Genomic DNA, 56091 nt, shown 5'->3' on the forward strand with positions numbered 1-56091 from the left:
CGCACTCCCCGCTCTTCTACGACACCCACGATCTGCACGCGGTGACCGCCGATCTGCACGCGCGTGGCATCCAGCGCGTCTTCGTCGAGGGTGGGCCGACCCTGGCCAGCGCCTTCATCCAGGCGGGCCTGGCCGACCGGGTGCTCGCCTACATCGCGCCGGTGCTGCTCGGCGGCGACAAGCTCGCCCTCGGCGACATCGGCGTCGCATCGATCGACCATGCGCGCCGCCTCACGATCGACGAATGGGTCCCCCTCGGACCCGATCTGCTCGCCGTCGCACGCCCCGCAGCACCGACAGACCCTCAGAACCAGAACGAAGGAGCCGCCTGATGTTCACCGGAATCATCGAGGAGATGGGCGAGATCACCGCGATCGCGCCCGCGGGCGACGGCTGGCGCCTGACCGTGCGCGCCCCCCGCGCGGCAGCGGATGCCGTGCACGGCGAGTCCATCGCCGTCTCGGGCGTGTGCCTCACGGTCGTCGGCTCGACTGCCGACACCTTCGACACCGACGTGATGAAGCAGACGCTCGACGTCGCCGCGATCGGCTCGGCGACGGTCGGCACCCGCGTCAACATCGAGAAGGCCATGCCGGTCGGTGCACGACTGGGCGGACACATCGTGCAGGGTCATGTCGACGGAGTCGGCGACGTGCTCGAGGTGCGACCCGGTGCCCAGTGGAGCGTCCTGCGCATCAGCCTGCCGTCCGACCTCGCCCCGCTCGTGGTCGACAAGGGATCCATCTCCGTCGACGGAACATCACTGACCGTGAGCGCCGTCAGCGAGCCCGCCGACCCCTCCCCCTGGTTCGAGGTCTCGCTCATCCCGGAGACCCTCGCCGCGACGACCCTCGGCAGCCGTGCCGTAGGAGACCGCGTGAACCTCGAGACCGACATCCTCGCCCGCCACGTCGAGCGCCTGCTCGCGTTCCGCGCCGCACCGGAAGGAGGCTCGCGATGAGCCTTTCCACGATCGCCGAGGCCCTGGAGGCGCTGCGCGCCGGGCGCCCCGTGCTCGTCGCCGACGACGAGAACCGCGAGAACGAAGGCGACGTGATCCTGTCGGCCGAGCTCGCCACGCCCGAGTGGGTGGCCTGGACGGTGCGCTGGTCGTCCGGCTTCATCTGCGCCCCGATGCCGACCGACCTCGCCGACCACCTGAACTTGCCGCCGATGGTGGCCGCCAGCGAAGACGCCCGCTCCACCGCCTACACCGTGAGTGTGGACGCGGCCGCGGGCGTCACCACCGGCATCAGCGCGCACGACCGCGCGCACACGCTGAACGTGCTGGCGAACCCGGGTTCGACGGCGACGAGCATCATCCGTCCGGGCCATGTCCTGCCGCTGCGCGCCGTCGACGGTGGCGTGCGCGAGCGCAGTGGTCACACCGAAGCCGCCGTCGAGCTGATGAAACTCGCGGGCCTGCGTCCGGTCGGCGCGATCGCCGAGGTGGTCGCGGAAGACGGCAGCATGATGCGCCTGCCCGGCCTGATCGAACTGGGTGCTCGCGACGGTGTGCCGGTCATCACGATCGAGCAGCTCATCGCGCACCTCAACGAGATCGACCCCGAAGGCGCCACGCCCTCGGCGCATCGCGGGCGCCGAGTGAGCCTGCGTGCCGACGCCACGGTGCCGACGACCCACGGGACCTTCCGGTTCCTCGCCTACAAGGACCGCGTCACCGGGACCGACCACATCGCCGTCGTCTCGGGAGAACTCGGCGAGACGGCTCTCGTCCGCGTGCACTCGGAGTGCCTGACCGGCGAGGCATTCGGCTCGCTGAAGTGCGAGTGCGGCCCGCAGCTGGATTCGGCGCTCGATGCGATCGAGAAGCAGGGCGGCGTCGTCATCTACATGCGCGGTCACGAGGGACGCGGCATCGGCCTCATCAACAAGCTGCGGGCATACAGCCTGCAGGAGGAGGGCCTCGACACGGTCGACGCGAACCTCGCCCTCGGCCTGCCCGCCGACGCGCGCGACTATGCCGCAGCAGCGGGCATCCTCGCCGATCTCGGCGTGTCGAAGGTGCGGCTGCTGACGAACAACACCGACAAGGTGGAGCAGCTGCGCGAGCTGGGACTCGACGTCATCGAACAGGTCCCCCTGATCGTGGGCGTCGGACCGAACAACCACCAGTACCTCGAGACCAAGCGTGACCGGATGGGTCACATCATCGGCGAAGCGGAACTCGCAGAGGCGCTCGCCCACGGGAAGGACGAGAAATGAGCGGCGCAGGAGCACCCGAGACGGGCGACATCGATGGACGCGGTCTGAACGTCGTGATCGTCGCCGGCACCTGGCATGAGACGATCTCGAACGGCCTGATCGCCGGCGCGGAACGCGTGCTGAACGAGGCCCAGGCCACACACCGCCTCGTGCGGGTGCCCGGCTCGTTCGAGCTCGCCCTGGCCGCGCAGGCCGCCTTCGCCGGCGGCGCCGACGCAGTCGTCGCACTCGGCGTCATCATCCGCGGCGGCACTCCGCACTTCGAGTACGTGTCGGCCGCGACCACCGACGGCCTCACCCGCGTCGCGCTCGACGCCGGCAAGCCGGTCGGGTTCGGCGTGCTGACCCTCGACGACGAGCAGCAGGGGCTCGACCGCGCGGGCCTGGAAGGCTCCAAGGAGGACAAGGGCGCCGAGGCGGCGGACGCGGCACTGCGCACCGCCCTCGTCGTCCGGGAACTGCGCGGCTGAGGCGGGCCCCACCGCGCAGGTCAGCCTGGCCTTGCTAGCGCAGACCGCCCCGCACCTCCTACGGTGAGGGCATGGAGACTCTGCGCCACATCGTGCTGTTCGTCCACCTCATCGGCTTCGCCGTGCTCTTCGGAGCGTGGGCGGTTCAGGCGTTCGGCGGCAAGCGCGAGTTCACGCGTCTGATGAACATCGGCATGGCGATCGCCGCGGTCGCCGGGCTCGCCCTCGCCGCCCCCTGGGGAATCTCGTATGAGCTCAACTACGTCAAGATCGGCGTCAAGCTCGTGATCCTGCTCGTCATCGGCGCGCTGCTCGGAATCGGCCTGGGCCGTCAGCGCCGCGGAGCAGCCATCCCGCCGGCGGTGTTCTGGCTCGTCGGCATCCTCACCGCTGCCAACGCCGCCATCGCCGCGATCTGGCGCTGAGCGCGAGCGCTCAGCGCTTTCGCGGCGGCGCCGTGCTCTCCCGCACGACCAGCTCGGTGCTCACGAGCGGCGTCTGCTGACGCCCGCTGCCGTCGAGCTCGGCGAGCAGCGCGTCCACCGCGAGTGCGCCGACCCGCTCCGGATGCTGCTGCACCGTGGTCAGTGGCGGCCACAGCTGCGCGGCATCCGGCAACCCGTCGAAGCCGACGAGGCTCACATCGCCCGGCACCTCGCATCCGGCCTCCCGGAACGCGCGGAGCACGCCGATCGCCATCTGGTCGTTCGCGACGAACACCGCGGTGACGCCGTCCATCTCGCGGAGCCGGATCCCCGCCGCATACCCCGACGCGGCGGACCAATCGCCCTGGAGCGGCTCGGGCACGGGTCGCCCGTGCTTCTCGAGGGTCTCCCTCCAGGCATCGCGACGCCGTTCCGCGGAGTACGAGCGCGCGGGACCCGTGACGTGCCACACCGTGTCGTGTCCGAGCTCGAGCAGATGCTCGGTCGCCAGTCGCGCACCCTGCGCCTGGTCGGTGTCGACGAACGGAAGCGTCTCGCCGCGGTTGGAGTCGACGAACACCACGGGCAGGGCATCGGGGATCTCGATATCGGCCTCGTCGAGCTGGTGTGCCTCGATCACGATGATGATGCCGTCGACAGCGTGCTCCTCCAGGCGCCGGAACGCACCGGCCACGGTCTCGCCGGCACTCGACTCCACGGGGATGAGGGTGAGCGCGTAGCCGAGCTGGGCGGCGCGCACCGCGATCGCGTCGAGCGTGCGCTGGTTGCCGTAGGAGCTGAACGAGAACATCACGACGCCGATCGTGCGGAATCGCCCTGACCGCAACGCGCGGGCTGCGCTGTTGGGGCGGTAGCCGAGGCTCTGCATCGCGGCCTCGACGCGCTCGCGGGTGGCGGCGCCGACATAACCCCTGGCGTTCACGACGCGGGAGACCGTCTGTCCGGAGACGCCGGCCTCACGGGCGACGTCTTCCATCGACGGCTCACGGCGACGTGCCGACGTCTCTGTCGGATGCTCTGGGGTCACGATCACCCATCCCCTCATATGTTGACGTTGACACACTAGCAGCGCATCGCATATGTTGACGTTGACACACGGCGCACGGTGCGCCGGAACCGTAAGAAGGAATCGTCGATGACGACTGAAACCCCCGCAGCCCTGGGCGCCCCCGGCCTCCGGCGCCGCGACAAGCGCGACTGGAAGGGCTGGGCCTTCGTCGGCCCGTTCATGGTCGTCTTCGCCCTGGTGTTCCTGACACCGCTCGCCTACGCGCTGTACCTGAGCTTCTTCCAGGAGAAGCTCATCGGTGGCAACGCCTTCGTCGGCCTGGACAACTACGTCCGCGCGCTCACCGACCCGCAGTTCTGGGAGGCGTTCGGCCGCGTACTGATCTTCCTCGTCGTGCAGGTGCCGATCATGCTGGTCCTCGCCCTGGGCGCCGCCCTCGCCATCGACAGCGCACGTCTGCGCGGAGCATCGTTCTTCCGCATCCTGATCTTCCTTCCCTACGCCGTGCCCGCGGTCGTCGCGGTGCTGATGTGGGGCTACATCTACGGCGACCAGTTCGGACTCACGAGCAACATCAACGACTTCCTCGGAGTCGATGCGATCACGCCGTTCGCCAAGGAGTGGATGCTGGTCTCGATCGGCAACATCGTCACGTGGGAGTTCGTCGGCTACAACATGCTGATCTTCTACTCGTCACTCAAGACCATCCCGACCGACATGTACGAGGCCGCCTCCCTCGACGGAGCGGGGGCATGGCGCACGATCTTCTCGATCAAGATCCCCTCCGTGCGCGGCGCGCTCGTGATCGCGACGATCTTCTCGATCATCGGCAGCTTCCAGCTCTTCAACGAGCCGAACATCCTGCGGCCCCTGGCTCCGAACGTGATCACCACGTTCTTCACGCCGAACATGTACGCCTACAACCTGTCGTTCGCCGGACAGCAGTTCAACTACGCCGCCACGATCGCCATCATCATGGGCATCATCACCGCGGTCATCGCCTACGTCGTGCAGCTGCGCGGCTCGAAGTCGGAGGTGCGCTGACATGGCACTCCCCCTCGCCCGCCCCTCTCGCCGACGTCACGATCCGCTGAACCCGCGCAAGTCCAACACGCTGTTGATCGTCATGATCGTCTACGCGCTGTACACGCTCGTGCCCCTGGTCTGGCTGCTGTTCAGCTCGACGAAGACGCAGGCAGGACTCTTCAGCTCCTTCGGGCTCTGGTTCTCGGACGACTTCGCGTTCTTCGACAACCTCGTCGCCACGTTCTCCTACCGCGACGGCATCTTCCTGCGCTGGCTCGGCAACACGCTCCTGTACGTCGTGGTCGGCGCGGGCGGCGCGACTCTGCTCGCCACACTGGCCGGCTACGGCCTCGCGAAGTTCCGCTTCCCGGGTCGGCGCGCGGTCTTCGCCGTCGTCCTCGGAGCAGTCGCCGTTCCCGGTACGGCACTCGCCGTCCCGACGTTCTTGCTGTTCAGCGAGCTGGGCCTGACCAACACCCCCTGGGCCGTGATCATCCCGTCTCTCATCAGCCCCTTCGGGCTGTACCTGATCTGGGTTTTCGCCTCCGAGTCCGTACCGACCGAGCTGCTGGAGGCCGCGCGCATCGACGGCGCCGGAGAGTTCCGCACGTTCTTCACGATCTCGATGCGCCTGCTCGCGCCGGGCATCGTGACGGTCGCGCTGTTCACGGTCGTGGCGACCTGGAACAACTACTTCCTCCCCCTGATCATGCTGTCGGATCCCGCCTGGTATCCGCTCACGGTCGGTCTGAACCAGTGGAGCGCCCAGGCCATCGGCGCCGGCTCCCAGCCGATCTACAACCTCGTGATCATGGGCTCTCTGCTCACGATCATCCCGATCGTCATCGCCTTCCTGCTGCTGCAGCGCTTCTGGCAGTCAGGTCTCACCGCGGGAAGCGTCAAGCAGTAGCCCCGCACTCCTTCCTCACCCCCCTCGCGATCCGATGCTGGATCGCACCCCCGAAAGGACACAGCAATGAAGCACCTTCCCTCACCGACACGGCGCGCCCTCGCGGTGCTCGCCGCAGGAACCGTGGCAGCACTGGCGCTGGCCGGCTGCAGCACCGGCAGCGACGCCGGCAGCGGCTCCGGCTCCGACGCCGGATCCGGCTCCTTCGACTCCGTCGAGGCCGCGCTCGAGAAGGGCGGCGAGATCACGTACTGGTCGTGGACGCCGTCTGCCGAGGCTCAGGTCGAGGCGTTCCAGAAGGAATACCCGAACGTCAAGGTCAACCTCGTCAACGCCGGCACCAACAACGAGGAGTACACGAAGCTGCAGAACGCGATCAAGGCAGGCTCGGGCGCGCCCGACGTCGTGCAGATCGAGTACTACGCGTTCCCGCAGTTCGCACTGACCGACGCCTTCGCCGACCTGTCGAAGTACGGCTTCGCCGACTTCGAGGACGACTACACCGCATCCACCTGGAACTCGGTCACCGCCGGCGACGCCATCTACGGCCTGCCGCAGGACTCCGGCCCCATGGCACTGTTCTACAACAAGGCCGTGTTCGACGCCGCGGGCGTCGAAGTGCCGACCACCTGGGACGAGTACTACGAGGCGGCGAAGAAGATCCACGCCGCGAACCCCGACGCCTACATCACCAACGACACCGGCGACGCCGGCTTCGCGACCTCCATGATCTGGCAGGCCGGAGGCAAGCCGTTCGAGACCTCGGGCACCGATGTCACGATCGACCTGCAGGACGAAGGGTCGAAGAAGTGGACCGAGAACTGGAACCGCCTCGTCGAGGAGGACCTCGTCGCGCCCTACGGCAGCTGGAGCGACGAGTGGTTCCGCGGCCTCGGTGACGGCAGTCTCGCCACCCTCGTGATCGGCGCCTGGATGCCCGGCAACCTCATCACCGGCGCCCCCGACGGCGCAGGCGACTGGCGCGTCGCGCCGATGCCGACCTACGACGGCACTCCGGCGAGCGCCGAGAACGGCGGTGGCGGTCAGGCCGTCACGACGCAGAGCAAGAACCCGGAGCTCGCGGCCGGCTTCCTGTGGTGGCTGAACAACTCGGAGGAGAGCATCTCGATCTTCCTCGAGTCAGGCGGCTTCCCGTCGACGACCGCCGAGCTCTCCAGCGAAGAGTTCCTCGCCGATGCTCCGGAGTACTTCGGCGGCCAGAAGATCAACGAGGTCCTCGCGGCCGCAGCCGACGACGTGGTCGAGGACTGGAGCTACCTGCCCTACCAGGTGTACGCGAACAGCATCTTCGGCGACACCGTGGGCCAGTCGTACCAGAACGGCACCGATCTGAACGAGGGCCTCACGGCCTGGCAGGACGCGCTGGTCGAGTACGGCAACGCGCAGGGCTTCACCGTCAACAAGTAACACCGTGGCTGAGCCGGCCCCAGAGCGGGGCCGGCTCAGCTCCTCGATCGAAAGCACTCCGACACGTGACCACGTTCTCTCTCGGCGACACCGACTTCCTCCGCGACGGTCAGCCGCATCAGGTGATCTCCGGCGCCATCCACTACTTCCGCGTGCACCCGGACCTGTGGCAGGACCGCATCCGCAAGGCACGGCTGATGGGCCTGAACACGATCGAGACGTATGTCGCGTGGAACGCGCACGCCCCGCGGCGCGGCGAGTGGGACACGACCGGGTGGAACGATCTCGGACGCTTCCTCGACCTCGTTCATGCCGAGGGTCTGGATGCGATCGTGCGCCCGGGTCCCTACATCTGCGCCGAGTGGCACAACGGCGGTCTGCCGGTGTGGCTGACCGGGAGCATGGAGAACCTGCGATCGTCGGCTCCCGACTTCCTCGTCGAGGTGAGCGCCTACCTGCGACGCGTGTACGACATCGTCGCGCCGCGCCAGATCGACCGGGGCGGACCCGTCGTGCTCGTGCAGATCGAGAACGAATACGGCGCCTACGGAGCGGACAAGGCCTACCTCGAGGCACTGGTCGCCGTCACGCGGGACGCCGGCATCACGGTGCCTCTCACGACCGTGGATCAACCCGTGGATCAGATGCTGAGCGACGGCAGCCTCCCCGAGCTGCACAAGACCGGCTCCTTCGGATCCCGCAGCGCGGAACGCCTCGCGACTCTGCGCCGGCACCAGCCGACGGGACCCCTGATGTGCTCGGAGTTCTGGGACGGCTGGTTCGACTGGTGGGGCGGAGTGCATCACACGACCGACGTCACCGCGGCCGCAGCCGACCTCGACGCCCTGCTCGCCGCCGGAGCATCGGTCAACATCTACATGTTCCACGGCGGCACGAACTTCGGGCTCACCAACGGCGCGAACGACAAAGGTCGCTACCTGCCGCTCGTGACCTCCTACGACTACGACGCGCCGCTCGACGAGGCCGGCACCCCCACGGAGAAGTTCTTCGCCTTCCGAGAGGTGATCGCGAAGTACGCCCCGGTGCCGGAAGAGGTGCCAGCCTTCGCGAGCGCGGCACCGGCGCTCGAAGTCTCCCTCTCCCCCGTCGGGGCGTGGACGGATGCTGCCGGATCCGGTGCGGTCGCCGCACAGCCGCAGAGCTTCGACGCCCTCGGGCATCTGAGCGCGCTGGTGCGATACGACGTCGACCTCCCGGACGGGAAGGGCGGCCAGTTGCTCATCGACGAGGTGCGCGACCTCGCCTGGGTCAGCGTCGACGGCGTCGCGGTCGGCACGCTCTCCCGCACGCGGCACGACCGTGCGATCCGCATTCCAGCGGGCCGCACCCTCAGCATCCTGGTCGAGGACCAGGGCCGCGTGAACTACGACCACCGGCTCGGCGAGGAGAAGGGCCTGATCGGCGAGATCACTCTGGACGGCGCAGCCGTGACCGGGTGGCGCTCGACACCGCTCGACGTCGCCGCCATCGCCGCGGAGATCGATGCGGGTCAGCCGACGGAGGCTGCGGGAGAAGGCCCGCTCGCGTGGACGACCGAGTTCACCCTGGATGCCCCTACCGACCTGTTCCTCGACACCGCACCGTGGAGCAAGGGATACGCGTTCGTCAACGGATTCTTCCTCGGCCGCTACTGGCGTAACGGACCGCAGCGCACGCTCTACGTGCCGGCCACGGCAACGCGCGAGGGCCGCAACCGGCTCGTCGTTCTCGAACTCGAGCAGGTCCTGGCACCCGTCGCCCGCTTCGTCGAGGCACCGGCGCTCGGCGTCACGGAGGAGTGACGCGGGAGCGCATCGGAGCGCGGTAGACGGGCGGATGGTTCACGGCAGCGGCACCAGCGTCGCGTCCACATTCGTCCCCTCGATCGTGACCCACATCATCGTGCACGCCGGCTGCCGACGGCGGTCCGTGGGCGACCCGGGGTTGAGCAGTCGCAGGCCCGCAGGGGACACGGTGTCCCAGGGAATGTGCGAGTGCCCGAATACGAGGAGATCGATGCCGGGGTACGCCTCGTCCATCCGCTCTTCGCGCCTGCGGGACTCCCCCGTCTCATGCACGACGGCGATATCGACGCCCTCGACCGTGAACCGGGCGACCTCCGGCAGGCGTGCCCGCAGCTCGGGGCCGTCGTTGTTGCCGAACACTCCGTGCAGCACTCGCGCCCGGGACTCCAGCAGATCGAGCGTCGCTTCGTCGACCCAGTCGCCCGCGTGCACCACGATCTCGGCATCGTCCACCGCCTGCAGCACCGCATCCGGCAGCCTTCTCGCCCGCTTCGGCACGTGGGTGTCGGCCAGGAGCAGCATCCTCGTGGTCATCGTTCCTCCCCGTCTTGCGCCGCCTCCGACTCTATGCAACGGCATCGCGCGCCGGATGACACGCGAAACGCGTACACAGCCAACACTCAGGAAGGCGTAAACTCGCCGAGTCCCCGGTATACCAAAGGGGCTGAACGGAGGAGCCTCATGAGTACTGCCACTGCGCCCGCGAACCCGCGCTCGCGCGTCATCACCGCGAGTCTGGTCGGCACGACCATCGAGTTCTACGACTTCTACGCGTATGCGACGGCGGCCGTTCTCGTGTTCCCTGTGCTGTTCTTCCCGACCGGAGACGACACCACCTCGCTCCTCTCGTCGTTCGCCGTGTTCGGTGCGGCGATGGTCGCGCGCCCCATCGGCGCCGTGGTGTTCGGCCACTTCGGCGACAAGTTCGGCCGCAAGGCCACTCTCGTGGCATCGCTGTTGACGATGGGCATCGCGACCTTCGTGATCGGCCTGCTCCCCACCTACCAGGACATCGGCTGGTGGGCGGCGCTGCTGCTGCTGATCCTGCGTCTCGCCCAGGGCTTCGCGCTCGGTGGCGAGTGGTCGGGAGCGGCGCTGGTCGCCACCGAGAACGCCCCGAAGGGCAAGCGCGCCTGGTACGGCACCTTCCCGCAGCTGGGCGCACCGCTCGGCTTCATCATCGCCAACTTCCTCTTCCTCGCGATCAACTGGCTGCTGCCGCACGCCGAGAACCCGGTTCTCAAGTCGGAAGCGTTCCTCTCCTGGGGATGGCGCATCCCGTTCCTGTTCTCCGCCGTCATGGTCATCATCGGCCTGTGGGTGCGGCTGAAGCTCGTCGAGTCCGACACGTTCAAGAAGGCCGAGACGAAGGGCGTGATCCGCAAGCTCCCGCTCGCGACCGTGTTCCGTCACCACTGGAAGCAGCTCATCCTCGGCACGTTCATCATGCTGGCGACCTACGTGCTGTTCTATCTGATGACGAACTTCACGCTCGCCTACGGCACCAAGCCCGCGTCGCTCGAGACCGCTTCGGCCGCCGCGAAGGCCGCAGCCGAGGCGACGGGCGCCCCGTTCGACCCGACCAAGTTCGCGGCGCAGTTCTATCCCGGCCTCGGCTTCGGCTACACCGACTTCGTGCTGATGCAGATCATCGGCGTGGTGTTCTTCGGCATCTTCACGCTACTGTCCGGCCCGATCGCCGACGCTATCGGTCGACGCAAGCTGCTGCTCTGGGTCACCGGCGCGATCATCGTGTTCGGCTTCACGTTCAACACGTTCCTGCTGCCCGCCGTCGACCCGAAGTTCACCGGTGCACTCGCCCAGGCGTTCCTCGTGTTCGGGTTCATGCTGATGGGTGCGACGTTCGGCCCGATGGGTGCGCTGCTGCCCGAACTGTTCCCGACGAACGTGAGGTACACGGGGTCGGCGATCGCCTACAACGTGTCGTCGATCCTCGGCGCCGCTGTGGCACCTCTGATCGCGCTCTGGCTGTGGTCGCTCGGAGACGGCGCCCCGTGGCTGGTGGGCCTCTACCTGTCCGCGATGGGTGTGCTGACCTTCGTCGCACTGCTCCTCTCCCCCGAGACGAAGGACCACGACTACGACGACGACCTCGGGGTCGCCGCCGCCGTCGAGCTCTGACCGCTCAGAGGCGGCTTCTCGATCGTGAGGCCGCCTCTCCGGGCCGGCGCCGTCTGGACGTCCGTCAGAGGACGATGACCTCGCAGTAGCGCGCTGCCGTTTTCGCGAGCTTGCGGTCGAGCGTGAGCAGCGGGATGCCGAGGGCCTCGGCGAGCGCGACATACCCGGCGTCGTAGGCGGTGACATCGTCCCGCAGCATCCAGATCCGCGGTATCAGCCGGCGCAGCGGATGCCGCGTGATCTGCAGCTCACCGAAGAGGTCGAGCGCCTCCCGCGCACGGTGGGCGGGCAGACCGTCGTGGAGCGCCTGCCGCCGCAGCACCGACAGCACCTCGATGTCGAGTCCGGCGTGTGCATGAAAGTCGTCGCCGTTCACCCAGTCACCGGTGCCCAGCAGGGCATCGATCGCTGCGGAGGCATCGAGCACGACCGCGGTGCTCATGGGGCGAGCTCGCCGTCCCTGTCGGCACGAGCCGCGTCACGCGCCGCGAGGATCTGACTGCGTGTGAGCGCGCTTCCGTCACTCACCGACCTCGCGCGCGCTGCGGCGATGATCTCCGCGTTCGTCCGGTACTGCACGAGGTCCGCGAGTTCGCGGGCCACGTAGTCGGACAGCGACATGCGCTCCGCGGCGGCGCGTTCCTTGAGGCGTGCATGAACATCGTCCGGGAGATTTCGTACCTGCAGCATCCGACCCACTCTTCCAGGATCGCATGTGTTGCACATGCGCGAAAGAGCGAGCTGTGGATAACTCACAGCGGCGAGCTCCGATCAGTACGCGGCGGCGATGGTGCGAGAGGCGCCATCCACGACCATGGTGCCGCCGTATGGCACGATCCACTGCGGACGCGTGTGCCCGAACGGCGGACCGACGCAGATGACGGCCTCCGAGTTGTAGCGGGTCACGACGTCGATGACCGCGTCTCGCTGCGCCGCACGGAGTGTCTCAGCCTCAGCGGGCGTGGGGCGGAACTCGAAATCGCTCACCGGCGGGCGCGCGACCACGACCGCGGAGACCGCGGTGAGGATCCCTCGCTCGCCGAGCCCTCGCAGCCACCGGGCGACCCAGCCGGCGGGCGGCCGCTCCTCGCTCGTCTCGAGCAGCAGGATCGCGCCCTCGAGCTGCTCCGCCGCCGGGAGTCGGCCGACGAATGCGAGACCATCGATCACCTCGAGGCATCCGCCCCAGGTCGTGCCCTCGACGCGCACGGCGGGCCCGGCCCACGTCCACGGCTCGGTCGGGATGCGGTCACCGAACTCCACGAGTGCTCGAGGGTCTGCCCATCGCCGACCGACGTCCTCCGACTCCCCCGGTTCGGTGATCTCCAGCGCGCCGCCCTCCAGCAGCAGCGCGCGCAGCGACCGCAGGTGGATGCTGTCCACCTGCGGTCCGGGCCCCAGGTGTACGGCTGTCGATCCGCCGTAGTAGCCCTGCACCCCGAGCCCCCAGAGCCAGTTGAGGATGTTCGTGTTGTCGCTGTACCCGACGAACGGCTTCGGATCGACCACCGGAAGCGTCGGGTCGAGGTGCGGGACGACGAGGACCTGATCGTCGCCGCCGATCGTGGCGAGGATCGCCCGGATGCCCGGGTCGGCGAACGCCGCATTCACGTCGGCGGCGCGCGCCTGCGGGCTCGCGTCGAGCTCACGCGTCGTCGGATACTCGACCGGAACCAGGCCGGTGTGCTCTGAGAGGCGGCGCAGCGCCTGTTCGTGGAGTTCCGGCGCCACAGCGGGCGCCGCGAACGCGGGCGAGAGGACGGCAACACGATCGCCGGGAACGAGCTTCGGAGCGGTCAGCATCCCACCAGTCTTACACGTCAACAGAAATTGACTTCCGTGACGAAGTCAACAACTATTGACGCAGGAGGTGCATCATGACAATGCCGACCGCGATCGCACAGGACGACGGCAGCGAGCCCCTGGCCGCACTGCACAGGCTCGCCGAGACACGCAAGGAGATCGCTCGCGCCGAAGAGGCGAATGTGCGCCGCGCCCGCAACCTCGGATACTCGTGGCAGGCGATCGCGAGCGCGCTGGGAGTGAGCAAGCAAGCCGCGCACCGGCGGTTCGGTCGCTCCTGACGCCCGGCCCCGACACCGCGCACCCTTACAGCCCGCCCATAGGATTCGGCCGCGAACGAAGTACGGTCGAAGTACCATCTCCAGATCGAGGTCCCGCATGTCCGGTTCGGCGACAGCACGCCGCCGCGGACGTGGCGCACAGCCCGAAGGCCCGCGCGCCACCTTCCGCCAGCTCCTCCCCTTCCTCTTCGAACACAAGCGAACCCTGATCGTGGTCGCCGTGCTCAGCGTCGTCGGTGCCGCCACGTCTCTCGTGCAACCCCTGCTCGTCGGCCAGGTCATCGAGGCGGTGCAGTCCGACACCGGGATCGGGATCCTCGTGTGGCTGCTCGTCGGCTTCGTGATCGTGTCGTCCGTCATCTCGGGCTTTCAGCACTATCTGCTCCAGCGCACCGGCACCGCGGTCGTGCACTCGAGCCGCCGCAAGCTGATCGCCCGCATCCTGCACCTGCCGACCTCCGAATTCGATGCCCGCCGCACCGGCGACCTCGTCTCCCGCGTCGGTACCGACACGACCCTCCTCTACGCCGTGCTCACGCAGGGCCTCGCGGATGCCGTCGGCAGCGCCGTGCTCTTCCTCGGCGCGCTGATCGCGATGCTTCTGATCGACCCGATCCTCCTGCTGCTCATCGTGGTGGTGATCGGCATCTCCGTCACGGTCGTCGTGCTGCTCAGCGGCCGCATCCGCACCGCCTCGACCGCGCAGCAGGAGAAAGTCGGCGAACTCGCCTCCGGCGTGGAGCGTGCGGTCGGCTCGATCCGCACCATCCGCGCCTCGGGCGCCACCGAGCGCGAGACGGCCGCGGTGTCGGAGCTCGCCACCGACGCGTACGGCATCGGCGTGCGCATCGCCAAGATCTCGTCGATGGTCGTGCCCGTCTCCGGCATCGCGCTGCAACTGTCGCTGCTCGTGGTCCTCGGCGTCGGCGGGTTCCGGGTGGCCGCCGGCGCGATCACCATCGCGTCGCTGATCTCGTTCATCATGTTCCTGTTCCTCCTCGTGATGCCGCTCGCCACGACCTTCGGCGCGATCACGTCGGTGAACCAGGCACTCGGCGCACTCGGTCGCATCCAAGAGGTGCTCGACCTGCCGACGGAATCGCAGGACGACGAAGCCATCGCCGCCGCCCTCCCTCCCGAGGACGCAGCCCCCGGCGCACCCGCCATCGAGTTCCGCGACGTGCGCTTCCACTACCCCGCGAACGTGGTGGCAGCCCGTCAGGCCGCAGCGAAGGCAGCGCGGACCCTCCTCGCGGACGCGCATCTGGAATCGGTCGAAGATGCGGCACCGGCCGCGCAGGACCACGAAGTGCTCCGCGGGGTGTCGTTCGCCGTGCCTCACGGCGCCAGAATCGCCCTCGTCGGCCCCAGCGGTGCGGGAAAGAGCACGATCCTGTCGCTGATCGAGCGGTTCTACGACCCGACCGGCGGGTCCATCCGCCTGCACGGCCACGACGCGCGCACCTACCCGCGCGACGACCTGCGCGCCAACTTCGGATACGTCGAGCAGGATGCCCCCACCCTCGCCGGCACGCTCGCCGAGAACCTGCGTCTCGCCTCACCCGATGCCTCCGACGCGGACTGTGAACGCGTGCTGCGTGCCGTGAACCTCGGCGACGTGCTCGAACGCAACCCGCTGGGCATCGACGCGCCCGTCGGCGAGGACGGCGTCATGCTGTCCGGCGGCGAGCGCCAGCGCCTCGCGATCGCCCGCGCCCTGCTCACCGACGCCCCGATCCTGCTGCTCGACGAATCGACGTCATCGCTCGACGGCGTGAACGAGCAGCGGATGCGCGAAGCGATCGACGCGGTGTCGACCGACCGCACGCTCATCGTGATCGCGCACCGCCTGTCGACCGTGGTCGACAGCGACCTGATCGTGGTGCTGCAGGACGGCGTCGTGGTCGGCCAGGGCACGCACGAGGAACTCGTCGAGACGACGCCGCTGTACCGCGACCTCGCCCGGCACCAGCTGCTCACCTGATTCACGTCCGTTCCCGGACAACACGAAGGCGGGACGTCGGAGACCACTCAGCCATGGGTTCGTCTCTGATGTCCCGCCTTCGCGGGTATGAGGGTGCCGGCTCCCCCGAACCGGCACCGGTCTGGGGGCTAGGCCTTGGCGAGGCGGTAGCGCAGCGACGCCAGCTCGGCGCGCAGCGCCGCCGGAACCCTGTCGCCGAAGGTGTCGTAGAACTCCTCGGTCAGGTCGGCCTCCGTCTGCCACGCCGCGGCGTCGACGGCGAACAGCTCGTCGAGGTCGGCGGCGGGGAGGTCGAGTCCGTCGAGGTTGAGGTCTTCCACGCGCGGCAGGCGTCCGATCGGGCTGTCGACAGCCGGCACGTCGCCGGCGATGCGGCGGATGATCCAGTCGACGACACGCGAGTTGTCGCCGAAGCCGGGCCACAGGAACCGGCCGTCGTCACCGCGACGGAACCAGTTCACCTGGAAGATGCGCGGTGCGCGGTCGAAGCGCAGACCACGACCGACCTTCAGCCAGTGACCGAAGTAGTCGGCCATGTTGTAGCCGCAGAAGGGCAGCATCGCGAACGGGTCGCGGCGGAGCTCCCCGACCGTGCCCTCGGCCGCAGCCGTGCGCTCCGACGAGATGTTCGAGCCGAGGAAGACACCGTGCGTCCAGTCGGTGGCCTCGACCACGAGCGGGACGTTGCTGGCGCGACGCCCGCCGAAGAGGATGACGTCGAGTGGCACGGCCTCCTCCCAGTCGTCGGAGATCTGCGGGCACTGCGCCGCCGACACCGTGAACCGGGAGTTGGGGTGCGCTGCCGGTCGACCGGAGTCGGGCGTCCACTCGTTGCCCTCCCAGTCGATCAGGTTCGCGGGCGCCTCGTCGGTCAGGCCCTCCCACCACACGTCGCCGTCGGGACGGAGCGCGACGTTGGTGAAGATCGTGTTGCCCCACAGCGTCTCGACCGCCGTGACGTTGGTCGATTCGCCGGTGCCAGGTGCGACGCCGAAGAAGCCGGCCTCGGGGTTGATCGCCCACAGGCGACCGTCTTCGCCCGGACGGATCCAGGCGATGTCGTCGCCCAGGGTCTCGACCTTCCACCCCGGGATCGTGGGGCGGAGCATGGCGAGGTTCGTCTTGCCGCACGCCGAGGGGAACGCGGCCGCGACGTGGTACGCCTTGCCCTGCGGGTCGATCACGCGGATGAGCAGCATGTGCTCGGCGAGCCAGCCCTCGTCACGGGCGATCACCGAGGCGATGCGCAGCGCGAAGCACTTCTTGGCGAGGATCGCGTTGCCGCCGTAGCCCGAACCGTAGGAGTAGACCTCGAGCGTCTCGGGGAAGTGGACGATGTACTTGTCGTCGTTGCAGGGCCACTCGACGTCGTTCTCGCCCGGGGCGAGGGGCGCGCCGACCGTGTGCACGGTCTTGACCCACGGAGCCCCCTCGGCGATCTGACGCGTGACGGCATCGCCGACGCGCGTCATGATGCCGATCGACGCGACCGCGTAGGCGCTGTCGGTGATCTGCACGCCGATGTGCGAGAGCGGGCCGCCCACGCGTCCCATCGAGAACGGCACGACGTACATCGTGCGGCCGCGCATCGATCCCTCGAAGATCTCGTCCATCTTCGAGTGCATCACGGCGGGGTCCGCCCAGTTGTTGGTGGGACCGGCGTCCTCTTCGCGCTCGGAGGCGATGAACGTGCGTCCCTCGGTGCGGGCGACGTCGCTGGGGTGCGAGCGGGCGAGGTAGGAGCCGGGACGCCACTCGGGATTGAGCTTGATGAGCTTGCCCTCGTCGACGAGGCCGTGCAGCAGCCAGTCGTTCTCGGCGCGCGAGCCGTCGACCCAGTGCACGGAGTCGGGCTGGGTGAGAGCGCGGATCTCCTCGACCCACGCGGCCAGCTCGGCCATGGCGGGGGTGTCATACGTCGGAGCCGCGCCGAACGTACGCGTCGGTGCGACGGGAGACGTGCGGGGGGTGAAGACTTCGGCGAAGGCCATGACGTGTGCTCCTTTGAATTGTGGGGCTTGCACCTATCTTCTTCCGCTTCCGACCGGACTTTCGGACAAATCGAGCGATAAGAACTGCAATTCTTTCGCTACACTCAAGGAATGGCGTCCTCCGGCATACACCTCACGACTCTCGGTCATCGCATCCGTCACCACCGGCTCGAGAAGGGGTTCACCCTCGACGAGCTCGGCGCGCTGGTCGGCGTCGCCGGGTCGCAGCTCAGCCTGATCGAGAACGGCAAGCGCGAACCCAAGCTGTCGCTGCTGCAGGCGATCGCGCACGCCACGAGCACCGAGGTGACCGACCTCATCTCGGGCGAGCCGCCGAACCGTCGCGCCGCGCTCGAGATCGAACTCGAACGCGCCCAGGAGAGCCCCGTCTTCCGGCAGCTCGGCGTCGCGCCCGTGCGCGTGACCAAGGGCATGAGCGACGAGACGATCGAGTCGGTGCTCGGACTGCACCGCGAACTGCAGCGTCGCGAACGCGAAGCCATCGCTACCCCGGAGGAGGCACGGCGCGCGAACACCGAGATGCGGCTGCGCATGCGCGCGCAGAACAACTACCTCCCCGAGATCGAGAAGCTCGCAGAGAAGCACCTGAAGGCCGCCGGGCACGTGCAGGGCGCGCTCACCCACCGCACGGTGAGCATCATGGCCGAGAAGCTCGGCTTCGAGCTGATCTACGTCAACGACCTGCCCCATTCCACGCGATCGGTCACCGACCTCGAGAACGGGCGGATCTACCTGCCGCCGGCATCGATCCCCGGCGGTCACGGCCTCCGCTCGATGGCCCTGCAGGCCATGGCCCACCGCTACCTGGGGCACACGCCCCCGACCGACTACGCCGACTTCCTGCAGCAGCGGCTGGAGATCAACTACTTCGCCGCGTGCTGCCTGATGCCGGAGACGGCCGCCGTCGCGTTCCTGCAGCAGGCCAAGAAGGATCGCAACCTCGCGGTCGAGGACTTCCGCGACGCGTTCGGGGTGACGCACGAGGGAGCCGGCATGCGCATGACGAACCTGCTCACCCAGCACCTCGGGATGTCGCTGCACTTCCTCCGCGTGGACGCCACGGGCGCGATCACGAGGGTCTACGAGAACGACGACCTGCCGCTGCCCATGGACGTCACCGGCGCGGTGGAGGGACAGCGGGTGTGCCGCAAGTTCCAGGCGCGCGCGGCGTTCACGCAGCAGAACCGCACCACGGAGCATCACCAGTACACCGACACGCCCTCGGGCACGTTCTGGTGCTCGACACAGACCGGGGCGTCGACCGACGGGGAGTTCTCCATCACGGTCGGGGTCCCCTTCGACGACGCGCGCTGGTGGCGCGGGCGCGAGACCAGCGATCGCGCCGTGTCGACCTGCCCCGACGAATCCTGCTGCCGTCGGCCCTCCGCCGAGCTCACCGAACGTTGGAACGGCAGGGCCTGGCCGAGCGCCCGCGTGCACACGCACATGTTCTCGCCGCTCCCCCGCGGCGCGTTCCCCGGCGTGGACGATAACGAGGTCTACAACTTCCTCGGTCGGCACGCGAGCGAGTGATTAAGATATATTCAATTCACTCATTCATTTTCCCGAGGGAGACCTGTGACCGAGCCGACCCCCGCAGACGCACCTGACACGGAGACCTTCACCTCGCGCCGCCACCGCATCACCGCGGGCGGCCGCTCGCTCGATTACACCGCCGGCGCGGGCACCGTGATCGTCCGCGACGACGAGCACCGCCCGCTCGCGAGCGTGTTCTACACCTCGTACATCGCCGACCGCGAGGAGGGCGCCCCGGTGCGCCCCGTGACGTTCCTGTTCAACGGCGGCCCCGGTTCGGCGAGCCTCTGGCTCAACATCGGCGGCTTCGGACCGAAGCGCACGCCCACGAACACACCCCTCGCGACGCCGCCCGCCCCCTACGCGAGCGGCGACAACCCGCACACGCTGCTCACCGCCTCCGACCTCGTGTTCATCGACGCGCCCGGCACCGGATACTCACGTCTCCTCGGCGATGCGACCCCGGCAGAGCTGTGGGGCGTCGACCAGGACGTGGCCGCGTTCGCAAAGGCGATCACGCGCTGGCTCACGATCACGAACAACTGGAATGCGCCGCGCTTCCTGTTCGGCGAGTCGTACGGCACCACGCGCGCTGCGTCGCTCGTGCATCGGCTGCAGAACCAGGGCCTCGACTTCAACGGCGTCGTGCTTCTGTCGACCGTGCTCAACTGGGGCGAGAGCAACCTCGGCGGACCCCGCGAGTACATCAATCTGCTCCCTTCGTACGCGGCGACCGCCTGGTACCACGGCAAGGCCCGCACCGGGCACACCGAGCTCGAGCCACTCCTCCTGGAGGCACGCGAGTTCGCGCAGGGTCCGTTCGCCGAGGCGCTGCTACGCGGCGATCTGCTGCCCGCCGACCTCGAGGACGCCGTCGCCGAACGGATGAGCGCCCTCATCGGGCTCGACGCCGACTACCTGAAGAAGCACCACTTCCGCATCGGGATGGAGCAGTACCGCTACGCCCTGCTCGCCGACGAAGGGCGCGTGATCGGCCGCTTCGACACCCGCTTCACCGCCGAGCACCAGTACGTCGTCGGCAACGGCTCGCACGACCCGGCCACCGACGACGCGGCCACCGCCGGCGTCAACAGCGCACACCTCTCGACGTACCGCGCGCACCTCGTGGACGACATCGGCTTCACCAGCGACCTGCACTACCGCCACCTGCACAACATGCCGATCTCCCGCGCGTGGGACTGGAAGCACAAGGCACCGGGCGTTGATGCCCCGCAGCTGGTGCCCGACGTCTCCATCGACCTGTCGGCCGCCGTGCGCCGCAACCCGAACCTGAAGGTGTTCGTGATGGGCGGCTTCTACGACCTGGCCACCCCGTTCTTCGGACCCGAGGTCGACGTGGCGCACCTCTATCTGGCGCCGAGCCTGCGCGAGAACATCCGCTTCACGTTCTACGAGTCCGGTCACATGACCTTCGTCGACGAACGGGCGGTGGAGCGCATGAAGAACGATCTCGACGACTTCTACCGCGACGCGACGACGCACGGATGATCGGGCTCGAGGCCGCGGGTCGGGTCGGCGACCTGGCCTACACCGCCCGCCTCGATGAGCTCCCGCTGCGGCGCTCGGACGGCTCTGCACACGGGACCCTGTCCGTCTTCAGCTACACGGTGGACGGGCCGGATCGCCCCGTGCTGTTCCTCACCAACGGCGGTCCGGGGGTGTCGACGCTCTATCTACACCTGAGCGGGATCGGGCCGATGCGCGCGCACGTCCCCGTCGACCTCGCCGATGCCGGGCATCCCCCGTACGGCGTGGAGGAGAGCCCGTCGACGATCCTCGACGTCGCCGATCTGGTGTTCCTCGACGCACCCGGTACCGGGTTCGGGGGCTTCGCCGACGATGCCGATGCGTCGGACTTCCGTTCCGTGGAGGGAGACGCCGACGCCATCGCCGCCGCCATCTCGGACTGGGTCGACAGGCACGGTCGCTGGAACTCCCGGAAGTTCTTCCTCGGAGAGAGCTACGGCACCCTGCGTGCGGCATTCCTCGCGACCTCATCGCACAGCATAGACACCGCGCCGCTAGACGGCATGGTGCTGCTGGGGCAGGCCGTCAACATCCAGGAGACGCTGGATCGTCCGGGCAACGTGGTCGGAGCGCTCGCGAACCTGCCGTACAAGGCAGCGACGGCCTGGTATCACGGCGTCGGCTCCCGCGAACACGAGACGGTCGAGGACGCGATCGCCGCGGCACTGGACTTCGCTCGAGGCGACCTCGCCCTCGCGATGCTGCAGGGCGACCAGCTGCCGGCCGACGAGCGTGCAGGGATCTCGGAGCGCCTCTCGCGGATGATCGGGATTCCCACGGGCGAGCTCGCCGACGATCGACTCTGGGTCAGCAAGCAGGACTTCCGCTCGCGCCTGCTCCCCGGACGCGTGCTCGGAGTGACCGACAGCCGGTACTCCGCACCGGCGGCCGACCGCCGCTCCGGTGAGCTCGACCACGACCCCTCCGATGTGGCACTCTCCCCGCGGTACGTGGCGGGACTGCAGCAGTTGATGCGACACGTCTTCGGCACCGCCCCCGCGCAGCCGTATCGCGTGGTCGACCCGGAGGCGGGCCGCGACTGGGAGTGGGACGAGCAGGGCGGTGCGGGGTTCGTCGCCTACGGACGCCCCTCCCCGTTCCGCACGTACCCGTACCCGGCACGGCTGTCACGCTGGATGAAGCAGACACCGCGCGGACGACTGTTCATCGGCACCGGCGTGTACGACTCGCTGACGACCGTCGGCGCGGCCGACCACCTGCTGCGGCAGTGGGGGTTGCCGCGCGAGCGCACCGAGACCCACTGGTACCGCGCCGGGCACATGATGTACAGCGACCCCGAGGTCGCGGTGCGCCTGAACGCCGACCTCCGCGCCTTCCTCACCCGCTGAGGAGTCCGACGAGGCTGCAGATCAGGCCGTGAGCGTCTCCAGCGCGAACGCCGCGAGCGCCGCGGCCTGATCGGCGAGGACCGCATCGTCGAACACGACCGTCGGAGAGTGGTTCGGAGACGCCGACTCGAGGTCGACCTCTGCCGGCGTCGCCCGCAAGAACAGGAAGGCCCCCGGCACCTGTTCGAGCACGAAGGAGAAGTCCTCCGATCCCATCACGGGGTGTGCGGTCTCCCACACGCACTCTTCGCCGAAGAGGCCCTGCAGCGTGGCTCGCACCCGCTCCACGACGCGGGCATCGTTCACGGTGGGCGCGCACAGCACGGTCACATCGACCTGGGCCGTGCAACCGTGGGCGGCGGCGATCTCGCGGACGAGCGCGGGGAGCTCCGCCTGCACGCGCGCACTCGACTCGTGCGAGAGCACCCGCACCGAGACGACGAGCGTGGCGGTGTCGGAGATGATGTTCCGGGCCGGCCCCCCGGCATGCACCTGCGTGACGCTGAGGACGACCGGATCGAACACGTCGAAGCGGCGGGTGACGAAGGTCTGCAGCGCGGTGACGAGTTCGGCGGCGACGGGCACGGGATCGCGGGTCAGATGCGGCGCCGAGGCGTGTCCCCCGGCTCCCGTGACGGTGATCTCGACCTCGATCGCGCCGGCCATGAGCGCGCCGGGACGGGTCGAGAACACGCCGTACTCGCCGGGTACGACATGGATGCCGAAGGCCGCGACCGGCCGGGACCCGGTGGTCTCGAGGAGCCCCTCGGCCAGCATCCGCTTCGCGCCGTCGCCGAGCTCCTCGCCCGGCTGGAACATCAGCAGGACATCGCCGTGGAGCTCCTCACGGCGCCCCGCCAGCAGGTGCGCGGCTCCGACGAGACCGGCGACGTGCAGGTCGTGCCCGCAGGCGTGCATCCGCTCCCCCGTCGCCGCGTAGTCGAGCCCCGTGTCCTCGACGAGCGGAAGCGCGTCCATGTCGGCACGCAGCAGCACGGTCGGTCCGGGATGCGCGCCACGCATGACCGCGGCGATCGAGCTCAGGCCCTCACCGAGGACCACCTCGAGTCCGAGGGGCTCCAGCGCGTCGAGCACCCGCCGCTGCGTGCGCGGCAGCTCGAGACCCAGTTCGGGGTCGGCGTGGATGGCGCGGCGCAGGGCCACGAGCTCGGGCAGCAGGACCTGAGCGTCGTCGAGCAGGGTCATTCAGGATCCGATCGAGTGGAGGAGGCTGTCGGTGCCGGCGTTCTGGATGCGCGGGATGGCCGCCACGAGCGCCTGGGTGTACGGATGCTGCGGGTTCGTGACGATCGCGTCGGCATCGCCGTGCTCGACGATCTCGCCGCTGCGCATCACGGCCGTGGTGTCGGCGATGTATCGCACCGCGGCGAGGTTGTGGGTGATGAACAGCACCGAGAGCTCGAGCTCGCGCTGCAGGTCGCGCATCAGGTTGAGCACCGCGCCCTGCACCGAGGCGTCGAGGGCGGACGTGATCTCGTCGGCGATGATCAGGCGCGGCTTCACCGCGAGGCAGCGGGCGATCGCGACGCGCTGCCGCATGCCGCCGGACAAGCTCGACGGATGCAACTCCGACACACCGGGCTTCAGCCGCACGAGTTCGAGCAGCTCCTTGACGCCGGCCGCACGAGCCTTGGCGTTGCCGGAGCCGTGGGTGGCCAGCGCCTCGTCCAGGGTCTCACCCACCGACATGCGCGGGTTCAGCGACGAGTACGGGTCCTGGAAGATCATCTGCACGTCTCGGGCGTGGGCCCGGCGATCACGGCGTCCGACCGCGAGGTCTTTGCCGTCGAGCAGGATCCGCCCCGACGTCGGCTTCTGAAGCCCCGCGACCGTGCGTGCGACCGTGGACTTGCCCGATCCGGATTCGCCCACCAGCCCCACCGTCGTGCCGTGGGGCACCGTGAGCGACACGTCGTCCACCGCATTCACGGCGTGGGGCCCGCGGCCGAATGTGACCACGAGGTTCTCGATGACGAGATCGGCCATCATGCACCCGCCTTCGCGAATTCGTCTTCGTGCACGCCCACGTCCTGCGGGTGCCAGCACGCCACGCGGCCGGAGCCGTGCGCGACGAGCTGAGGGGTCTCGGTGCGGCAGAGCTCGGTGGCGAACGCACAGCGCGGGGCGAACGCGCAGCCGACCACCGGCTGCGCGAGGTCCGGCGGCTCGCCGGGGATCGTCGCGAGCGGTGCCGTGCGGTCGGTGTCGAGATCCGGCAGCGACTCCGCCAGCGCGCGGGTGTACGGATGCGCCAGCCGTTCGGGTTCTGCAAGGTGGCGGACGTCGACGTCTTCGACGATGCGGCCGCCGTACATGACCAGGATGCGCTGGCAGAGCTCGGCCAACACCGCGATGTCGTGCGAGACGACGATCGCCGCTGCCCCGGTCTCCTCGCACTCGCGGCGGAGCAGGGCGAGCACCCGCTGCTGCACCGTGACGTCGAGCGCCGTGGTGGGCTCGTCGGCGATGATCAGCCGCGGCTTCCCGATCTGCGACATCGCGATGAGCGCACGCTGCCGCATGCCACCGGAGAACTCGTGCGGGAACTGCTTGGCCCGACGCGCCGGATCGGTGATCGACACGGCAGCCAGAGCGTCGACGGCCGCGGCATCCGCTTCCCGCCGCGTCGCCTTCTGGTGCACGCGCGGCACCTCGGCGAGCTGCGTGCCCACGCGGAGCGCCGGGTTCAGCGCGGTGAGCGAGTCCTGGAACACGACACCGACCCTCGTGCCGAGCTTCTTCGCCGCACGCTCGCTCGACAGTCCGGACAGCTCCTCTCCCGCGAAGGTGAGGCGCTGCGCGCTGACGGCGGCCCCGGCCGGAGCCAGCTGCGCGATCGCCATCATCGTGACGCTCTTGCCGCTGCCGGACTCGCCGACCACGCCGACGATCTCGCCGGGGGCGATGCGGAACGAGACGTCCTGCACGGGGCGCACCCAGCCGTGCTCACCGGGGAACGAGACGCTGAGGCCCGCAACGTCGAGCAGCGGTTCCACGTCGTCCCTCCGCTCCTCGACGGCAGTGGTCGAGGAGACGCGGTCAGGATCGCCGAGCTCGCGGACGCTGAGCGTGCGGGTGCGCCCCCGGCCGCGCATGTGGGAGGCCAGCGCCTCGCCGAACATGCCGAACATGATTCCGGCGAGCACGACCATCACACCCGGCCCGACGATCGCGGACGGCTGGCTGTAGACCTGCTCGAAGCCCTCGCTGAGCAGGCGGCCCCAGTCGTACTCGGGCGGCTGCACGCCGACGCCGAGGAAGCTGAGGCTCGACAGGGCGAGGAGTCCCCCGCCGATCGAGATCGTGACGTTGACGATCACCGGTTCGGCGATGTTGGGGAGGATGTAGCGGGTGAACTGACGCGTCTTCGACACCCCGAGCAGGCGGGCCGCGGCCAGGTACTCCGAACCCCCGACGCGCGAGGAGAGGGTCTGTGCGAGGCGGGCGAACGAGGGGGTCATGGTCAGCGCGAGCGCGATCACGGCCGTCGTGGAGCCGGTGCCGAGCAGGATCACCGTGAGCATCGCGACCAGCAGCACCGGGAAGGCGAGCCAGGTGTTGATGACCGAGCCGAACATGCGCTGCACGCGCGGACCGGCGACGACCGGCAGCGCACCGAGGATCAGACCGGCCACGGCACCCAGAGCGGTCGCGGTCAGCGCCATCACGAGCGACAGCCGCGTGGCCACGAGCGTGCGCAGCAGCAGGTCCCGCCCGAGCGCGTCGGTGCCGAGAGGGTGCTCGGCGCTCGGTGGCTGGAGGAGGTCGGCGGGCGACGGGGTCTCGGCCTGCGTACCCCACAACATCGGGGCGAACACGGCGAGGAGGGCGAAGATCGCGATGAAGGTCAGCGAGATCAGCGCCATCGGGGACTGCAGCAGCCAGGTGCGCCGCCGGTGCGAGGAGGTCATGCGGTCTCCAGAATGGTCGTACGACGGTCGAGGATGGCGAGCACCACATCCACCAGCAGGTTCACGACGAGGATGATCGCCGCGTAGACGATCGCGAGCCCCTGCACGATGCCGTAGTCCTTGGTGATGATCGCCTGCACGAAGGCACTGCCCATGCCCGGCCAGTTGAAGACCCGCTCGACCAGGACGCTGCCGGCGATCATCGTCGCGAGCAGGGCGCCGCCGAGGGTCAGGGTGGCGGTGAGCATGTTCGGCAGGGCGTGCCGGAAGTACACCATCGCGGCCGGGAGCCGCTTGGAGCGCGCGGTGCGGATGTAGTCGTCGCTGAGCACATTGAGCGCCTCGACACGAGCGATGCGGGACAGCGACGCCGACGCGCCGAGCGCGAGCGCGAGGACGGGGAGGATGTACGACTGCGGGCCGCTGATGCCGGCGACCGGGAGGAGCGGGATCGTGATCGCGAACAGCGTCAGCAGTGCGACACCGATCAGATACTCCGGCACGGCGGCGAAGAAGCCCGTCACCGAGGTGAAGGCGACCTCGACGGGGCGACGGCGGTTGCCGGCGGTGAGGATCGCGATGGCGAGCCCGAGGGGGATCGCGATGAGGAGGATCACGATGAACGCGATGCCGGCGAGCTGCACGGTGGCGGGGAGCCGGTACTCCACCAGCTCGTTCACCGATCGTCCGGTGATCAGGGAGACGCCCAGATCGCCACGGAACACGATCCCGGTCAGGTAGTTCCAGAACTGCACGATGAGAGGATCATCGAGCCCGAGCTGCGCCCGGCGCTCCGCCACCACGGATGCCGGTGCGGTCGGCCCGAGTGCCGCGCGGACCGGGTCTCCCCCGGCGGCGCGGAGGACGACGAACGCCGCCGTCACGATCACGAACATCGCGATGAGCATCCGGCCGATGCGCCGGAGGAGGAAGGGGATCCAGCGGCCGCCGCCGTGGCGACCACCCCGAGGGGTGGCCACCACGACGGTCTTCGGCCGCGTCACGATCTGCGACGTCATCCTGTCACTCTGTCACGCGGATCGTGGTCGGAGCGAGGATGCTCTTCGACATGCCGAACTCCACACCGACACCGTAGAAAGTCGACGTCGACGAGTAGACGGGCAGCACCTCGAGGTTGCGGAACAGGGAGTCCTGCGCAGCCTGCCAGGCGTCGCACGAGTCGGCTCCGGCCAGCGCCTGCGCCTCGCCCACCAGGTCGAAGTACTCCTGGTTGCTGTTGTAGGTCCAGTTACCGCCGTTGGGCGGGAACTCTCCCCCCAGGATGCCGGCCCAGTCACTCGGGAGGCTGGTGAAGATCGGCGCCCACACGATGTCCCAGTCGCCACCGGAGAAGATCACGTCGGTGTAGGACGCGGACGGGGTGGGCACAGCATCCACACCGATCTTCTTGAACTCGGTCTGCAGCAGTTCGATCGCGGCGGTGACGCCCTGGCTCTCGGATGCCGGGTAGAGCATCAGGATGGACAGCGGCTTGCCGTCCTTCGCGCGGATGCCGTCGGCACCCTCGACCCAGCCCGCGGCGTCGAGTGCGGCAGCAGCAGCATCCACGTCGTAGTCGGGGATGGCGCCGGAGCTGTCCATCGCGGTGCACGCGGCGCCGAACTCGGACACGAGTGTCGTGATCTGCTCGCCGCGACCAGCGGAGGCGACAGGTCCGACGGCTTCGCGGTCCACAGCCTGGGCGAGAGCTTCACGGACGGCGAGATCGTGGCCGACCCGGCCTTCCGCCTGGTTGAAGAAGATCAGTCCCGGGCGCAGCGGCACCTCGAGTTCTTTCGCGAACTCGGTCTTGTCGAGCCGGTCGCGCTCGCTGCCGCCGACCTCGGCGACGTTGGCCTCGCCGGTCTGGAGCATGTTGGCGGCGGTCGAGTCGCTCTCGATGATCGAGATCTCCACCGTGCCGGGCAGCCCTGCTGTCTCGCTGGTCGTGTCGTCGGGACCCCAGGTGTAGTCGTCACGCAGCGTGAACGTGTACGACTGCCCCGGGGAGGACGCCTTCAACGCGTAGGCGCCGGTGCCGTGGAACTCGGTGTCGAGGATGGCCGGGTCTGCGAGACCCGACGCGCACACGATCGGCAGGGCGCCGATCGTCTCGGCGAGGAAGCTCTGGGCGTTCGCGCTGGTGAAGGTGACCGTGCGGGCATCGTCGTCCGCCTCGATCGTGAGGCCCTCGGCCGGGAAGTACACGCCCTTGTACGGCGAGCCCGTCTCGTCGGCCGCGGCGTACTCGAATGTGGACTTGACATCGGTCGCGGTCAACGGCGTGCCGTCGGCGCAGAGGATGCCGTCCTTGAGCGTGAACTCCACGCCGGTCGTGGTCGACTCCCACGAATCCGCGAGCAGCCCTCGGGGCTCCTCCCCGGTCGGGTAGAAGAGCAGCGACTCGTACCCGAACGTGGATACGGACTCACTCGCGTTCGTCGCGTTCGTGATCGGGTTGAGCGTTCCGGGATCCGATTGCACGGCGATCTTGATCGTCTGTGCTTCTCCTCCCCCGGGCTCCGCCGTACCGGCGCAGCCGGACAGGGCGAGGGCCGTCACGCCGACGGCGGCCGCGGCGACAATGCTGCGTCTCATGGTGTCCTCTCTCACGGGTTCCGCACGGTGCGGGTCAACCCAATTGAATGTTATGAATTACTCTTTATTGGCTCGTGTCGCCGGTGTTTCGGGTATGTAACTTCACGAGCGATCGTCGATGAGGGCAGCGGCGCCCATCACCGACTTGAGCTCGAGGAACTCCTCGAACCCGTGGACACCGCACTCCCGGCCGACGCCCGACTGCTTGTATCCGCCGAAGGGTGCACCGACATCGAGGCCTGCGCCGTTGATGCCGACGGTCCCGGTGCGCATGCGCAGAGCGATGTCGAGGGCGCGTCGAGGGTCGCTCGACCACACGCCGCCCGACAGTCCGTAGACGCTGTCGTTGGCCAGGTCGACAGCCTCATCGACCGTGCCGTAGGGGGTGATCGTGAGCACCGGACCGAAGACCTCCTCGTGGAAGATCCGCATGTCCGGCGTCACATCGGTGAAGATCGTGGGCTGCACGTAGGCGCCGCCTGCCGTCGGTTCGACGATATCGAGACCGCCGGTCAGCACCTGCGCACCCTCGTCGATCGCCGTGGCGATGTGCGCGCGGACGCGGTCGCGCTGCAGAGCGGAGGCCAGGGGTCCGGTCGCGGTCCCCTCCTCGCGCGGATCCCCGGGGGCCCAGCCCGCGGCGACCTCGAGCGCGGCGTTCTGCCAGGCATCGCGCATGCTCTCCGGTACCAGGACGCGGGTCTGCGCGGCGCAGGTCTGGCCGGCGTTCGCGAAGCACGAGGCGAGCACTCCCCGCACCGATTCCTCGAGCGGTGCGTCGTCGAGCACGATCGCGGCGGACTTGCCACCCAGCTCGAGGGCGACCTTCTTGATGGTCGCCGCCGCGGCGCGAGCCACCTGCTCCCCCACCTGGCGTGAGCCGGTGAAGGTGACCATGTCGACGCCCGGGTGGGCGACGAGGGGCGAGCCGACTCCTGCACCGTCGCCGTGCACGATGTTCACGACACCGGCCGGCAATCCGATCTCGCGGAGGATGTCCCCGATGATCGCGGCATTGAGAGGGGCGACCTCGCTGGGCTTGAGCACCACCGTGCAGCCCGCGAGAAGGGCCGCGCCGACCTTGAGCACGATCTGGTGCAGCGGGAAGTTCCACGGGGTGATCGCGGCGACGACGCCGACCGGCTCCGAGACGACGAGGGAGTTCGACACCGCCTCCCGCTCGACGTGCACGCGGGCAGCATCGGCGAGCATGTTCAGGTCGGCGATCGCTACCCCGACCTGAGCGGAACGCGCGAACGCGATCGGCGAGCCCATCTCGGCGCTGAGGGTCACGGCGAGAAGCTCACGGTGGCGCGCCAACCCCTCGGCGAGCGCCTCTACGTAAGCGATCCGCTGCGCCATCGGCGTCGTGGACCAGCTGCCGAACGCGTCCGCGGCCGCAGCCACCGCGCGATCGACGTCCGCGGGGCCGCCTGCGACGACGGCGCCGATCACGGTGCCGTCGGCCGGGCTGACGACATCGATCGCCCTGAGGCCATCGACATCTTCCCTGATGCCTGCGATGTCGTGCCCGATGGTCATGTCAGACCCCTGCCCGCTGCACGAGGTGCGCGTCGGGCGCGAGCGGAACGGGACGCGGGACGCCCTCATGGATGAGGTGCCACGGCGAGGGGAACTCCCCCACCGGCACGTCGATGAGGATCGGCTCGTTCGCGGGGACCGCATCGGCGAGCACACCCGCCAGTTCCTGCGGCGTGTACGCCCGCGCGGAGCGGATGCCGTAGGCGTCGGCGAGCTTGGCGTAGTCGGGGTTCGTCAGGTCGCTGGCGAAGTAGCGCGCGCCGTAGCGGTTCTTCTGGATGCGGCGCACGTTGCCGTAGAAGCCGTCGTGGAAGACGATCGTCACCAGCCCGAGGCCGTAGCGCTTCGCCGTCGACAGCTCCTGCAGCGTCCAGGAGAATCCGCCGTCGCCGTTGACCGAGACCACGGAGCGGGTCGGATCCGCGGCCTTCACGCCCAGAGCCGTCGCGAAGCCGTAGCCCAGCGTGCCCTGGTAACCGGGGCCGATGTAGGTCCGCGGCTGATACGCGGGGTAGCAGGCGCTGGCCGCGTAGCCGACCTGGGTGAACTCGCTCACGAAGACACCATCCTCGGGCAGCGCGCCGCGGATCGCCGCGAGGTACTCGCGCTGCGGGGCGATGTCGTCGAACTGCTCGGCGAGCCAGGAGCGGACGCGGACGAACTCGCTCTCGCGGGAATCGCGCTGCGGGGACCCCACCTCGGCGGCGAGCGCGGCGAGCGCCAGCCGGGCGTCGGCGTGGAGGGTCTGCACGGCGGCGCGCGGGCCGCCGAGGTCTGCCTCTTCCGCGTTCACGAGGATCACCGGTGCACCATGGGTGTCCACCTGGGTTCCGAAGGTGGAGACGAAGCGGGTTCCGACCGCCAGTACGAGATCGGCGTCCTCACGGAAGGCGCGGAGCGCGAGCGAGTCGAACGCGAGGCGGTGCCGGGCGTCGAGCGCTCCCCGGCCGTTCTCGGTCATCAGCACGGGAATCTCCAGCGCCTCAGCGAGCGCCTGCAGAGCGACGGACGCGTTCGAGGCGAGCACTCCGCCGCCGACGACGATCATCGGCCGCCGGGCGGCGAGGAGCCGGGCCGCCGCGTCGCGGATCTGCTGCTCGTCGGGAACGAGCGGGGCGTCGGCGACCATCTCGGCCGCCGTCATCCGCGAGGTGGCGGCGAGCACGTCCGGCGGCACCTCGATCGCGACGGGACGCGGGCGGCCGCTGCGCAGCTGCACGAAGGCCTCGCGCACGAGTCCGGGGATCTCGTCGGCGGAGCGGGCGATGCCGGTCCACTTGGTGAGCCGTTCGAGGATGCCCGTCTGGTCGGGGATCTCATGCAGGGCGCCGAGTCCGCGGCCGATGGCCTTCGAATCGATCTGTCCGGCGATGAGGAGCATCGGCGAGTTCGCGGAGTAGCCCGTCGCCACACCGGAGAGGGCATTGAGCACTCCCGGGCCGGGAACGACCATCGCGACACCGACGTCTCCGGTGCTGCGCGCATACCCGTCGGCCATGTAGGTCGTCGCCTGCTCGTTGCGGGCGCAGATGAAGTCGACCTGGTCGGCGCGGGCGTGGAGGGCGTCTGCGGCGGCATCGAGCTGAACGCCCGGAATACCGAAGATCCGTGAGACTCCCTGGTTGATGAGGGAGTCTGCGAGCAGATCGCCACCGGTGTGGTCGGTCATCTGTTTCCTCTCGTGAGCAGCATTGCGTGATTGACTGTATTAGATACATTCAATTACTGCAAATAGGAGAATCGCCCTGAGCCGCCGCTCCCCGGCGGCGGGGCGTCCCTAGGATGTGAGAGATCCGCTGCAGAACACTGCCCCGACCGAAGGATTCCCGTGGCCAGCACCCAGGATGACGCGCGCACCTTCCAGCGTGTCGCGCCCGCACAGTCCGTCGCCGACCGCGTCGTGACCGAGGTCGAAGCGATGATCAAGTCCGAGGGCCTCACCCCCGGCCACCGCATCGGCACACGACAGGACCTGTGCGAGCAGTTCGGCGTCGCGCCGGCCACACTCGGCGAAGCGCTGCGCGTGCTGCGCGCCCGCGGCTCCGTCGACCTGCGCCCTGGCCCGGGCGGCGGCATCTTCGTCGCCGACCAGTCGCCACTCATCCGCCTCGCCCACAGCGTGCTCCGTCTGCGCCAGACCGGCGCTCCGGTCAACGACGTGATCAAGGTGCTCGATGCGCTCGACGAGGCGGTCATGCATGACGCCGTCCTGAACCGCACCGATGCGGACATCGCCGACCTCGACGCGGTCATGTCCGACCTCGCCGACCACTGGCACGACCCGATCGAGGGGCTGCACGGCAACTGGCGGCTGCATCGCCGCATCGCCGAGATCTCGCCGAACGCGGTGCTGCGGACGTTCTACCTCAACCTCGTCGACTACATCGAGGGCGAGACCGCCGGCGCGGCGGATGAGGACGCACTGGCCGTCCCCGGATTCCGCCAGGACACGGACGAGCGCCTGCACATCCACGAGGCACTCATCGATGCGATCCGCAGCAGCGACGTCGAGGCCGGGCGCAAGGCCGTGCTGGACCACCGCACGCTCGGCCGCTGACCGCGGTTCGGTACCGCGACCGGACGGCGCCCGCGCCTAGCGGGACACGTGCCGGAGAGCGAGCGCGGCCAGCGCCGCGGCCTGATCGCCGAGCACCGCATCGTCGAAGACCGCGTGCGGTGAATGGTTCATCGGGATGTCGTCCGGATCGACGTGCGGCGGCGTGGCACACAGGAACAGGAACGTCCCGGGAACCTCGCGGAGCACGAACGAGAAGTCCTCCGAGGCCATCCACGGCACGGCGAGCTCTTCGACCCGCTCGTCGCCGAATTCCTCGCGCAGCACCGCCGTCGCCGCCGCGGTCTCCGGGGCCGTGTTGACGGTCACCGGATAGCCGATGATCACCTCGACATCGGCCGTGCACCCGTGCGCGGCCGCGATGCGCTCGATGAGGGGCGGAAGTTCCGCCTGGGCCTGTGCGATCGAGGCCTCAGACAACGTGCGCAGCGTCGCGGCGAGGCCGGCCTGCTCGGGGATCACGTTCACGACCTCGCTCGCGAACAGCTTCGTCACCGAGAGCACCACGGGGTCGAACACGTCGACGCGCCGGGTGACCCAACTCTGCAGCGCCAGCACGATCTCGGCGACCGCGGGCACCGGATCGACCGCCTGATGCGGGCGGGAGCCGTGGCCACCCCGGCCGTGCACGGTGACCCTCAGCACGTTCGCACCGGCCATGATCGTGCCCGGTTTGAGTTGGAACGTGCCGCGCTCCCCCGGACCGACATGGATGCCGTATGCCGCTTCGACCCTCGCGCCTGACGCCTCGAGCACGCCGTCGCGGATCATCAGCGGCGCACCTCCGCCGGCCTCCTCGCCCGGCTGGAACATGAAGACGACGGACCCCGCGATGCTCTCCCGCCGTGCCGCGAGCAGCCGGGCGGCACCGACGAGTCCGGCCACATGGAGGTCATGTCCGCACGCGTGCATGGCGCCGTTCACGGACGCGTACTCGAGCCCGGTCTCCTCGACGATCGCCAGCGCGTCCATGTCGCCCCGCAGCAGCACCGACGGCCCGTCCGCCGCTCCGCGCAGCACCGCGGTGACCGAGCTCAGGTCACTGCCGGTGGTGATCTCGAGGCCGAGGTCGGCGAGTTCCGCGAGCACGACGGCCTGCGTCTGCGGAAGCTCGAAACCGACCTCGGGGATGCGGTGCAGGCGGCGTCGCAGATCGACCAGCTCGGGCAGCAGGCGGGCGGCATCGTCGCGCAGCGTCACAAGTTCTCCTTCTTCGCGGTGTAGACGGTCCGTCCGTCGATGAGCACCTCCCGCACGGTCGAGGCGACGTCGAGCGGGTCTCCGGTCCACAGAACCACATCCGCGTCGCGGCCGACCTCCAGCGCACCGACGCGGTCGCCGATGCCGGCGATGTCGGCCGCGGCGGAGGTCATGGCGGCGATGGCGGTCTCGCGGGGAAGGCCGGCACGCACGGCGACGGCAGCCTGCAGAGCGAGGAGCCCGATGGGAACCACCGGATGATCGGTGGTCAGGGCGACGCGCACTCCCGCGGCGGCGAGGGTCGCGAGGTTCGCAGGATCGGCCTCGCGCACCTCGACCTTGGATCGGCTCGACAGGATGGGGCCGAAGATGACGGGCACATCGCGCTCCGCGAGCACGTCGGCGAGCTTGTGGGCCTCGGTTCCGTGGTTGAGCACGAGACGCAGCCCGAACTCCTCGGCGATGCGCAGCGCCGTCGCGATGTCGTCGTGCCGATGCGCGTGCTGCTCCCAGGAGAGCGCGCCGTCGAGGGCCTCGGTGAGCGCCTGCTTTCCCAGGTCGACCGCGAACGGTGTGCCCTCGGCGCGGGCGCGATCCCGCCGTTCGGCGTAGTCGCGCGCATCCAGGAGCGCCTGCCGGATGACGAGCGCGATGCCGAGACGGGTCGACGGCAGCTGCTTGCGCTCCCCATAGGCCTGCTTCGGATTCTCGCCGAGCGCCGACTTCATGCCGAGGGCCGCGCGGATGACCTGCTCGTCGACCGAGCGTCCACCGGCAGTCTTGATCGCCACGCTCTGCCCGCCGATCGGATTCCCCGATCCCGGTTTCACGACGACCGCCGTGATGCCGCCTGCCAACGCGTCGGCGAACGCCATGTCCTCGATGTTGATCGCGTCGATCGCCCGCACGCCGGCGGTCACGGGCGACGACACCTCGCTGCCGTCGAAGCCCGCGGGGCCGTTGGCTTCTTCGTGCACGCCGATGTGGCTGTGCGGGTCGATGAGTCCGGGCAGGACCCAGCATCCCGTCGCATCGATCACCCGCGCACCGTCCGGCACCGCGATCCCGACACCGACCGCCTCGATGCGGCCGCCCGCCACGAGAACCGTGCCGCCGTCGAGCTCCTCACCGAGGCCGGTGACCACGCGTCCGCCGACGATCGCGACGTCAGCGCTCATCCCTGCTCCTCGCTCGTGTGCATCGTGTTCCCTCCCGTGCGCCGTTCGACGAGCGCGCGCGTCCGTGTCAGCAGATCATCGAGATCGAGGCTGAGGATGCCGGCAGCGGGGTCGACCCGCACGACGATCCCGTCCTCGCACTCCGGCGGCTCTCCGCTGAGATCCACGAGAGGATCGTCGACCCAGACCCACGGCAGACCATCGGCATAGCGCCGGATGTGCGCGAGCTTGTCGAACTGCACGGGCAAGAAGGGCCAGGGCTCCTCCGGCAACTCGAGCGGCCCGCGGAACGCCGTGTGCGCGTTGTGTCCCCACTCGGATGCCCAGACGATGTCGAAGTGCTCGGCCAGCTCGTGCAGGCGTCGGGCCGCCGAGTCCGGGATGGCGACGTCGCGAACCCACCGGCCCCAGGCGGAGAGGTGGTGCATGCTCACCGGGACCGAGGGCTCGCCCTCGATCACGAACACGTCGCTGATCCCGAGCACGAGGACCGGGCGGTCTCCGCGCGGCGGTCGCGCCGTGTACTTCGCCATGTCAGTCGTCCACCGCGTCGGCGAGCAGCGGCGCGTCTGCGGCGCCCTCGAAGTAGTTGCCGCCCTCGATGCGCACCAGCCGCTCCGCCTCATCGAAGCTCACACCCACCGGGTCGCCGCCGGCTGCGACCGCGCGGTGCTGCTTGGCCATCATCCGCCGGATCATCGCGATGCCCTGATCGGTGGTCGTGAGGTGATCCTCGGAGTGCAGCGAGATGGCACCCTGCGACTTCTGCGCCTCGTAGTCACCGGGCAGGCGCTGATGCTCGAGGTCGGTGAGCTCCTTCCACGGCTTGCCCTCGTGCGTGGAGCGGAGCTTCGCGAGGAAGTCGGGATCGGCATCGCGCGCCACGGTGAAGATGCGGAAGTTCGTGTCATCCATCGGCACGACCCAGCCGATCATGTTCGTCTGCCCCGAGCTGAGCTTCGGGCTGGCGACGACCCGCAGGTTCGGGAAGATGACCTCGGTGACGCGGCGCAGCTGACGACCGTCGCCGAGCTCGCGCATCTGGATGCTGCGCACGCCGAGCGGCGTGTACTCGTAGCTGACCTCGGGGATGAGCGCCATCTCGGGTGTGAACTGGTTGCCGCTGAAGCGCGCGTGCAGGATCGGCACATGGAACGGGTCCATCACGTTCTCCCAGTGCTGCAACCAGTTGAAGTCGAGCTGGGCGGGTCCGCCGCCTCCCACGCCCTGGTCGTTGACGATCAACTGCTCGTCGTCGGCGAGCTCCTCAAGGGTGTCGTACCGCGGAAGCACGGGCTTCTTCTCGGGCGGGCCCAGGTACGCCCAGATCAGGCCGTACTGCTCCTCGACCGGATACCAGGGCTGGCGCACACGATCGCGGTGCAGGCCCAGTTCGGGCTCGCACGGCTGCTCGAGGCAGTGCCCCTCGGTGTCGAACACCCACCCGTGGTAGCAGCAGCGGATGCCCTCCTCTTCGACGCCGCCGTAGAACAACGAGGCGCCGCGGTGGATGCAGCGCGGGTGCAGCAGGCCGGCCTTGCCCTTGCGGGTGCGGAAGAGCACGAGCTCCTCGCCCAGCACCTGCAGCGAGATCGGGCGCGTCGTCGCATCCTCGACCTTCGCGACCGGGTGCCAGTAGCGGCGAAGCACCTCGCCGTAGGGGGTGCCGGGGCCGACCTGGGCGAGCTCGTTGAGCGGCTGCCCGAGGCGTAGGCCGTATGCGGTTCCGGTGTCCATGTTCGCTCCGTTCGTGCGGGGTCAGATGTCGAGGACGAGACGCTCGCCGAGAGAGCGGGACACGCAGATCATCATCGTCTCGTTGCTCTCGCGCTCGTCGGGGGTGAGTATCGAGTCCCGGTGCTCGGGGGCGCCGTCGATCACGGCCGTCTCGCAGGTGCCGCAGACGCCCTCGAGGCAGGAACTCGGCACCCCGATCCCGGCGCTCTCGAGCATCTCGAGGATGCTGCAGCCGCGGTCGACCGTGACGACGAGGTCGGACCTGGCCGCCACGACCTCGAAGGTGTCGGCGCCCTGCGACTCGCCGAACGTCTTCGGCTGGAAGCGCTCGAGATGCAACGCACCATGCGGCCAGTCGAGGCTGAGCGTTTCGAGGGCATCCAGCATGCGTTCGGGGCCGCACGCGTACACGGCGGTCCCAGCGGAGGGGACGCCGATCCACGCGGCGAGGTCGAGTCGCTCGTCGGCGTCGCCACGGACCAGGAGCGTCTCGCCCCCGGCCAGCTGGGGGTAGCGGAGGAACGCCATCCGTTCCTCCGTCGAGCCGAGATACGCCAGGCGCCACGGGATCCCGCGGCGGACGGCCTCGGACAGCATCGGCAGGATCGGCGTGATGCCGATGCCGCCCGCGACGAACACGTACTCCGTTGCGGGGGCGAGCGCGAAGTGGTTGATGGGAGCGGAGACGGTCACGAGTTCGCCGACCCGGAGACTCTGGTGCACGTAGCGGGAGCCGCCGCGACTCGGGCTCTCGGCCAGGATCGCGACGCGCCAGGCAGTGCGGTCGGCGGGGTCGGAGCACAGCGAATACTGGCGCTCCACTCCGTTCGCGAAGCGGAGGTCGATGTGCGCGCCGGGCTCCCACGCGGGCAGGGGCGCGCCCGTCGGGTCGTCGAGTTCGAGGGACAGCACGTCCCGCGCCTCCCACCGCATCGCCCGCACGCGCAGGGCGAGGGACGCTTCCGGGGAATCCACCGCAGACTGGGGCACCGTCGCTCCGCTCCTTCCGTCGTTCCGGCCGCCATCGACCGAATTGACCACATTCGATATATTCAATTGCGATAGTATGGATGATGCCCGGCACTGTCAAACGGACGGACGGGTGCCGCACGAGCGGATGATGAGAGAGGCGGAACGGATGTCGGAGCTGAGACTGCGGGAGGACCTGGACGCGATCCCCGGATACACGCCGGGGAAGGCCGCGCCGCAGGCGGAGACCACCGGGCCGGTCTTCAAGGTGTCGTCGAACGAGAACCCCTATCCCCCGCTCCCGTCGGTGACCGCGGCCATCGCCGACCGGCTCGCGCACATCAACCGCTACCCCGAGACCGCGGCGACGGCCCTCACCGCGGTGCTATGTGAGCGGTTTGGCGTCGAGCCGGTGAACGTCGTGCTCGGCAGCGGATCGGTCGAGGTCGTGTCGCAGCTGATGCGCGCGACGGCCGGTGAGGGCGACGAGATCCTGTTCGCCTGGCGGTCGTTCGAGGCGTATCCGATGCTCGCTCGCGCGGCCGGAGCCGTGCCCGTCATGGTCCCCCTCACGGACGACCACCGGCACGACCTCGACGCGATGCGGGCGGCCATCACCGACCGCACGCGCCTGATCCTGGTGTGCAACCCCAACAATCCGACCGGGACCACCATCGGCGACGCCGAGCTCGATCGATTCCTCACCCAGGTCCCGCCGCACATCGTCGTCGTGATCGACGAGGCGTACGTGCAGTTCAACGACCGCGACGACTCCCCCGTCGGCATCGAGTACTTCCGCCGCTACCCGAACGTCGCCGTCGCGCACACCTTCTCGAAGGCCTACGGCCTGGCCGGCATGCGCATCGGCTACGCGATCGCCCCCGAGCAGTTGGGCATCGCGCTGCGCAAGGTCGCCATCCCGTTCGGCGTGACCGACCTGGCGCAGACGGCCGCGATCGCCTCCCTCGCCGCCGAGGACGAGCTCGAGGCCAGGGTCGCCGAGCTCGTCGTCGAGCGGGAGCGCGTCGTCGCCGCCTTCACCACCGCCGGCCTCGCGCTTCCCGAGAGCAAGGGCAACTTCGTCTGGCTTCCCCTCGGTGATGCCACGGCCGCTGCCGCCGAGCTGTTGGAACGCCACGGCCTGCTCGTGCGGCCGTTCCCGGGCGAAGGGCTCCGGGCGACCGTCGCCGAGCCCGAGGCCAACGAACGGCTCATCGCGCTGGCACCCGAGATCGCCGCACTCGTCGCCCCCGCGGAGGCCGTGCTCGCCTCGCGGTGACCGTTTTCTTCGCCGGCGACGCGCTCAGTCGCCGGCGAAGTGCGCGAATCGCGCCAGCGCGGCCTCCACGGCTGCCGGTTCGGCGGGTTCCGCGAACAGCTCCGGCGGCGCGTCGCGGGTCGCGCTCGCGTGCGTCCAGCATCCGATGACGCGTCCCTGCTCGATGAGCGTGGCGCGCACCATGCCGTTCTTGCCCGGGCCGACGGTGGCCAGGTGCTCGGGCGCGCACACGGTCGTGCGGTCGGCGTAGGAGATGTAGTACTCGTCGAACGCGGGGAGGGCGTGGACCGTCGTCGCGCCCGTCGCGCGCCGCGGACGCTGGAGCGACACGAACAGCCCTTCGTCCACCTCGTCGACCCGCCCTGCCGCGCGCTCGACCGCCTCGCGTGACTGTCCGAGCGTGAGTCCCGACCACCACGCGAAGTCGGCGACGCCCGCCGGTCCGTGCCCGTCGATGTAGCGCACGAACAGCTCGGCGAGTGGGTCTGCCGGGCGGGTGTGCTCGCGGATGTGCTCCTCGGCCAGCACGAACCGCTGGTCTCTGGTGATGCCCGCCCGCGCGGCGACCGGCCCCTGGCAGATGAGGCCGTCGATCGTGAGGGTGAAGAGCAGATGGATGCCGCGCTGCCCCGTCGGGTCGATGCCGACGCCCTCGAGGATCTCGAACACCTCGGCGCGGGTGCGGCCACCGTCGCGCAGCTGCGGCGTCAGCGCGCGCACCGCCGTCGCGACCATGCTGTCGTCGATGCCCAGCTGACGGTGACGGGAGACCGCCTGCTGCCGCTGTCGGGCGGCGGTGACCTCGAGCATCCAGCCCAGGTCGCGTGCCGGCACGGTGTGCAGCGTGCCGCGCATGGTCCACGCCCGCACGAGGTCGCCGCGGTCGAACGCACGGTCGACGTCGCGCAGACGCACCGGCCCGCGGGTACGCGCGGCGAGCGCCCAGCGCCCCGCGGTGAAGTCCTGGCTCTGCACCGCGAGCATGTGGTGCGCGGCATCCGTCACCGTGCGCGCCGGCGCGCTCAGCCGATGCGATCGGAGACGCTCGGTGAGCAGGGTCGCGGTCTTCATGCCCCCATCATGCCGGGCGCCACCGACGCGGCGCAGGAGACGCTCAGCCCTGCAGCGTCACTTCGCGGCGCTCGGGCAGCACGATCGGGTGCGACCCCGCCATGACCTCGAGCACGCGGATCACCTGGCACGAGTAGCCGAACTCGTTGTCGTACCAGACGTAGAGGATCAGGGTGTCCTCGTCGGCGATCGTGGCGAGGCCGTCGACGATGCCGGCGCGGTGCGAGCCGACGAAGTCGGTGGAGACGACGTCGGGGCTCTCGACGTAGTCGATCTGCTGGCGCAGCTTGGAGTGCAGCGAGACGCGGCGCAGGTAGTCGTTGACCTGCTCCTTGGTGGCCGGGCGCTCGATGGTGAGGTGCAGCACCGCGAGCGACACATCGGGCGTGGGCACACGGATCGAGCTGCCGGTGAGCTTGCCCTCCAGCTGCGGGAGCGCCTTGGCGACGGCCTTCGCGGCTCCGGTCTCGGTGATGACCATGTTGAGCACCGCCGAGCGACCGCGGCGGTCGCCCTTGTGGAAGTTGTCGATCAGGTTCTGGTCGTTCGTGAACGAGTGCACGGTCTCGACATGCCCCTTGACGACGCCGTACGCCTCGTCGATCGCCGCCAGCACCGGGGTGATGGCGTTCGTGGTGCAGGAGGCCGCGGAGAGGATGCGGTCGGAGGCGGCGATCGTCTCGTCGTTGATGCCGTGCACGATGTTCTTGAGCGGGCTCTTTCCCGGTGCGGTGAGCAGCACGCGCGCGACGCCCGTCGAGCGCAGGTGCTGGGAGAGGCCTTCCTCGTCGCGCCAGCGTCCGGTGTTGTCGACGACGATCGCGTCGTGGATTCCGTGGGCGGTGTAGTCGATGGATGCCGGGTCGTCGGAGTAGATCACCTGGATGCGGGTGCCGTTCGCGATGATCTGCTCGGCCTCCTCGTCGACGGTGACGGAGCCGGCGAAGCGGCCGTGCACCGAATCGCGCAGCAGCAGAGAGGCGCGCTTGGCGAGGTCGTTCTCCGCCCCGCGGCGGACGACGATGGCGCGCAGCCGCAGTCCGCTGCCGCCGCCGGTGTGGGCGATGAGGATGCGGGCGAGGAGGCGACCGATGCGCCCGAAGCCGTAGAGCACCAGGTCGGTGGGCTCGGCGGCGACGGCCCCCATGGCGGGTGCGAGTTCCTCGGCGAGGTAGTCGTCCAGAGGCTGGCCGCTCTCGGCGTGCCCCGCGACCAGGCGCGCGACGTCGAGCGACGAGGCGCCGGGAGCGAGGGCGTGGATCGCCTCGAGCACGGCGAGCGTGTCTTCGATCGGGAGCCGCTCGTGCCCGAGTTGGGCGACGCGCTCGTGCACCTCGACCAGTCCCGTCGCCGAGAGCCCGAGCAGTCGGTGCCCGTGCAGCGAGGTGACCACATCGTGTTCGCGTCGAAGCGCCCCGATGAGCGGGATCATCCGCTCCGCCAGCTCTTCGTTCTCAGCCCAGTCGTCGCGGTGTGCCGCGGAATCGTTCATCTGCGTCCTTGCATGTGTGAGCGCGCGCCGAGATCGCCGGCGCGCGAATGTGCCGGGTGGATCGGGGGATGCCACCAGCGTACAAGCCGCGAGATGACGAGCCGAATCGGCGGCACGCACCGGCTTCGGATCGCCGGCGGCATCCCCTCGTCATGGAGATCCGCGCCCCGTCACGCTCGGTCAGTACTGCGCCGAGAACGCCCCGTCCGACTTGAGCAGCTGTCCCGAGACCCAGCGACCCTCGTCCGACACGAGGAACTCCACCACGGCCGCGACGTCGGCGGGCCGTCCGAGTCGCCCGAGCGGCGTCATCCCGGCAAGCCCGGTGCGCGTCTCGTCGTCCATCCAGCCGGTGTCGATGGGTCCGGGGTTCAGCACGTTCGCCGAGATGCCCCGCGGACCGAGCTCGCGGGCAGCCGAGATGACCAACCGGTCGAGAGCGCCCTTGGATGCACCGTAGGGGAGGTTTCCGGTCACGTGGTCGCTGGTGAGGGCGAGGATCACTCCCCCGTCGTCGCCGACCTGTCGCGCGAACGCCGCGATCAGCAGCAGGCTCGCCCGTGCGTTCACGGCGACGTGCAGGTCGAAGCTCTCGGCCGTGGTGTCGAGGATGCCGGATTGCACGTCGTGCGCATGGCTGAGGATGAGCGCGGAGATCGGACCGTGCGCGGCCACCACCTCGGCGATCAGGGCCTCCGGTCCGTCCACGGTCGACAGGTCGGCGAGGTGGTCGGCGTCGCAGAGGTCGCTCGTCACGACGGTCCATCCGGCCGCTCGCAGGCGGGGAACGATGCCGGCGGCGATGCTGTTCGCGCGCGCGGCGCCGGTAATCAGGGCGAGGGGCATCCGGCCACGCTACCGGACCGACTCCCGGGCTCGGCGCGGCCCGCGCAGGGGCCGAGACACATCACGACGGCACCGGCCGCTCCCCTCAGGCGAGAGCGGCGATCGCGTCGCGGAGCACCCCGTCGGCCTCATCGAGCGCGGATGCCGCGGCCTGCGGTGTGGCGTCGACCGCCAGCATCAGCAGGGCGCGCTTGACCGAGCCGTCCGCCCCCTGCAGCGCGGCGGCCGCGACGTCGATGTCGACGCCGGCGAGCTGCGACACGGTACGGATGGAGCGCGCGTGGAGCTTCTCGTTCGTGGCGAGGAGATCGACCATCACCCCGCGGTAGGTCTTGCCGAGCTTGATCATCGACAGGGTCGTGAGCATGTTCACGACGAGTTTCTGCGCGGTGCCTGCCTTGAGCCGCGTCGATCCGGAGATGAACTCCGGTCCGGTCACGACCTCGATGGCGACCTCCGCGGCGGCACCGATCTCGGAGTCCGCGTTCGAGGCGATCGCCGCCGTGAACGCGCCGACGCTGCGGGCGTAGTTCAGCCCGCCGACGACATACGGCGTCCGGCCGGAAGCCGAGATGCCGACCACCGTGTCGTCGGCCGAGAGTCCGAGTTCACGCAGGGAGCCACCTGCCGCCTCCGCGTCGTCCTCCGCATTCTCCACGGCCGAACGGATCGCGATCTCGCCGCCGGCGATCAGCCCGACCACCATCGAGGGGTCCGTGCCGAAGGTGGGCGGGCACTCGCTGGCATCCAGCACGCCGATGCGGCCTGCCGTGCCGGCCCCGATGTAGATGAGCCGACCGCCGCGCCGGAACCGCTCCGTGATCGCGTCGACGACCGCCGCGATCTCGTCCGCCCGTTCGGCGACCGCCTCGGGGACCCGCCGGTCCTCGTCGTTCATCCGATGCACGAGCTCGGCCGTGCTCAACAGGTCGAGATCCCCGCGCTCGGTCGTGGATGCCTCGGTGCCGAGGCCTTCCAGTACGGAGAGGAGGGAGGCGAGGCGGGAATCGTCATTCGGCACGGTGGACGAACCTTTCGTGAGGGAGATCGGTGCGGCGTGCGATCAGCAGCGCGCCGTCGAGGGCATCGCCGGCGGCGGGGACCACCCGGCGTCCGGCAGCGTGCAGCGAGGAGATGAGGCTGTCTCGGAACCAGGCGTGATCCGTGAGGCCGCCGTGCAGCGCGATGTCGCGAGTCAGTGACGAGGCGGCGACGGCCGTGGCGGTGAGCAGGCGGATGCCTTCCGTCGCGATCCGGTGGGCGACGTCGTCACCGGTCTCCGCGGCGTCGAGCACGAGAGGCGCGAGGGAGCCGAGACGCCGAGCGACCGATCCGTCCTCGGCGAGCCAGGAGACCACGTCGTCGGCGGGAAGGATGCTCGCGGCGACTGTTTCACTCAGTCGCGTATCGGGTCCGAGCCCGGCGGTCGCCCGCTGCACGGCTCTGGCGGCTTCGCGGCCGAGCCAGGATCCGCTGCCGAAGTCGCCGATGTCGGGCCCCCAGCCGTCGATCAGACGGATGCCGTCTGCGTCGGCGCCGAGCGCCGCAGCGCCGGTGCCCGCGATCAACAGCACTCCGGGCGAACCGCCGAGAGCGCCCGCGTGGGCGGTGACGACGTCGGACGCGACGGCGACGCGCGCCCGCACCGACGCGGCGAGAGCGGCCGCGAGCGCCAGAGCGGCGTCGGGTGCGACCCAGGCGCCGGCTGCGCCGACCCCGAGAAGTTCGGGTGCCTCGCCCTGGTCGAGCAGAGGAAGAATCGACGCGACGGCGTCCTCGACGCCGTTCGGCGTCGCGAGCCCCGGGGAGCCGATGCCCGAGCGTACGACGCGCTGCTCGGCGTCGACCATGACGCGGCAACGGGTCTTGCCGAGGTCGACCGCTACGGCCGTCGGGGCGCTGCTCATCTTTCTCCTCGCTGTGACGTTCACAACAGTTCGGAAAGAGTCTACATCGGATCTAGACTTACTGAAAAGAATTTACCCAACGTTGCGCAGGGGCCCACGACATACTGAGAATCCCACATCTCTGGAGGAAGCGGATGAGCATTCAGTCGACGATCGAGGCAGCGGCCGCGACGCTGCCCCCGTCTCTCGCCCGCGTCGCCGCAGCGATTCGGGAGAATCCGTCCGTCGTCATCGACATGACCATCAACGAACTCGCCGAGGAGTGCCACACCTCCGTGGCCTCGGTCGTAAGGTTCTGCCGCGCGATCGGATTCAGCGGCTATGCGCCGCTGCGCATGGCGCTCGCGACCGAGCTGGGCAAGGAGGCGGCGCAGTTCTCAGCGCGGGGCGCATTCGGGTCCGAGATCTCCGACGAGGACACGCTCAGCGAAGCAGTGTCCAAACTCGCCTCTCTCGAACTGCTCGCGATAGAGGAGACGGTGGCCCGACTCGACTTCGACGTACTGGAGGCCGCGATCGACGCCGTGGACCGCGCCGACCGCATCCTGATCTTCGGCATCGGGGCGAGCCAGTTCGTCGCAGAAGACCTCGCACACAAGCTCCTTCGCGTGGGCAGGAATGCCCACGTCCCCTCCGATCCGCACGAAGCGATCGCCGCGACCGTCCTGCAGACCTCCCCCACGGTCGCCATCGGGTTCTCGCATGCGGGCTCCACCGCGGAGACGGTGCGCTTCCTGGAGACGGCGCGTGCCAACGGCGCGGCGACCATCGCAGTCACGTCGGCCAAGGACTCCCCCCTCGCCGGCGCCGCCGATCACGCATTGTTCACCGAGGTGCGCGAATCCACCTTCCGCGCCGGAGCGATGGTCAGCCGGATCGCGCAGCTGGCGCTCGTCGACTGCCTGTTCGTCGGCATCGCGAAGCGCCGTTTCGCCGAAACCGTCGACGCGCTGCGCCGGACCCGCGAGGCCACCCGGGCCCTCCGCGACTGAGCTCGCGCCGGCCTCCTCCCCCAGGTTCGACACCCACGGCGACCGGCGGCGAGATCGTCATATTTCCGTGATGTAAACGATCTACGTATCTCTCGACTTTCTTGAACATTGTTGCCATACTGGCCACACCCGAAGGCGAGAGGACGACGACGTTGACGTATGAGCACGGCACCACGATGGTGCGCCCCTTCCGACCCGGTGAGAGCGCTGCTCTTGCCGAGGCCTGGACCCGATCCGCCCCGCAGGACGGGATCACCCCCGCACGACTGCGCGATCTGGTCCTGCTCGATCGGAACTTCGATGCGGACGGCCTCCTCATCGCCGAGCGCGACGGCGCGATCGTCGGAGCGGCCTATGCCGTCCGCCGCCGCATCGCACACGACGCCGGCGATCTCCAGCCGGAGACCGGGTGGATCCCGTTCTTCTTCGTCGTCCCCGAGCAGCGCGGACACGGTCTCGGGCGCAGCCTGCTGACCCAGGCGATCGGCTGGCTCCGCTCGCACGGCGCGACCGAGGTCGTCTTCTCGGCGTACACGCCGAACTACGTGCTGCCCGGTCTCGATACCGCCCGCTACCCCGCCGCGTCGGCACTGCTCGAATCGCTGGGGTTCTCCCGCATCGAGCGTCCGAGCGCGATGGACCGTTCACTGATCGGCTATCAGATGCCCGACGACGTCCGCACTCGGATCGAAGCGCTGCGCGCCGACGGGTGGTATCTCGGAACGCCGAGCGACGACGACCTCGTGCCGTTGATCCGCATCGCCGGCGAAGCCTTCAATTCCGACTGGGCGCGTGCGATCCGCGAAGGCGTTCTCGGCGGGCTGCCGCTGGAACGCATCCTCATCGCCAAGAACCCTGAGGGCACGGTGCTCGGCTGGGCCATGCACGGCACCTACGAGTCCGTGATCGAGCGTTTCGGCCCGTTCGGTGTGCTCCCGGAGAGCCGCGGAACGGGACTCGGCAAGGCGCTTCTCCACCTGACCCTGGAGCGGATGACCGCGCTCGGCGCACACAGCGCCTGGTTCCTCTGGGCCGATGAGGGATCGACCGCATCGGCCCTGTACGCCAAGACCGGGTTCGCCGCGACCCGCACATTCGACATCCTGCGCGCAGAGATCGGAGAGAGCAATGTCTAACACCGTCATCGCGGTCGGCGGCCACATCGGCGACATGGAGCTGACGGCGGGCCCCACACTCGCCAAGGTCGTCCTCGAGGGCGGCCGCGCCATCATCGTCGACTGCACCTACGGCGAGCGCGGGCATCCGACGGTCGCACCGAGCGTCTACCGCGAGCAGAAACTCCACGAGGCCCGCTTCTTCGCCGAGACGATCGGCGCTGAGCTGATCACCCTCGACTACTCCGACGGGTTCCTCCCGGATGACGAGGCGGTCGCCGAGCAGATCGCCGAGATCATCCGTGCGACCAAGCCCGATGTCCTGATCACCCACTGGGTGCACTCCATGCACCGGGACCACGAGCGCGCGGCGCAGGCGGCCCTCCGCGGCGCCTTCCTCGCCTCCATCCCCCTCGAGGAGATCGAGGCGGCGCGGCATTCCGTTCCGCGGATCCTGCACGCCGAGAACTGGGAGGACATGGAGGGGTTCGAGGCGGACACGTTCTTCGGCATCCCCGACGAGGCGTTCGACCTCTGGCTCACCGGAATCCAGGAGCACGCCTTCGCGCGCGGCGAGACCTACGGCTTCCGCTTCATCGACTACTACTCCGCGCTCATGCAGGTCAAGGGCTGCCTGGTCGGTGAGCGGCGCGCAGCCGCATTCCGATCTGCGGGGGCCGAGAAGTTCACCCTCGCAGGCCCCTGATCCTCCTCACCCACCCGATACGCACAGAAACGAAGGAACCATGAAGAAATCACTTCTCGCGGTCACCGCTCTGGGGCTCGCGACGACGCTGACCCTCGCCGGCTGCTCCGGCTCTTCCGGCGGCTCCGGCGATGCCGGCGGCCCCCAGGAACTCACCTTCCTCACGCACTGGGGACCGGACCAGGTCGCGATGCTGGAGGCCGCCGGCGCGGCGTTCACCGAAGACCACCCCGACATCACCGTCAAGGTGCAGGCGGTCCCGTTCGGCAACCTGCTCTCGACCCTGCGTACGCAGGGTGCGTCGGCGGACGGCCCGGCGATCGTCGGCATCTACGACGCGTGGCTGCCCGAGCTGGTGCGCGACGGTCTCGCCGCTGCCGCGCCCGCCGACGTCGCCGACGAGGTCACGGAGAACTGGCCGGCCGGCGTCGTCTCGGCGGCGAGCAACGGCGGCGACGTGTACGGCATCCCGAACGAGATCGACCTGTACCAGCTCAACTACAACTCCGCGCTGTTCGACGCGGCGGGCATCGCCGAGCCTCCGGCCGATTGGGACGCCCTCGTCGAGGATTCCGCGAAGCTCACCACCGGAGACCAGCAGGGCTTCGGCCTCATCACCGGCTGGAACTCCGGCGTGGTGCATCCGTTCCTGTCGCTGCTCGCGTCGAACGGCGGCTCGTTCCTGAACGAGGAGGGCACGGCTTCCGAGCTGACCAGCCCGGAAGCCCTCGAGACGGCGGAACTGTACGAGAAGCTGGTCGCCGACGGGTCGAGCGACCCCAGGAAGTCGACGGCGAACGCCAACACCACCGGCCCGTACCTCGACGCCTTCGTGAACGGTCAGACCGGCATGATCGTCATGGCCAACTGGTGGGAGAGCGCGCTCCGCGACGGTATGGGCGATGACTTCGAGAACGTCGCCACCGCGCCGATCCCGGTCGGCCCCAGCGGCGATGAGTCCTCGTCGATCTCGTACTCCTGGATGACGATGGTCAACGGCAAGGCCTCCGACGCGCGTCAGAAGGCGGCGTGGGAGTTCCTCACCTACCTCAACGGCCCGGACTCCGGCGAAGCCGGTTCCTCGGCGATGGCCGACATCCTGCTGTCGATGGGGATCCTGCCCACGCGCTCCTCCGACCTGGAGGCGCACGCCGCTGAGCTGGAGACGCCGTTCCTGTCGTCGTACGTGACGGCTCTGGAGAACGCGACCCCGTTCCCGACCGTGCTCGGCGGACCGGCTGCGACCGATGCCCTGCAGCGACAGCTGGAGGCACTCGTGAACGGACAGGTCGACGCGAAGACGGCGATGGAGAACGCCGCTCGCGACGTCGACGCCACGCTCAGCGCCGCTCAGTGACACCCCGGCGGGGAGGCGGCCTCGACCGCCTCCCCGCCATCCTCCCGAAAGGCCTGACTTGACGACCCTCGAACGTCCCGCCGCCGCGCCGCCCGTCGCGCGCACCTCGAAGCGCCGGAGCATCGCCTCCACCCGACGCTGGTCGGCGCTGTTCCTCAGCCCGGCGCTGCTCATCATCGGCGTCTTCACCCTCATCCCCACCCTGATGACGGTCTGGATCAGCTTCCACCGCTGGTCGATGTTCACCCCCATCACCGAGATGACGTGGGTGGGGCTCGACAACTACTCCGGGCTGTTCGCCGATGCGACCAGAGTGCAGGCGCTCGGCAACACTGCCCTCTACGTACTGCTGTCGATCGTCATCACCGTGCCGATCGCCCTGCTGATCGCGCTCCTGCTGTACTTTCCGCGCCTCAAGGGCAAGGGCATCGTGCGGGTGCTGCTCTTCGCGACGTATGTGATCCCGACGATCGCGATCGTGATCATCTGGAGCAACATCTACGCGCCCGGCTACGGCCCGCTGAGCACCATGGTCGCCGCGGTCGGGATAGACCCGCCCGGATGGCTCAGCGACCCGCAGTGGGCCCTGGTCTCGCTCGTGATCTTCAACGTCTGGCAGATGCTCGGCTACTACGTCATCCTGCTCATCGCCGGGCTCACCCAGATCTCCGAGGACCTCTACGAGGCCGCACGCATCGACGGCGCGGGCATCGTCCGTCAGACCTGGTCGATCACGATCCCGCTGCTGCGCCCGTCGCTGGTGTTCGTGGTGCTGATGACCTTCATCAACTCGATCCAGGTGTTCGATCCGATCTACCTCCTCACCCAGGGCGGGCCCGCGAACTCGACCAACATGGTCTCGTTCGAGATCCAGCGCACCGCATTCCAGTACGGCATGGCCGGTGAGTCCTCGGCCCTCGCGGTCTCGCTGTTCCTCATGATCATCGCCGTCGGCGGGGTCCTCGGCATCATCATGAAGGGACGCACGCGATGAGTCTTCAGACCAGCACCTCGACCCCGACCTCCACGCCGCCTCGGGCTCCGAAGCCGAAGACGGCGCCGGCCTCTCGGCGTCCGGTTCCGATGCGGCGGCGGCTGTCGACGGCTGGACTCTACGTGCTGCTGGCGATCGTCGCCCTGGTGCCGCTGTTCCCGCTGTACTGGCTGGTGATCTCGGCGCTGAAGTCGCCCGCGGAGTTCTCCCAGATCCCGCCGACCTGGTTCCCGACCGACCCCACGCTCGATCAGGCCGCGACCGCGCTGACGGCAGTGCCGTTCATGCAGTCCATGATGAACAGCCTCATCATCGCCGGTGGCAGCACCCTCAGTGTCCTCGCCACCAGCATCCTTGCGGGGTACGTGTTCGCCAAGCACACCTTCAAGGGGCGCGATCTGCTCTTCTGGTCGATCGTCGCGACGATGTTCCTGCCCCCGATCGTGACCCTGGTGCCGCTGTACTACCTGGTCAACAGCATGGGACTTTCCGACACGTATCTCGGCGTGATGCTGCCGTGGTTGGCGAACGCGTTCGGCATCTTCCTGATGCGGCAGTTCATCCGCGACATTCCGGACGAACTCATCGAAGCGGCCAGGATGGACGGCGCCGGAGAGTTCCGGATCGTCTGGCAGTTCGTCGTTCCGCTGCTGAAGCCCGCGATCGTCACGCTCGCCGTCTTCATGTTCGTCTATGCGTGGAACAACTTCATCTGGCCGCTCTCGATCCTGCGTTCGGAGGCGCTCTACCCTGTGGTCCTGACCCTGAACAGGCTCATGTCCTACACGATGAGCTTCGAGTATCAGAACGTGGTGCTGGCCGGTGCGATCATCGCGTCGCTTCCGACGCTCCTGGTGTTCCTGGTCACGCAGCGGGTGTTCGTCGCCGGAATCGCCGCCAGTGGTGTGAAGGGCTGACGCTCACGCCGCAGCCCCCGGCACGGTGCCGCCCGTCCGCTCGACCTCGTCGATGCGGGCGGGCGGCGCTGTTCCGATCGAGCCCGCCGTGCGCAGGAAGACGATGATCCAGCTGAAGATCAGCACTGCGGCGATGAGTTCGACCGCGGTGAGGTTGTAGTAACCGACCGCGAAGAATGCGGCCAGCAGGATGATCACCAGCACGAAGGCCCAGCCGAAGCCCACGAACACCTTCGGGATGCTGGGCAGGAGCCACGGCAGTCCCACCACGACGACGCCGAACACGACCGTCATGCCGGTCGCAACGGTGTTGTGCAGGAGGAAGAACTCGTCGACGGGGAACAGCCCGACACAGGCGAGGAAGATCCCCAGGAGGATCAGACCTCCGCGCACGAGGAAACGTCCGCGGCGGTCGGCGGGATCGTCGGCGGGGAGCCCGGCTGTCGCGTACCGGGCGATGGTCGTCACCATGACGCCGGCGATGATCAGGGTCGCGTTGAAGGCCACGGATGAGCTGTTGCTGCTCATCCCGAGCGCCGACAGGTTGTCGCGCCACCAGTGCACGTCGCTGGAGGCGAGCATGCTGGCGAAGGCGCCGACGACGAGGAAGACCGCGAGCACGAGCGAGAGGACCATGGGCGTGAGCGCCACCGCGCTGAGAAACGAGACGTAGCCGGTCAGAGCGAACGCGACCGCCACCAGCACCGCGCCGGGAAAGGCGAACACCGGCGCATCCGTGAAGCTCCGCTCGAGGAGCTCCGCGACGCCGAGCCAGCCGAGGTAGGCGATCGCCGCGTGCGCGAACGCGATGGCGGCGAGGTCGTACCAGCGCAGTCGATCGCCCGGCACGGTGAAGCCGTCGCGGACCGCGGCCGGATCCACCTGTTCCGGCCGCACCGCGATGCGTCCGAGGGCGAAGGCGATGGCCGCGGTGATCGCTCCGCCGAACGCGGCGAAGACACCGATCGAACCGCTGCCGCTGATCGCCAGATCATGTCCCCAGAACACCGGGAGCGCGACGAGGAAGCCGATCACGAGGAACCCGGCGCCGACGATCAGCGCGGTCGCCTCGAACACGGCATCCGCCGTGTCGGGACCCCGCACCTGCCGCAGCACCTGCACGACTCTCTTCGCGAGTGCATTCATCGTCCGTGCCTCCCGGTCCACATCATAGAAGTCGGCAGGCGTCCGATCCGGCCCGCACTAGCCTGGAGGGGTGCCCCAGACTCTCGCCGCCCGCGCCGTCCTTCTCGACATGGACGGGACCCTCGTCGATTCGACAGCTGTCGTGGAGCGGCTCTGGCTCGCCTGGGCGGAGCCGCACGGCATCGACCGCGAGACGGTGCTCCGCGTCGTGCACGGCCGCCAGGGTCACCAGAGCATGGCGATCATGCTGCCCGAGCGCGACCATGCCATCAACCTCCGTGAGAACGAGGTCATGCTCGCCACGGAGGCGAGTGATGTCGACGGTGTGATCGAGATCCCGGGCGCACGGGCGCTGCTCGAGGCGCTGCAGCCGTTCCCGCACGCGATCGTCACCTCCGCCAACGTCGCCCTCATGACCGCTCGGATGCAGGCCGCCGGGCTCACCGTGCCCGAGCGCAGCGTGACCGCCGAAGACGTCTCCGCCTCCAAGCCCGATCCCGAGGGATTCGTCCGCGCCGCGGGCCTGCTGGGGATCGACCCAGCGGACTGCATCGTGTTCGAGGACTCCGGCGCGGGAATCCAGGCGGGTCTCGCGGCCGGCATGCGGGTCGTCGGTGTCGGGAAGCACGCGGCAGCGCACAACCCGACCGTCCTGGTCACGGATCTCTCGCAGGTGGCCGTGACCCCCACGGCCACCGGGTTCGAGATCACGATCTCCTGACGACGGTCGCTCCCCCGCGAGCGCCGCACCCCGCCGCACCCCGCCGCACCCCGCCGCTACGATGAGGCGATGCGACGTTTCCCCGCCTCGGTGTTCGGCATCGGCGAAGAACCCGATCCGCGTTTCTCTCTGGCGAACGAGCGCACGTTCCTCGCGTGGACCCGCACCGGCCTCGCGCTGATCGCGGGTGGCGTCGCCCTCGAAGTCCTGGGCCTCGACCTGCACGCCGGTTTCCGCCTCGCGGCCTCACTGCTGCTGATGATCACCGGCACGGCGGTCGCGCCCCTCGCCTGGTGGGAGTGGATGCGCGCGGAGCGCGCCCTGCGCCAGTCGCGCCCGCTGCCGGGAGCCTTCTCTGCGATCGTGCTCGCGGTCGTCGTGACGATCGTCGGCCTGCTGGTTCTGGCGGGGGTGCTCTGGCGGTGACCGGTCAGGGGCACATCCCCCCGGGGGCACTCGTCTCGGGTCCGTTCGATCCGGGACTGCAGCCGGAGCGCACGGAACTCGCGTGGCGGCGGACTGCGCTCGCCATCGCGATCGGCTCGGTGGTCTCCCTCAGGGTCTTCCCCCTTCTGCTGCCGGCCGACGCGGCTGCGTGGGGACTCGCGCCGGGAGTTGTCGGCATCGGCGCTGCATGCACGTTCTGGGTGGCCGCCCGGCGCCGGCAGCTGCAGACGACCGCCGCACTGCACTCCTCGACACCGGCGGAGCTCTCCACACCGGCGGAGCTCTCCACACCGGCGGAGCTCTCTTCCGAGGCGATGCCCGGAGGCGGGATGCTTCTCGCCTTGACGGCGCTCGCCGCCGCCTTCGGCGCCGTCTCCCTCGCCATCGTCGTGGTGTCTCTCCTCGTTCGCTGAGTGGGCTGGCGCTCGTCCTACCGGCAACGACAGATCACACCCGCCGCAGCTCTTCACACCCGCAGCGGAACAGACGCGTGTCGTTTCGCGAGGTCGTTGTTCGTGGTGTCGGGGGTCGTGGTGCCGGGGGTCGTGGTGTCGGGGGTAGTGGTGTCGGGGGTCGTGGGGTGCGCCAGCGTCTGGCGGGGTCCCACCAGGCGGGTCCGCGGACGTGGGGTGTGCCGTGGCGCATGCGGATCTCCCAGCCGGAGGTGTCGAGGGTTCTGTGGTGGTGCCAGCAGAGGGCGACGCCGTTGTCGGTGTGGGTGGGGCCGCCGTGGGCGTGCTCGTGGACGTGGTGGATCTCGCACCAGGTCGCGGGGACGTGGCAGCCGGGGATGAGGCACTCACGGTCGCGGAGGGTGATCGCGCGACGCTGATGCGCGGTGAAGATCCGGTCGGTGGTGCTGATGCCGATGATCCGCCCGTGCGGGTCGAACAGCACCCGTTGCACCCCGCCCGCGCACGCGGTGTGGACGGCGACACGGGTGGGGACGGGGGTGTCGATGCCCTCGACGTGCGCCCAGCCGCGACCGGTCGTGTAGTCGTCGGCGGTGACGGACACCACCAGTGTGGGCGCGCCCCCGCCCAGGCGTGGGGTGTCGTCATGGCGGGCGGCGATGCCGAGGATCGCGGCGAGGGTGTCGTGCTGCTTCTGCGACCGCGAGCGCGGGTCGACCATCCGCCCCGGGTCACCGGACGGAAGGGCGTCGTCGTCCATACCCGCACCGTCATCGAGGGTTTCCGAGTTCGTTTCCGAGTTCGTCTCCCCCGAAGGCCGGAACATGACTCCGGGGACGGGTGGTCCGTCGACTTTCGGGTTCAGGTACGCGTCGAACAGACGCTGCAACTGTCCCGCGACCTCCGGCAGCAACCGTCCCCGGACCGGGATCACCCCGTCTTTCGCGCGCCCGAGGGTCAGCCCCCGCACCCGCATCGCGATATCGTCCGCGGGCTCCGCACCATCCGGATCGAGATACTGCACGATCACCTGCGCCAACAACCGCAGATCCTCCGGCGTCGCCGCCGATCCAACCTCCCCACCAGCATCCGAGTCCGTGTCCGCATCGGGTTCCGGTTCCGGTTCCGCGTCAGCAGCCGCGAACCCCCGCGCGTACGCGGCCAACTCCGCATCCGCCCGCAACCGGTCCGCGGCCCCGACCCGGGCCCCGGCCTGCTCGATCGGCCCGATCGCCGCCAACAGCCCCGCGACCCCGATCGTCCCGTCCACCAACGCCACCCGCAGCGCGGGCCACCGCGCCGGCAACCACGCCCCCGACGACACCCCCACCTCCCGCCGCACCGCCTTCGCGGCCTTCACCACCCGCCCCGCCCCCGCAGCATCCGTGCGCACCACCCGCTGCAGCAACTCGTTCACCGTGCGACAGCCATAGCGTCCACAGAACGCCGGCTCCCCCGACCCCGCCGGACGCTCATCGACCGACGCGACCGCCTCCACGACCACCGCCCCCACCCGCCGCTGCACCTCACCCGCGACCCGCAACAACACCATCTTCTCGTCGTCACCGAGCCGGGCGATCACGTCAGAGCGCAGCACCGCATCCAGGTCAGCGACGACCTGGCCGAGCAGTTCCGCGGGGTTGTTCATACCCCTAAGTCAACCCGGGACCACCGACATTCGAACCTCGATAACCCCAGTTCAGAGCAATATTCCGAAACACGCGAAACACGCGGAACACCGACACGCCCTCCACAGAAACACCGACGCAACACTTGTCCACACTCGCCGCAGACCCCGCCGCCACAGACCCCGCCGCCGCAGACCCCGCCGCAGAACCCACCCGCACCGCAGAACGCGCCCGTGTCCCCGTTACTCCCGCGTGTAGTCCTCGAAGATCAGCGTGGTCCGGGTCGAGCGGATGGAGGGGATCGCCTGGATGTCCTCGAGCACGATGCGACGGAGGTCGCGGGCGTCGTTGGCGCGCACCAGCAGGATCACGTCGAAGTCGCCGCCGACGAGCGCCATGTGCTCGATCTCGGGGATCGCGCGCAGCCGGTCGCTCACCGCCTGCCACGTCGCCTGCTCGATGGCGAGGGTCACGTAGGCACTCGCATGATGCCCGAGCAGTACGGGATCCGTGCGGACCGTGTATCCCGTGATGACACCGGCGTCCGTGAGGCGCTTGATCCTCGCGTGCGCACCGGCACGCGAGATGTGCACGGCATCCGCGATCGCCGTCATCGACGAGCGCGCGTCGCGACGCAGCTCCTCGAGGATCGCTCGGTCCGTGTCGTCCAGCGCGATCATGACACCCCTCCCTCGGGCCAGAAAATCTGACACTTCGATCAAGAATGCCGCATCTGCCGCTCTTCCATCCAGTATTTCGCGGATGATCTTGGATGACTGTCGCCCACAGAGGCAAGCTGTCCCCACCGAGTTCGCCAAGGAGGACGAGCGCATGCTGCACACCGACATGCTTCCGCGAGACACCGCGGTGCAACTGATCGATGCGGACGGACAGCCTGTCGCGGACGAGCACTACGCGCTCCCCGACGGCGACACCCTGCTGGCCGCCTATCGCGGCCTCGTCGAGGGCCGGCGCATCAACGACCAGGCCGGCGCGCTCGTGCGTCAGGGACGCCTCGCCGTCTACCCGTCCTCGCACGGGCAGGAAGCGTGCCAGGTCGCCGCCGCGATGGTTCTCGGCGACACGGACTGGCTGTTCCCGACCTATCGCGACTCGGTCGCCGTCATCGCACGCGGAGTCGAACCCGCCGACGCGATGGTCCTCCTCAAGGGCGACTGGCACTCGGGCTACGACGTGCGCGCCCACCGGGTCGCACCGCAGGCCACTCCCCTCGCCACCCAGCTGCTGCACGCGGTCGGCTTCGCGCAGGCGGCCACGCATCGCGGCGAGGACACGGTCGTGCTCGCGCTGTGCGGCGACGGCGCCACCAGCGAGGGCGACTTCCACGAGGCGA

The 56091-nt window shown here is 69.2% G+C and carries 53 protein-coding genes (2 of these 53 running past the window's edge); 27 read left to right on the plus strand and 26 right to left on the minus strand.

All coding sequences use genetic code 11. From position 1 onward, the window contains the following. The 5 genes from ribD to ACIOTO_RS01145 all read left to right on the plus strand — a co-directional run. Positions 1 to 332, plus strand: partial view of a bifunctional diaminohydroxyphosphoribosylaminopyrimidine deaminase/5-amino-6-(5-phosphoribosylamino)uracil reductase RibD gene (ribD, locus tag ACIOTO_RS01125; RefSeq protein ID WP_372467360.1) — the final stretch only. Its footprint begins 718 nt before the window's first position; 332 of the gene's 1050 nt are visible here — the last part of the coding sequence; its start codon lies beyond the left edge, outside the window; the stop codon is at positions 330 to 332. Next, positions 332 to 961, plus strand: coding sequence for a riboflavin synthase (locus tag ACIOTO_RS01130; protein ID WP_029263005.1), 630 nt, complete (start codon positions 332 to 334; stop codon positions 959 to 961). The genes ribD and ACIOTO_RS01130 overlap by 1 nt, the downstream gene beginning before the upstream one ends. Beyond that, on the plus strand, positions 958 to 2226 hold the full coding sequence (gene ribA, locus ACIOTO_RS01135; RefSeq protein WP_400856007.1) for a GTP cyclohydrolase II: 1269 nt from the start codon (positions 958 to 960) through the stop codon (positions 2224 to 2226). The genes ACIOTO_RS01130 and ribA overlap by 4 nt, the downstream gene beginning before the upstream one ends. Beyond that, entirely contained in the window at positions 2223 to 2696 is a 474-nt protein-coding gene (gene ribH / locus ACIOTO_RS01140; protein ID WP_262000587.1) for a 6,7-dimethyl-8-ribityllumazine synthase, read from the plus strand. Before ribA ends, ribH begins: the two co-directional genes overlap by 4 nt. A gap of 71 nt (positions 2697 to 2767) precedes the next feature. After that, positions 2768 to 3121 carry a hypothetical protein gene (locus tag ACIOTO_RS01145; protein WP_029263008.1) on the plus strand — a complete coding sequence of 118 codons (354 nt, stop codon included), beginning with the start codon at positions 2768 to 2770 and terminating at the stop codon, positions 3119 to 3121. Positions 3122 to 3131: 10 nt separating this feature from the next. On the opposite strand, the gene ACIOTO_RS01150 is transcribed toward ACIOTO_RS01145, so the two are convergent. Then, positions 3132 to 4118: a LacI family DNA-binding transcriptional regulator gene (locus ACIOTO_RS01150; RefSeq protein WP_400858066.1), complete on the minus strand. Its 987-nt coding sequence runs from the start codon at positions 4116 to 4118 to the stop codon at positions 3132 to 3134. A gap of 159 nt (positions 4119 to 4277) precedes the next feature. Between ACIOTO_RS01150 and ACIOTO_RS01155 the strand changes: the two genes are divergently transcribed. From ACIOTO_RS01155 to ACIOTO_RS01170, 4 genes are all read left to right on the plus strand, one after another. Continuing rightward, positions 4278 to 5195, plus strand: coding sequence for a carbohydrate ABC transporter permease (locus ACIOTO_RS01155; protein WP_029263010.1), 918 nt, complete (start codon positions 4278 to 4280; stop codon positions 5193 to 5195). A 1-nt stretch (position 5196) separates the two neighbouring features. Then, complete coding sequence (locus ACIOTO_RS01160; protein ID WP_051662277.1) at positions 5197 to 6087, plus strand: carbohydrate ABC transporter permease; 891 nt, start codon at positions 5197 to 5199, stop codon at positions 6085 to 6087. Between the two features lie 66 nt (positions 6088 to 6153). Continuing rightward, complete coding sequence (locus ACIOTO_RS01165; RefSeq protein ID WP_400856011.1) at positions 6154 to 7515, plus strand: ABC transporter substrate-binding protein; 1362 nt, start codon at positions 6154 to 6156, stop codon at positions 7513 to 7515. A 65-nt stretch (positions 7516 to 7580) separates the two neighbouring features. Further along, positions 7581 to 9317 carry a beta-galactosidase family protein gene (locus ACIOTO_RS01170; RefSeq protein ID WP_400856013.1) on the plus strand — a complete coding sequence of 579 codons (1737 nt, stop codon included), beginning with the start codon at positions 7581 to 7583 and terminating at the stop codon, positions 9315 to 9317. A gap of 39 nt (positions 9318 to 9356) precedes the next feature. On the opposite strand, the gene ACIOTO_RS01175 is transcribed toward ACIOTO_RS01170, so the two are convergent. Continuing rightward, positions 9357 to 9854 carry a metallophosphoesterase gene (locus ACIOTO_RS01175; RefSeq protein WP_372467369.1) on the minus strand — a complete coding sequence of 166 codons (498 nt, stop codon included), beginning with the start codon at positions 9852 to 9854 and terminating at the stop codon, positions 9357 to 9359. 147 nt (positions 9855 to 10001) lie between these two features. Between ACIOTO_RS01175 and ACIOTO_RS01180 the strand changes: the two genes are divergently transcribed. Then, on the plus strand, positions 10002 to 11462 hold the full coding sequence (locus ACIOTO_RS01180) for an MFS transporter (RefSeq protein ID WP_400856015.1): 1461 nt from the start codon (positions 10002 to 10004) through the stop codon (positions 11460 to 11462). 64 nt (positions 11463 to 11526) lie between these two features. Here the strand turns inward: ACIOTO_RS01180 and ACIOTO_RS01185 are convergent, their stop codons facing one another. The 3 genes from ACIOTO_RS01185 to ACIOTO_RS01195 form a co-directional block, all read right to left on the minus strand. Beyond that, positions 11527 to 11904 carry a type II toxin-antitoxin system VapC family toxin gene (locus ACIOTO_RS01185; RefSeq protein WP_400856017.1) on the minus strand — a complete coding sequence of 126 codons (378 nt, stop codon included), beginning with the start codon at positions 11902 to 11904 and terminating at the stop codon, positions 11527 to 11529. Continuing rightward, positions 11901 to 12152: a FitA-like ribbon-helix-helix domain-containing protein gene (locus ACIOTO_RS01190; protein WP_400856018.1), complete on the minus strand. Its 252-nt coding sequence runs from the start codon at positions 12150 to 12152 to the stop codon at positions 11901 to 11903. The genes ACIOTO_RS01185 and ACIOTO_RS01190 overlap by 4 nt, the downstream gene beginning before the upstream one ends. A gap of 81 nt (positions 12153 to 12233) precedes the next feature. Then, entirely contained in the window at positions 12234 to 13265 is a 1032-nt protein-coding gene (locus ACIOTO_RS01195; protein WP_400856020.1) for a S66 peptidase family protein, read from the minus strand. A gap of 74 nt (positions 13266 to 13339) precedes the next feature. Between ACIOTO_RS01195 and ACIOTO_RS01200 the strand changes: the two genes are divergently transcribed. Then, on the plus strand, positions 13340 to 13546 hold the full coding sequence (locus ACIOTO_RS01200; RefSeq protein WP_262000582.1) for an AsnC family protein: 207 nt from the start codon (positions 13340 to 13342) through the stop codon (positions 13544 to 13546). Positions 13547 to 13643: 97 nt separating this feature from the next. Continuing rightward, complete coding sequence (locus tag ACIOTO_RS01205) at positions 13644 to 15530, plus strand: ABC transporter ATP-binding protein (RefSeq protein ID WP_400856022.1); 1887 nt, start codon at positions 13644 to 13646, stop codon at positions 15528 to 15530. Between the two features lie 128 nt (positions 15531 to 15658). Here the strand turns inward: ACIOTO_RS01205 and ACIOTO_RS01210 are convergent, their stop codons facing one another. Further along, on the minus strand, positions 15659 to 17521 hold the full coding sequence (locus ACIOTO_RS01210) for a phosphoenolpyruvate carboxykinase (GTP) (RefSeq protein ID WP_400856024.1): 1863 nt from the start codon (positions 17519 to 17521) through the stop codon (positions 15659 to 15661). Positions 17522 to 17632: 111 nt separating this feature from the next. On the opposite strand from ACIOTO_RS01210, the gene ACIOTO_RS01215 reads away from it, so the two are divergent. From ACIOTO_RS01215 to ACIOTO_RS01225, 3 genes are read left to right on the plus strand one after another with little or no spacing between them, the layout of a single operon-like run. After that, positions 17633 to 19075 carry an XRE family transcriptional regulator gene (locus tag ACIOTO_RS01215; RefSeq protein ID WP_029263022.1) on the plus strand — a complete coding sequence of 481 codons (1443 nt, stop codon included), beginning with the start codon at positions 17633 to 17635 and terminating at the stop codon, positions 19073 to 19075. 45 nt (positions 19076 to 19120) lie between these two features. Beyond that, positions 19121 to 20587, plus strand: coding sequence for a S10 family peptidase (locus ACIOTO_RS01220; protein WP_400856028.1), 1467 nt, complete (start codon positions 19121 to 19123; stop codon positions 20585 to 20587). Continuing rightward, complete coding sequence (locus ACIOTO_RS01225) at positions 20584 to 21975, plus strand: hypothetical protein (protein WP_400856031.1); 1392 nt, start codon at positions 20584 to 20586, stop codon at positions 21973 to 21975. Before ACIOTO_RS01220 ends, ACIOTO_RS01225 begins: the two co-directional genes overlap by 4 nt. 21 nt (positions 21976 to 21996) lie before the next feature. Here ACIOTO_RS01225 and ACIOTO_RS01230 read toward each other — a convergent pair whose 3' ends face one another. The 7 genes from ACIOTO_RS01230 to ACIOTO_RS01260 all read right to left on the minus strand — a co-directional run bounded on the left by ACIOTO_RS01230 (position 21997) and on the right by ACIOTO_RS01260 (position 31716). Next, on the minus strand, positions 21997 to 23181 hold the full coding sequence (locus ACIOTO_RS01230) for a M20 family metallopeptidase (RefSeq protein WP_400856032.1): 1185 nt from the start codon (positions 23179 to 23181) through the stop codon (positions 21997 to 21999). Continuing rightward, the gene (locus ACIOTO_RS01235; protein WP_197021063.1) at positions 23182 to 23985 is read right to left on the minus strand and encodes an ABC transporter ATP-binding protein; all 804 of its coding nucleotides are present in this window, start codon (positions 23983 to 23985) and stop codon (positions 23182 to 23184) included. It abuts the gene before it with no gap. After that, positions 23982 to 25907, minus strand: coding sequence for a dipeptide/oligopeptide/nickel ABC transporter permease/ATP-binding protein (locus ACIOTO_RS01240; protein WP_105709508.1), 1926 nt, complete (start codon positions 25905 to 25907; stop codon positions 23982 to 23984). The genes ACIOTO_RS01235 and ACIOTO_RS01240 overlap by 4 nt, the downstream gene beginning before the upstream one ends. After that, a complete protein-coding gene (locus tag ACIOTO_RS01245; RefSeq protein WP_091034413.1) occupies positions 25904 to 26926 on the minus strand; it encodes an ABC transporter permease in 1023 nt (340 codons plus the stop codon). Before ACIOTO_RS01245 ends, ACIOTO_RS01240 begins: the two co-directional genes overlap by 4 nt. A 4-nt stretch (positions 26927 to 26930) precedes the next feature. Next, positions 26931 to 28505 (minus strand): ABC transporter substrate-binding protein, encoded by a 1575-nt coding sequence (locus ACIOTO_RS01250; protein WP_400856034.1) that lies wholly within the window; start codon positions 28503 to 28505, stop codon positions 26931 to 26933. Positions 28506 to 28607: 102 nt separating this feature from the next. Then, entirely contained in the window at positions 28608 to 30047 is a 1440-nt protein-coding gene (locus tag ACIOTO_RS01255; protein WP_400856036.1) for an aldehyde dehydrogenase family protein, read from the minus strand. A 1-nt stretch (position 30048) separates the two neighbouring features. Beyond that, on the minus strand, positions 30049 to 31716 hold the full coding sequence (locus tag ACIOTO_RS01260; RefSeq protein ID WP_400856038.1) for a thiamine pyrophosphate-dependent enzyme: 1668 nt from the start codon (positions 31714 to 31716) through the stop codon (positions 30049 to 30051). 159 nt (positions 31717 to 31875) lie between these two features. Between ACIOTO_RS01260 and ACIOTO_RS01265 the strand changes: the two genes are divergently transcribed. Next, positions 31876 to 32604 (plus strand): FadR/GntR family transcriptional regulator, encoded by a 729-nt coding sequence (locus tag ACIOTO_RS01265; protein WP_105709504.1) that lies wholly within the window; start codon positions 31876 to 31878, stop codon positions 32602 to 32604. 36 nt (positions 32605 to 32640) lie between these two features. Here the strand turns inward: ACIOTO_RS01265 and ACIOTO_RS01270 are convergent, their stop codons facing one another. Genes ACIOTO_RS01270 through ACIOTO_RS01290 form a run of 5 tightly spaced genes read right to left on the minus strand, consistent with a single transcriptional unit; the run spans position 32641 to position 37727 of the window. Beyond that, positions 32641 to 33822, minus strand: a complete 1182-nt coding sequence (locus tag ACIOTO_RS01270; protein WP_400856039.1) for a M20 family metallopeptidase — start codon at positions 33820 to 33822, stop codon at positions 32641 to 32643. Next, on the minus strand, positions 33819 to 35000 hold the full coding sequence (locus ACIOTO_RS01275) for an amidohydrolase (RefSeq protein WP_105709502.1): 1182 nt from the start codon (positions 34998 to 35000) through the stop codon (positions 33819 to 33821). The genes ACIOTO_RS01270 and ACIOTO_RS01275 overlap by 4 nt, the downstream gene beginning before the upstream one ends. After that, positions 34997 to 35533 (minus strand): hypothetical protein, encoded by a 537-nt coding sequence (locus ACIOTO_RS01280; protein ID WP_029263035.1) that lies wholly within the window; start codon positions 35531 to 35533, stop codon positions 34997 to 34999. Before ACIOTO_RS01280 ends, ACIOTO_RS01275 begins: the two co-directional genes overlap by 4 nt. 1 nt (position 35534) lies before the next feature. Next, entirely contained in the window at positions 35535 to 36737 is a 1203-nt protein-coding gene (locus tag ACIOTO_RS01285) for an aromatic ring-hydroxylating dioxygenase subunit alpha (protein WP_167635346.1), read from the minus strand. Positions 36738 to 36758: 21 nt separating this feature from the next. Beyond that, the gene (locus tag ACIOTO_RS01290; RefSeq protein WP_400856042.1) at positions 36759 to 37727 is read right to left on the minus strand and encodes a PDR/VanB family oxidoreductase; all 969 of its coding nucleotides are present in this window, start codon (positions 37725 to 37727) and stop codon (positions 36759 to 36761) included. Between the two features lie 148 nt (positions 37728 to 37875). Here ACIOTO_RS01290 and hisC point away from each other — a divergent pair, with 148 nt between their 5' ends. Then, entirely contained in the window at positions 37876 to 38985 is a 1110-nt protein-coding gene (gene hisC / locus ACIOTO_RS01295) for a histidinol-phosphate transaminase (RefSeq protein ID WP_400856044.1), read from the plus strand. 24 nt (positions 38986 to 39009) lie between these two features. Here hisC and ACIOTO_RS01300 read toward each other — a convergent pair whose 3' ends face one another. From ACIOTO_RS01300 to ACIOTO_RS01320, 5 genes are all read right to left on the minus strand, one after another. Continuing rightward, positions 39010 to 40056, minus strand: coding sequence for a winged helix DNA-binding domain-containing protein (locus tag ACIOTO_RS01300; protein ID WP_400856045.1), 1047 nt, complete (start codon positions 40054 to 40056; stop codon positions 39010 to 39012). 43 nt (positions 40057 to 40099) lie between these two features. Further along, complete coding sequence (locus ACIOTO_RS01305) at positions 40100 to 41548, minus strand: glyceraldehyde-3-phosphate dehydrogenase (protein ID WP_400856047.1); 1449 nt, start codon at positions 41546 to 41548, stop codon at positions 40100 to 40102. Between the two features lie 180 nt (positions 41549 to 41728). Continuing rightward, on the minus strand, positions 41729 to 42394 hold the full coding sequence (locus ACIOTO_RS01310; RefSeq protein ID WP_400856048.1) for an SDR family oxidoreductase: 666 nt from the start codon (positions 42392 to 42394) through the stop codon (positions 41729 to 41731). An 85-nt stretch (positions 42395 to 42479) separates the two neighbouring features. Further along, complete coding sequence (murQ, locus tag ACIOTO_RS01315) at positions 42480 to 43415, minus strand: N-acetylmuramic acid 6-phosphate etherase (protein WP_105709495.1); 936 nt, start codon at positions 43413 to 43415, stop codon at positions 42480 to 42482. After that, the gene (locus ACIOTO_RS01320) at positions 43405 to 44301 is read right to left on the minus strand and encodes an N-acetylglucosamine kinase (protein WP_400856052.1); all 897 of its coding nucleotides are present in this window, start codon (positions 44299 to 44301) and stop codon (positions 43405 to 43407) included. Before ACIOTO_RS01320 ends, murQ begins: the two co-directional genes overlap by 11 nt. A 134-nt stretch (positions 44302 to 44435) precedes the next feature. On the opposite strand from ACIOTO_RS01320, the gene ACIOTO_RS01325 reads away from it, so the two are divergent. From ACIOTO_RS01325 to ACIOTO_RS01350, 6 genes are all read left to right on the plus strand, one after another. Continuing rightward, on the plus strand, positions 44436 to 45293 hold the full coding sequence (locus ACIOTO_RS01325; RefSeq protein ID WP_029263044.1) for a MurR/RpiR family transcriptional regulator: 858 nt from the start codon (positions 44436 to 44438) through the stop codon (positions 45291 to 45293). Between the two features lie 152 nt (positions 45294 to 45445). Next, entirely contained in the window at positions 45446 to 46429 is a 984-nt protein-coding gene (locus ACIOTO_RS01330) for a GNAT family N-acetyltransferase (RefSeq protein ID WP_197021064.1), read from the plus strand. Beyond that, positions 46422 to 47114 (plus strand): PIG-L deacetylase family protein, encoded by a 693-nt coding sequence (locus ACIOTO_RS01335; protein WP_029263046.1) that lies wholly within the window; start codon positions 46422 to 46424, stop codon positions 47112 to 47114. Before ACIOTO_RS01330 ends, ACIOTO_RS01335 begins: the two co-directional genes overlap by 8 nt. 40 nt (positions 47115 to 47154) lie before the next feature. Then, positions 47155 to 48471, plus strand: coding sequence for an extracellular solute-binding protein (locus ACIOTO_RS01340; protein ID WP_400856054.1), 1317 nt, complete (start codon positions 47155 to 47157; stop codon positions 48469 to 48471). Positions 48472 to 48529: 58 nt separating this feature from the next. Then, positions 48530 to 49465: a carbohydrate ABC transporter permease gene (locus tag ACIOTO_RS01345; protein WP_051662632.1), complete on the plus strand. Its 936-nt coding sequence runs from the start codon at positions 48530 to 48532 to the stop codon at positions 49463 to 49465. Continuing rightward, the gene (locus tag ACIOTO_RS01350; RefSeq protein ID WP_197021065.1) at positions 49462 to 50382 is read left to right on the plus strand and encodes a carbohydrate ABC transporter permease; all 921 of its coding nucleotides are present in this window, start codon (positions 49462 to 49464) and stop codon (positions 50380 to 50382) included. Before ACIOTO_RS01345 ends, ACIOTO_RS01350 begins: the two co-directional genes overlap by 4 nt. A 3-nt stretch (positions 50383 to 50385) precedes the next feature. Here the strand turns inward: ACIOTO_RS01350 and ACIOTO_RS01355 are convergent, their stop codons facing one another. Continuing rightward, positions 50386 to 51528 (minus strand): DUF998 domain-containing protein, encoded by a 1143-nt coding sequence (locus ACIOTO_RS01355; RefSeq protein ID WP_105710303.1) that lies wholly within the window; start codon positions 51526 to 51528, stop codon positions 50386 to 50388. Positions 51529 to 51598: 70 nt separating this feature from the next. Here ACIOTO_RS01355 and ACIOTO_RS01360 point away from each other — a divergent pair, with 70 nt between their 5' ends. The 3 genes from ACIOTO_RS01360 (at position 51599) to ACIOTO_RS01370 (ending at position 53109) form a co-directional block, all read left to right on the plus strand. Further along, positions 51599 to 52249, plus strand: a complete 651-nt coding sequence (locus ACIOTO_RS01360; protein ID WP_029263051.1) for an HAD-IA family hydrolase — start codon at positions 51599 to 51601, stop codon at positions 52247 to 52249. Positions 52250 to 52318: 69 nt separating this feature from the next. Then, positions 52319 to 52675, plus strand: coding sequence for a YidH family protein (locus tag ACIOTO_RS01365; RefSeq protein WP_400856058.1), 357 nt, complete (start codon positions 52319 to 52321; stop codon positions 52673 to 52675). Then, positions 52672 to 53109: a DUF202 domain-containing protein gene (locus ACIOTO_RS01370; RefSeq protein WP_400856059.1), complete on the plus strand. Its 438-nt coding sequence runs from the start codon at positions 52672 to 52674 to the stop codon at positions 53107 to 53109. The genes ACIOTO_RS01365 and ACIOTO_RS01370 overlap by 4 nt, the downstream gene beginning before the upstream one ends. A gap of 34 nt (positions 53110 to 53143) precedes the next feature. Here ACIOTO_RS01370 and ACIOTO_RS01375 read toward each other — a convergent pair whose 3' ends face one another. Further along, complete coding sequence (locus tag ACIOTO_RS01375; protein ID WP_400856060.1) at positions 53144 to 54757, minus strand: DUF222 domain-containing protein; 1614 nt, start codon at positions 54755 to 54757, stop codon at positions 53144 to 53146. A 222-nt stretch (positions 54758 to 54979) separates the two neighbouring features. Next, positions 54980 to 55417: an Lrp/AsnC family transcriptional regulator gene (locus ACIOTO_RS01380; protein WP_029262374.1), complete on the minus strand. Its 438-nt coding sequence runs from the start codon at positions 55415 to 55417 to the stop codon at positions 54980 to 54982. A gap of 151 nt (positions 55418 to 55568) precedes the next feature. Between ACIOTO_RS01380 and ACIOTO_RS01385 the strand changes: the two genes are divergently transcribed. Next, positions 55569 to 56091: the 5' portion of a thiamine pyrophosphate-dependent enzyme gene (locus ACIOTO_RS01385; RefSeq protein WP_400856062.1), read on the plus strand. It continues 602 nt past the right edge of the window; 523 of the gene's 1125 nt are visible here — the first part of the coding sequence; its start codon is at positions 55569 to 55571; its stop codon lies off the right edge, out of view.

Source organism: Microbacterium sp. NPDC087592 (assembly GCF_044743585.1).
Lineage (GTDB): Bacteria > Actinomycetota > Actinomycetes > Actinomycetales > Microbacteriaceae > Microbacterium.

What these genes read in the sequence shown, in the direction of transcription:
- ACIOTO_RS01130 (WP_029263005.1), top strand. Translation starts at nt 332, where the DNA reads ATGTTCACCGGAATCATCGAGGAGATGGGCGAGATCACCGCGATCGCG.
- ribA (WP_400856007.1), top strand. Translation starts at nt 958, where the DNA reads ATGAGCCTTTCCACGATCGCCGAGGCCCTGGAGGCGCTGCGCGCCGGG.
- ribH (WP_262000587.1), top strand. Translation starts at nt 2,223, where the DNA reads ATGAGCGGCGCAGGAGCACCCGAGACGGGCGACATCGATGGACGCGGT.
- ACIOTO_RS01145 (WP_029263008.1), top strand. Translation starts at nt 2,768, where the DNA reads ATGGAGACTCTGCGCCACATCGTGCTGTTCGTCCACCTCATCGGCTTC.
- ACIOTO_RS01150 (WP_400858066.1), bottom strand. Translation starts at nt 4,118, where the DNA reads ATGGAAGACGTCGCCCGTGAGGCCGGCGTCTCCGGACAGACGGTCTCC.
- ACIOTO_RS01155 (WP_029263010.1), top strand. Translation starts at nt 4,278, where the DNA reads ATGACGACTGAAACCCCCGCAGCCCTGGGCGCCCCCGGCCTCCGGCGC.
- ACIOTO_RS01160 (WP_051662277.1), top strand. Translation starts at nt 5,197, where the DNA reads ATGGCACTCCCCCTCGCCCGCCCCTCTCGCCGACGTCACGATCCGCTG.
- ACIOTO_RS01165 (WP_400856011.1), top strand. Translation starts at nt 6,154, where the DNA reads ATGAAGCACCTTCCCTCACCGACACGGCGCGCCCTCGCGGTGCTCGCC.
- ACIOTO_RS01175 (WP_372467369.1), bottom strand. Translation starts at nt 9,854, where the DNA reads ATGACCACGAGGATGCTGCTCCTGGCCGACACCCACGTGCCGAAGCGG.
- ACIOTO_RS01180 (WP_400856015.1), top strand. Translation starts at nt 10,002, where the DNA reads ATGAGTACTGCCACTGCGCCCGCGAACCCGCGCTCGCGCGTCATCACC.
- ACIOTO_RS01185 (WP_400856017.1), bottom strand. Translation starts at nt 11,904, where the DNA reads ATGAGCACCGCGGTCGTGCTCGATGCCTCCGCAGCGATCGATGCCCTG.
- ACIOTO_RS01190 (WP_400856018.1), bottom strand. Translation starts at nt 12,152, where the DNA reads ATGCTGCAGGTACGAAATCTCCCGGACGATGTTCATGCACGCCTCAAG.
- ACIOTO_RS01195 (WP_400856020.1), bottom strand. Translation starts at nt 13,265, where the DNA reads ATGCTGACCGCTCCGAAGCTCGTTCCCGGCGATCGTGTTGCCGTCCTC.
- ACIOTO_RS01200 (WP_262000582.1), top strand. Translation starts at nt 13,340, where the DNA reads ATGACAATGCCGACCGCGATCGCACAGGACGACGGCAGCGAGCCCCTG.
- ACIOTO_RS01205 (WP_400856022.1), top strand. Translation starts at nt 13,644, where the DNA reads ATGTCCGGTTCGGCGACAGCACGCCGCCGCGGACGTGGCGCACAGCCC.
- ACIOTO_RS01210 (WP_400856024.1), bottom strand. Translation starts at nt 17,521, where the DNA reads ATGGCCTTCGCCGAAGTCTTCACCCCCCGCACGTCTCCCGTCGCACCG.
- ACIOTO_RS01215 (WP_029263022.1), top strand. Translation starts at nt 17,633, where the DNA reads ATGGCGTCCTCCGGCATACACCTCACGACTCTCGGTCATCGCATCCGT.
- ACIOTO_RS01225 (WP_400856031.1), top strand. Translation starts at nt 20,584, where the DNA reads ATGATCGGGCTCGAGGCCGCGGGTCGGGTCGGCGACCTGGCCTACACC.
- ACIOTO_RS01230 (WP_400856032.1), bottom strand. Translation starts at nt 23,181, where the DNA reads ATGACCCTGCTCGACGACGCTCAGGTCCTGCTGCCCGAGCTCGTGGCC.
- ACIOTO_RS01235 (WP_197021063.1), bottom strand. Translation starts at nt 23,985, where the DNA reads ATGATGGCCGATCTCGTCATCGAGAACCTCGTGGTCACATTCGGCCGC.
- ACIOTO_RS01240 (WP_105709508.1), bottom strand. Translation starts at nt 25,907, where the DNA reads ATGACCTCCTCGCACCGGCGGCGCACCTGGCTGCTGCAGTCCCCGATG.
- ACIOTO_RS01245 (WP_091034413.1), bottom strand. Translation starts at nt 26,926, where the DNA reads ATGACGTCGCAGATCGTGACGCGGCCGAAGACCGTCGTGGTGGCCACC.
- ACIOTO_RS01250 (WP_400856034.1), bottom strand. Translation starts at nt 28,505, where the DNA reads ATGAGACGCAGCATTGTCGCCGCGGCCGCCGTCGGCGTGACGGCCCTC.
- ACIOTO_RS01255 (WP_400856036.1), bottom strand. Translation starts at nt 30,047, where the DNA reads ATGACCATCGGGCACGACATCGCAGGCATCAGGGAAGATGTCGATGGC.
- ACIOTO_RS01260 (WP_400856038.1), bottom strand. Translation starts at nt 31,716, where the DNA reads ATGACCGACCACACCGGTGGCGATCTGCTCGCAGACTCCCTCATCAAC.
- ACIOTO_RS01275 (WP_105709502.1), bottom strand. Translation starts at nt 35,000, where the DNA reads ATGAGCGCTGACGTCGCGATCGTCGGCGGACGCGTGGTCACCGGCCTC.
- ACIOTO_RS01280 (WP_029263035.1), bottom strand. Translation starts at nt 35,533, where the DNA reads ATGGCGAAGTACACGGCGCGACCGCCGCGCGGAGACCGCCCGGTCCTC.
- ACIOTO_RS01285 (WP_167635346.1), bottom strand. Translation starts at nt 36,737, where the DNA reads ATGGACACCGGAACCGCATACGGCCTACGCCTCGGGCAGCCGCTCAAC.
- hisC (WP_400856044.1), top strand. Translation starts at nt 37,876, where the DNA reads ATGTCGGAGCTGAGACTGCGGGAGGACCTGGACGCGATCCCCGGATAC.
- ACIOTO_RS01300 (WP_400856045.1), bottom strand. Translation starts at nt 40,056, where the DNA reads ATGAAGACCGCGACCCTGCTCACCGAGCGTCTCCGATCGCATCGGCTG.
- ACIOTO_RS01305 (WP_400856047.1), bottom strand. Translation starts at nt 41,548, where the DNA reads ATGAACGATTCCGCGGCACACCGCGACGACTGGGCTGAGAACGAAGAG.
- ACIOTO_RS01310 (WP_400856048.1), bottom strand. Translation starts at nt 42,394, where the DNA reads ATGCCCCTCGCCCTGATTACCGGCGCCGCGCGCGCGAACAGCATCGCC.
- ACIOTO_RS01320 (WP_400856052.1), bottom strand. Translation starts at nt 44,301, where the DNA reads ATGAGCAGCGCCCCGACGGCCGTAGCGGTCGACCTCGGCAAGACCCGT.
- ACIOTO_RS01325 (WP_029263044.1), top strand. Translation starts at nt 44,436, where the DNA reads ATGAGCATTCAGTCGACGATCGAGGCAGCGGCCGCGACGCTGCCCCCG.
- ACIOTO_RS01335 (WP_029263046.1), top strand. Translation starts at nt 46,422, where the DNA reads ATGTCTAACACCGTCATCGCGGTCGGCGGCCACATCGGCGACATGGAG.
- ACIOTO_RS01340 (WP_400856054.1), top strand. Translation starts at nt 47,155, where the DNA reads ATGAAGAAATCACTTCTCGCGGTCACCGCTCTGGGGCTCGCGACGACG.
- ACIOTO_RS01350 (WP_197021065.1), top strand. Translation starts at nt 49,462, where the DNA reads ATGAGTCTTCAGACCAGCACCTCGACCCCGACCTCCACGCCGCCTCGG.
- ACIOTO_RS01355 (WP_105710303.1), bottom strand. Translation starts at nt 51,528, where the DNA reads ATGAATGCACTCGCGAAGAGAGTCGTGCAGGTGCTGCGGCAGGTGCGG.
- ACIOTO_RS01365 (WP_400856058.1), top strand. Translation starts at nt 52,319, where the DNA reads ATGCGACGTTTCCCCGCCTCGGTGTTCGGCATCGGCGAAGAACCCGAT.
- ACIOTO_RS01375 (WP_400856060.1), bottom strand. Translation starts at nt 54,757, where the DNA reads ATGAACAACCCCGCGGAACTGCTCGGCCAGGTCGTCGCTGACCTGGAT.
- ACIOTO_RS01380 (WP_029262374.1), bottom strand. Translation starts at nt 55,417, where the DNA reads ATGATCGCGCTGGACGACACGGACCGAGCGATCCTCGAGGAGCTGCGT.